General features: G+C 34.6%; 66 protein-coding genes (2 of these 66 cut by a window edge). 28 read left to right on the top strand and 38 right to left on the bottom strand.

Features of this window, described 5'->3' with window-relative positions; genetic code table 11:
* The 25 genes from secY to rpsL form a co-directional block, all read right to left on the bottom strand.
* On the bottom strand, positions 1-1112 hold the 5' portion of the coding sequence (secY, locus tag EOD40_RS10195) for a preprotein translocase subunit SecY (protein ID WP_128195182.1). The gene continues 235 nt to the left of window position 1, outside the view; only the first 1112 of its 1347 coding nucleotides appear in the window; it begins with the start codon at positions 1110-1112; its stop codon lies beyond the left edge, outside the window.
* A gap of 13 nt (positions 1113-1125) precedes the next feature.
* Positions 1126-1578, bottom strand: a complete 453-nt coding sequence (gene rplO, locus EOD40_RS10190; RefSeq protein ID WP_071183836.1) for a 50S ribosomal protein L15 — start codon at positions 1576-1578, stop codon at positions 1126-1128.
* Positions 1579-1589: 11 nt separating this feature from the next.
* Positions 1590-1772 carry a 50S ribosomal protein L30 gene (gene rpmD / locus EOD40_RS10185; RefSeq protein WP_026707002.1) on the bottom strand — a complete coding sequence of 61 codons (183 nt, stop codon included), beginning with the start codon at positions 1770-1772 and terminating at the stop codon, positions 1590-1592.
* Positions 1773-1783: 11 nt separating this feature from the next.
* A complete protein-coding gene (rpsE, locus tag EOD40_RS10180; protein ID WP_085949269.1) occupies positions 1784-2308 on the bottom strand; it encodes a 30S ribosomal protein S5 in 525 nt (174 codons plus the stop codon).
* 3 nt (positions 2309-2311) lie between these two features.
* Positions 2312-2662, bottom strand: a complete 351-nt coding sequence (gene rplR, locus EOD40_RS10175) for a 50S ribosomal protein L18 (protein ID WP_035659219.1) — start codon at positions 2660-2662, stop codon at positions 2312-2314.
* A gap of 13 nt (positions 2663-2675) precedes the next feature.
* Positions 2676-3218 carry a 50S ribosomal protein L6 gene (gene rplF / locus EOD40_RS10170; protein WP_128195180.1) on the bottom strand — a complete coding sequence of 181 codons (543 nt, stop codon included), beginning with the start codon at positions 3216-3218 and terminating at the stop codon, positions 2676-2678.
* Between the two features lie 18 nt (positions 3219-3236).
* Positions 3237-3635, bottom strand: a complete 399-nt coding sequence (gene rpsH / locus EOD40_RS10165; protein WP_128195178.1) for a 30S ribosomal protein S8 — start codon at positions 3633-3635, stop codon at positions 3237-3239.
* Positions 3636-3707: 72 nt separating this feature from the next.
* Complete coding sequence (gene rpsN / locus EOD40_RS10160) at positions 3708-3977, bottom strand: 30S ribosomal protein S14 (RefSeq protein WP_024981518.1); 270 nt, start codon at positions 3975-3977, stop codon at positions 3708-3710.
* A 3-nt stretch (positions 3978-3980) separates the two neighbouring features.
* Positions 3981-4532: a 50S ribosomal protein L5 gene (gene rplE, locus EOD40_RS10155; RefSeq protein WP_128195176.1), complete on the bottom strand. Its 552-nt coding sequence runs from the start codon at positions 4530-4532 to the stop codon at positions 3981-3983.
* A gap of 2 nt (positions 4533-4534) precedes the next feature.
* On the bottom strand, positions 4535-4849 hold the full coding sequence (gene rplX / locus EOD40_RS10150) for a 50S ribosomal protein L24 (protein ID WP_066329357.1): 315 nt from the start codon (positions 4847-4849) through the stop codon (positions 4535-4537).
* A gap of 11 nt (positions 4850-4860) precedes the next feature.
* On the bottom strand, positions 4861-5229 hold the full coding sequence (gene rplN / locus EOD40_RS10145) for a 50S ribosomal protein L14 (RefSeq protein ID WP_026714640.1): 369 nt from the start codon (positions 5227-5229) through the stop codon (positions 4861-4863).
* Between the two features lie 2 nt (positions 5230-5231).
* Complete coding sequence (gene rpsQ, locus EOD40_RS10140) at positions 5232-5489, bottom strand: 30S ribosomal protein S17 (protein WP_024981515.1); 258 nt, start codon at positions 5487-5489, stop codon at positions 5232-5234.
* Between the two features lie 16 nt (positions 5490-5505).
* Complete coding sequence (gene rpmC, locus EOD40_RS10135) at positions 5506-5697, bottom strand: 50S ribosomal protein L29 (RefSeq protein WP_128195174.1); 192 nt, start codon at positions 5695-5697, stop codon at positions 5506-5508.
* A 13-nt stretch (positions 5698-5710) separates the two neighbouring features.
* Positions 5711-6136, bottom strand: coding sequence for a 50S ribosomal protein L16 (gene rplP / locus EOD40_RS10130; protein WP_007803637.1), 426 nt, complete (start codon positions 6134-6136; stop codon positions 5711-5713).
* A gap of 18 nt (positions 6137-6154) precedes the next feature.
* Positions 6155-6904, bottom strand: a complete 750-nt coding sequence (rpsC, locus tag EOD40_RS10125; protein ID WP_128195172.1) for a 30S ribosomal protein S3 — start codon at positions 6902-6904, stop codon at positions 6155-6157.
* 6 nt (positions 6905-6910) lie between these two features.
* Positions 6911-7321: a 50S ribosomal protein L22 gene (gene rplV, locus EOD40_RS10120; RefSeq protein WP_071183843.1), complete on the bottom strand. Its 411-nt coding sequence runs from the start codon at positions 7319-7321 to the stop codon at positions 6911-6913.
* A 6-nt stretch (positions 7322-7327) separates the two neighbouring features.
* A complete protein-coding gene (rpsS, locus tag EOD40_RS10115; RefSeq protein WP_024981511.1) occupies positions 7328-7606 on the bottom strand; it encodes a 30S ribosomal protein S19 in 279 nt (92 codons plus the stop codon).
* 7 nt (positions 7607-7613) lie between these two features.
* Positions 7614-8438, bottom strand: a complete 825-nt coding sequence (gene rplB / locus EOD40_RS10110; RefSeq protein WP_128195170.1) for a 50S ribosomal protein L2 — start codon at positions 8436-8438, stop codon at positions 7614-7616.
* A gap of 9 nt (positions 8439-8447) precedes the next feature.
* The gene (gene rplW / locus EOD40_RS10105; RefSeq protein ID WP_035659234.1) at positions 8448-8738 is read right to left on the bottom strand and encodes a 50S ribosomal protein L23; all 291 of its coding nucleotides are present in this window, start codon (positions 8736-8738) and stop codon (positions 8448-8450) included.
* Positions 8739-8744: 6 nt separating this feature from the next.
* Positions 8745-9374 (bottom strand): 50S ribosomal protein L4, encoded by a 630-nt coding sequence (rplD, locus tag EOD40_RS10100; RefSeq protein WP_128195169.1) that lies wholly within the window; start codon positions 9372-9374, stop codon positions 8745-8747.
* Positions 9374-9991 carry a 50S ribosomal protein L3 gene (rplC, locus tag EOD40_RS10095; RefSeq protein ID WP_071183846.1) on the bottom strand — a complete coding sequence of 206 codons (618 nt, stop codon included), beginning with the start codon at positions 9989-9991 and terminating at the stop codon, positions 9374-9376. The genes rplD and rplC overlap by 1 nt, the downstream gene beginning before the upstream one ends.
* A gap of 155 nt (positions 9992-10146) precedes the next feature.
* On the bottom strand, positions 10147-10452 hold the full coding sequence (rpsJ, locus tag EOD40_RS10090) for a 30S ribosomal protein S10 (protein WP_007803605.1): 306 nt from the start codon (positions 10450-10452) through the stop codon (positions 10147-10149).
* An 11-nt stretch (positions 10453-10463) separates the two neighbouring features.
* Positions 10464-12620: an elongation factor G gene (fusA, locus tag EOD40_RS10085; protein ID WP_128195167.1), complete on the bottom strand. Its 2157-nt coding sequence runs from the start codon at positions 12618-12620 to the stop codon at positions 10464-10466.
* A 10-nt stretch (positions 12621-12630) separates the two neighbouring features.
* Complete coding sequence (gene rpsG, locus EOD40_RS10080) at positions 12631-13107, bottom strand: 30S ribosomal protein S7 (protein ID WP_026727879.1); 477 nt, start codon at positions 13105-13107, stop codon at positions 12631-12633.
* 116 nt (positions 13108-13223) lie between these two features.
* Positions 13224-13607: a 30S ribosomal protein S12 gene (rpsL, locus tag EOD40_RS10075; RefSeq protein WP_007136570.1), complete on the bottom strand. Its 384-nt coding sequence runs from the start codon at positions 13605-13607 to the stop codon at positions 13224-13226.
* A 254-nt stretch (positions 13608-13861) separates the two neighbouring features.
* Here rpsL and EOD40_RS10070 point away from each other — a divergent pair, with 254 nt between their 5' ends.
* From EOD40_RS10070 to rlmB, 4 genes are all read left to right on the top strand, one after another.
* Positions 13862-17095 carry a SusC/RagA family TonB-linked outer membrane protein gene (locus tag EOD40_RS10070; protein ID WP_128195165.1) on the top strand — a complete coding sequence of 1078 codons (3234 nt, stop codon included), beginning with the start codon at positions 13862-13864 and terminating at the stop codon, positions 17093-17095.
* A 10-nt stretch (positions 17096-17105) separates the two neighbouring features.
* Complete coding sequence (locus EOD40_RS10065; protein ID WP_128195163.1) at positions 17106-18806, top strand: SusD/RagB family nutrient-binding outer membrane lipoprotein; 1701 nt, start codon at positions 17106-17108, stop codon at positions 18804-18806.
* 58 nt (positions 18807-18864) lie between these two features.
* Positions 18865-19734, top strand: a complete 870-nt coding sequence (locus EOD40_RS10060; RefSeq protein WP_128195161.1) for a hypothetical protein — start codon at positions 18865-18867, stop codon at positions 19732-19734.
* Positions 19735-19795: 61 nt separating this feature from the next.
* Positions 19796-20530, top strand: coding sequence for a 23S rRNA (guanosine(2251)-2'-O)-methyltransferase RlmB (gene rlmB / locus EOD40_RS10055; protein ID WP_128195159.1), 735 nt, complete (start codon positions 19796-19798; stop codon positions 20528-20530).
* Positions 20531-20593: 63 nt separating this feature from the next.
* Here the strand turns inward: rlmB and EOD40_RS10050 are convergent, their stop codons facing one another.
* The gene (locus EOD40_RS10050; RefSeq protein ID WP_128195157.1) at positions 20594-21367 is read right to left on the bottom strand and encodes a rhomboid family intramembrane serine protease; all 774 of its coding nucleotides are present in this window, start codon (positions 21365-21367) and stop codon (positions 20594-20596) included.
* Between the two features lie 141 nt (positions 21368-21508).
* Between EOD40_RS10050 and EOD40_RS10045 the strand changes: the two genes are divergently transcribed.
* Positions 21509-22786: a replication-associated recombination protein A gene (locus EOD40_RS10045; RefSeq protein ID WP_128195155.1), complete on the top strand. Its 1278-nt coding sequence runs from the start codon at positions 21509-21511 to the stop codon at positions 22784-22786.
* 143 nt (positions 22787-22929) lie between these two features.
* Here EOD40_RS10045 and EOD40_RS10040 read toward each other — a convergent pair whose 3' ends face one another.
* The 6 genes from EOD40_RS10040 to EOD40_RS10015 all read right to left on the bottom strand — a co-directional run bounded on the left by EOD40_RS10040 (position 22930) and on the right by EOD40_RS10015 (position 27964).
* Positions 22930-23706, bottom strand: coding sequence for a hypothetical protein (locus EOD40_RS10040; protein WP_128195154.1), 777 nt, complete (start codon positions 23704-23706; stop codon positions 22930-22932).
* An 89-nt stretch (positions 23707-23795) separates the two neighbouring features.
* The gene (locus tag EOD40_RS10035; RefSeq protein WP_128195152.1) at positions 23796-24485 is read right to left on the bottom strand and encodes a YjjG family noncanonical pyrimidine nucleotidase; all 690 of its coding nucleotides are present in this window, start codon (positions 24483-24485) and stop codon (positions 23796-23798) included.
* A 9-nt stretch (positions 24486-24494) separates the two neighbouring features.
* Positions 24495-25187 carry a RadC family protein gene (gene radC, locus EOD40_RS10030; protein ID WP_128195150.1) on the bottom strand — a complete coding sequence of 231 codons (693 nt, stop codon included), beginning with the start codon at positions 25185-25187 and terminating at the stop codon, positions 24495-24497.
* Between the two features lie 170 nt (positions 25188-25357).
* Positions 25358-25669, bottom strand: coding sequence for a GIY-YIG nuclease family protein (locus tag EOD40_RS10025; RefSeq protein WP_128195148.1), 312 nt, complete (start codon positions 25667-25669; stop codon positions 25358-25360).
* Between the two features lie 204 nt (positions 25670-25873).
* Complete coding sequence (locus EOD40_RS10020; protein ID WP_128195146.1) at positions 25874-27229, bottom strand: UDP-N-acetylmuramate--L-alanine ligase; 1356 nt, start codon at positions 27227-27229, stop codon at positions 25874-25876.
* 36 nt (positions 27230-27265) lie between these two features.
* Positions 27266-27964: a tetratricopeptide repeat protein gene (locus EOD40_RS10015; protein WP_128195144.1), complete on the bottom strand. Its 699-nt coding sequence runs from the start codon at positions 27962-27964 to the stop codon at positions 27266-27268.
* 140 nt (positions 27965-28104) lie between these two features.
* On the opposite strand from EOD40_RS10015, the gene EOD40_RS10010 reads away from it, so the two are divergent.
* Both EOD40_RS10010 and EOD40_RS10005 read left to right on the top strand, forming a co-directional pair.
* Positions 28105-29094, top strand: coding sequence for a glycosyltransferase family protein (locus EOD40_RS10010; protein ID WP_128195142.1), 990 nt, complete (start codon positions 28105-28107; stop codon positions 29092-29094).
* Positions 29095-29324: 230 nt separating this feature from the next.
* Positions 29325-30938, top strand: a complete 1614-nt coding sequence (locus EOD40_RS10005; protein ID WP_128195140.1) for a glycoside hydrolase family 43 protein — start codon at positions 29325-29327, stop codon at positions 30936-30938.
* An 80-nt stretch (positions 30939-31018) separates the two neighbouring features.
* On the opposite strand, the gene obgE is transcribed toward EOD40_RS10005, so the two are convergent.
* From obgE to hpt, 4 genes are all read right to left on the bottom strand, one after another.
* Positions 31019-32020, bottom strand: coding sequence for a GTPase ObgE (gene obgE, locus EOD40_RS10000; RefSeq protein ID WP_128195138.1), 1002 nt, complete (start codon positions 32018-32020; stop codon positions 31019-31021).
* An 84-nt stretch (positions 32021-32104) separates the two neighbouring features.
* Positions 32105-33376: a hemolysin family protein gene (locus tag EOD40_RS09995; RefSeq protein ID WP_128195136.1), complete on the bottom strand. Its 1272-nt coding sequence runs from the start codon at positions 33374-33376 to the stop codon at positions 32105-32107.
* Between the two features lie 88 nt (positions 33377-33464).
* Positions 33465-34037: an adenylate kinase gene (locus EOD40_RS09990; protein ID WP_128195134.1), complete on the bottom strand. Its 573-nt coding sequence runs from the start codon at positions 34035-34037 to the stop codon at positions 33465-33467.
* Between the two features lie 28 nt (positions 34038-34065).
* Positions 34066-34596, bottom strand: a complete 531-nt coding sequence (gene hpt, locus EOD40_RS09985) for a hypoxanthine phosphoribosyltransferase (RefSeq protein WP_128195132.1) — start codon at positions 34594-34596, stop codon at positions 34066-34068.
* Between the two features lie 100 nt (positions 34597-34696).
* Here hpt and EOD40_RS09980 point away from each other — a divergent pair, with 100 nt between their 5' ends.
* The 6 genes from EOD40_RS09980 (at position 34697) to EOD40_RS09955 (ending at position 39829) form a co-directional block, all read left to right on the top strand.
* Entirely contained in the window at positions 34697-35254 is a 558-nt protein-coding gene (locus tag EOD40_RS09980) for a hypothetical protein (protein ID WP_128195130.1), read from the top strand.
* A 33-nt stretch (positions 35255-35287) separates the two neighbouring features.
* On the top strand, positions 35288-35536 hold the full coding sequence (locus tag EOD40_RS09975) for a DUF6364 family protein (RefSeq protein WP_073245893.1): 249 nt from the start codon (positions 35288-35290) through the stop codon (positions 35534-35536).
* Positions 35533-35955 carry a type II toxin-antitoxin system VapC family toxin gene (locus EOD40_RS09970; protein ID WP_128195129.1) on the top strand — a complete coding sequence of 141 codons (423 nt, stop codon included), beginning with the start codon at positions 35533-35535 and terminating at the stop codon, positions 35953-35955. The genes EOD40_RS09975 and EOD40_RS09970 overlap by 4 nt, the downstream gene beginning before the upstream one ends.
* Before the next feature lie 12 nt (positions 35956-35967).
* Positions 35968-37122 carry a 5-(carboxyamino)imidazole ribonucleotide synthase gene (locus EOD40_RS09965; protein WP_128195127.1) on the top strand — a complete coding sequence of 385 codons (1155 nt, stop codon included), beginning with the start codon at positions 35968-35970 and terminating at the stop codon, positions 37120-37122.
* An 88-nt stretch (positions 37123-37210) separates the two neighbouring features.
* Positions 37211-37696, top strand: coding sequence for a 5-(carboxyamino)imidazole ribonucleotide mutase (purE, locus tag EOD40_RS09960; RefSeq protein ID WP_128195125.1), 486 nt, complete (start codon positions 37211-37213; stop codon positions 37694-37696).
* Between the two features lie 105 nt (positions 37697-37801).
* Complete coding sequence (locus EOD40_RS09955; protein ID WP_128195123.1) at positions 37802-39829, top strand: M3 family metallopeptidase; 2028 nt, start codon at positions 37802-37804, stop codon at positions 39827-39829.
* A 66-nt stretch (positions 39830-39895) separates the two neighbouring features.
* On the opposite strand, the gene EOD40_RS09950 is transcribed toward EOD40_RS09955, so the two are convergent.
* Positions 39896-40639 carry an RDD family protein gene (locus EOD40_RS09950; RefSeq protein WP_128195121.1) on the bottom strand — a complete coding sequence of 248 codons (744 nt, stop codon included), beginning with the start codon at positions 40637-40639 and terminating at the stop codon, positions 39896-39898.
* A 20-nt stretch (positions 40640-40659) separates the two neighbouring features.
* On the opposite strand from EOD40_RS09950, the gene EOD40_RS09945 reads away from it, so the two are divergent.
* From EOD40_RS09945 to EOD40_RS09900, 10 genes are all read left to right on the top strand, one after another.
* Positions 40660-41625 (top strand): stage II sporulation protein M, encoded by a 966-nt coding sequence (locus EOD40_RS09945; RefSeq protein WP_128195119.1) that lies wholly within the window; start codon positions 40660-40662, stop codon positions 41623-41625.
* Positions 41622-42560, top strand: a complete 939-nt coding sequence (locus tag EOD40_RS09940) for a hypothetical protein (RefSeq protein WP_128195117.1) — start codon at positions 41622-41624, stop codon at positions 42558-42560. Before EOD40_RS09945 ends, EOD40_RS09940 begins: the two co-directional genes overlap by 4 nt.
* Entirely contained in the window at positions 42553-43314 is a 762-nt protein-coding gene (locus EOD40_RS09935) for a DUF4129 domain-containing protein (protein WP_128195115.1), read from the top strand. The genes EOD40_RS09940 and EOD40_RS09935 overlap by 8 nt, the downstream gene beginning before the upstream one ends.
* Complete coding sequence (locus EOD40_RS09930) at positions 43307-44515, top strand: DUF4350 domain-containing protein (protein ID WP_128195113.1); 1209 nt, start codon at positions 43307-43309, stop codon at positions 44513-44515. The genes EOD40_RS09935 and EOD40_RS09930 overlap by 8 nt, the downstream gene beginning before the upstream one ends.
* A gap of 24 nt (positions 44516-44539) precedes the next feature.
* The gene (locus EOD40_RS09925; protein WP_128195112.1) at positions 44540-45538 is read left to right on the top strand and encodes an AAA family ATPase; all 999 of its coding nucleotides are present in this window, start codon (positions 44540-44542) and stop codon (positions 45536-45538) included.
* A 29-nt stretch (positions 45539-45567) separates the two neighbouring features.
* On the top strand, positions 45568-46899 hold the full coding sequence (locus tag EOD40_RS09920; protein ID WP_128195110.1) for a DUF58 domain-containing protein: 1332 nt from the start codon (positions 45568-45570) through the stop codon (positions 46897-46899).
* Between the two features lie 120 nt (positions 46900-47019).
* Positions 47020-47523 carry a GbsR/MarR family transcriptional regulator gene (locus EOD40_RS09915; RefSeq protein WP_128195108.1) on the top strand — a complete coding sequence of 168 codons (504 nt, stop codon included), beginning with the start codon at positions 47020-47022 and terminating at the stop codon, positions 47521-47523.
* A gap of 59 nt (positions 47524-47582) precedes the next feature.
* Complete coding sequence (locus EOD40_RS09910) at positions 47583-48548, top strand: hypothetical protein (RefSeq protein ID WP_128195106.1); 966 nt, start codon at positions 47583-47585, stop codon at positions 48546-48548.
* Positions 48545-48889, top strand: coding sequence for a hypothetical protein (locus EOD40_RS09905; RefSeq protein ID WP_128195104.1), 345 nt, complete (start codon positions 48545-48547; stop codon positions 48887-48889). The genes EOD40_RS09910 and EOD40_RS09905 overlap by 4 nt, the downstream gene beginning before the upstream one ends.
* A 9-nt stretch (positions 48890-48898) precedes the next feature.
* The gene (locus tag EOD40_RS09900) at positions 48899-49264 is read left to right on the top strand and encodes a hypothetical protein (protein ID WP_128195102.1); all 366 of its coding nucleotides are present in this window, start codon (positions 48899-48901) and stop codon (positions 49262-49264) included.
* Positions 49265-49319: 55 nt separating this feature from the next.
* Here the strand turns inward: EOD40_RS09900 and EOD40_RS09895 are convergent, their stop codons facing one another.
* Complete coding sequence (locus EOD40_RS09895; protein WP_128195100.1) at positions 49320-50156, bottom strand: UbiA prenyltransferase family protein; 837 nt, start codon at positions 50154-50156, stop codon at positions 49320-49322.
* 137 nt (positions 50157-50293) lie between these two features.
* On the opposite strand from EOD40_RS09895, the gene gcvP reads away from it, so the two are divergent.
* From gcvP to EOD40_RS09870, 5 genes are all read left to right on the top strand, one after another.
* Positions 50294-53143 (top strand): aminomethyl-transferring glycine dehydrogenase, encoded by a 2850-nt coding sequence (gene gcvP / locus EOD40_RS09890; protein WP_128195098.1) that lies wholly within the window; start codon positions 50294-50296, stop codon positions 53141-53143.
* 242 nt (positions 53144-53385) lie between these two features.
* A complete protein-coding gene (locus EOD40_RS09885; RefSeq protein WP_128195096.1) occupies positions 53386-54444 on the top strand; it encodes a 3-oxoacyl-ACP synthase III family protein in 1059 nt (352 codons plus the stop codon).
* Positions 54445-54639: 195 nt separating this feature from the next.
* Positions 54640-55164: a methyltransferase gene (locus EOD40_RS09880; RefSeq protein ID WP_128195094.1), complete on the top strand. Its 525-nt coding sequence runs from the start codon at positions 54640-54642 to the stop codon at positions 55162-55164.
* Positions 55165-55237: 73 nt separating this feature from the next.
* Positions 55238-56086, top strand: a complete 849-nt coding sequence (locus tag EOD40_RS09875; protein ID WP_128195092.1) for a glycosyltransferase — start codon at positions 55238-55240, stop codon at positions 56084-56086.
* Positions 56087-56161: 75 nt separating this feature from the next.
* Positions 56162-56585: the 5' portion of an MlaE family ABC transporter permease gene (locus EOD40_RS09870; protein WP_128195090.1), read on the top strand. The gene runs 326 nt beyond the window's last position; only the first 424 of its 750 coding nucleotides appear in the window; its start codon is at positions 56162-56164; the stop codon falls past the right edge of the window.

The raw sequence follows: 56585 nt of genomic DNA, 5'->3' as shown, positions 1-56585 counted from the left end.
ATCACTTTGTCAAGAAAATCAGAAGTTTCAGCTCCCGGTCTAACACCTGGGATAAAACCACCACTTCTTTTAAGATCATCTGACATCTTATTAGTAGGAACCGTAATTGCAGTGTAAAAGAATGTAAATACAACGATTAAAGTTGCAAAAACAAAATTATACCAAAAACCGAACATATTACTAAAAGCACCTACAATAGTTTGTGAAGCATCGGACTTTGACAATCCTGCTACAGCAGCAGGAATAAACATAATTGCCTGAGCAAAAATGATAGGCATAACCCCTGCAGCATTAAGCTTCAAAGGAATCCATTGTCTTTTTCCACCTAACATATCTTGTTCAAAATCACCAGAAGCAGTACGACGAGCATACTGAACTGGTATTTTTCGAATAGCCATAGTTAACAACACACATGCAATGATAACTAAAAGCCAAATAATTATTTCAATCACTAACAACATTGGACCACCATTATTATTAGTAACTCTAGTTGTAAATTCTTGAATAAATGCTTGAGGAAATCTTGCTAGGATACCAACCATAATTAATAGTGAGATACCGTTACCAATTCCTTTATCAGTGATCTTTTCCCCCAACCACATGGCAAAAATTGTACCTGTAACTAAGATAATTACTGAAGAAAATAAGAATTCAAAAGAATTAAAACCTAATAAAAATGCACTACCAGGTAGAGTTCTGTAAAGATTGTAAATATACGTAGGTCCTTGTACTAAAGTAATAACAATAGTCAACCAACGTGTAATTTGATTAATCTTTTTTCTACCACTTTCTCCATCACTTTGTAACTTTTGCAAATAAGGAATAGCAATTCCCATAAGCTGTACAACGATAGATGCAGAAATATAAGGCATAATTCCTAAAGCAAAAACTGACGCTTTAGAAAAAGCTCCTCCAGTAAACATATCTAAGATTGACCCAATACCTTTTTCGGTTTGTCCAGCCAGACTGTTTAATTGTGTAGCGTCAATTCCTGGAAGAGTAACGTGAGCTCCAAAACGATAAACCAATAGCAGACCTAAAGTCATTAGGATTCTGTTTTTTAGTTCCTCGATTTTCCAAACATTACTTAATGATTCAATAAATTTCTTCATACTAATTGAAAAATTATATTGTTACAGCCTCTCCACCAGCAGCTTCGATAGCAGCTTTTGCAGTAGCGGTAAATTTGTGAGCAGTTACTTTTAATTTAGCTTTCAATTCTCCTCTTCCTAAAATCTTAACAATTTCATTTTTAGTAGCCAAACGGTTTGCAACAAAAACTGTCATATCAACAGTATCTGTAATCACACCATTATCAACTAATAATTGAAGTGTATCTAGATTAACACCTTCGTATTCTTTACGATTGATGTTTGTAAAACCAAACTTAGGAACACGTCTTTGAAGTGGCATTTGACCTCCTTCAAAACCAATCTTTTTAGAATATCCAGAACGAGATTTTGCTCCTTTGTGTCCACGTGCAGCGGTACCACCTTTTCCAGAACCTTCTCCTCTACCAACTCTCTTATTTTGATTGTGTGTTGACCCTTCAGCTGGTTGTAAGTTACTTAAATTCATAACAGTATTTGTTATTTAGCTTCTTCAACAGAAACTAAGTGTTTAACTTTGTTTATCATCCCAAGGATTGCAGGGTTTGAATCATGCTCTACAACTTGACCCATTTTACGTAGACCTAAAGCCTCTAATCCTCTTTTTTGATCAAGTGGACAGTTGATTTTACTTCTAACTTGTTTTACTAATAATTTAGCCATAATTTCCTTGATTAACCTTTAAAAACTTTTTCTAAAGATACTCCTCTTTGTTTTGCAACGGTGTGAGCACTTCTCATTTGTAATAAAGCATCAAAAGTTGCTTTCACTACGTTGTGAGGATTTGATGATCCTTGAGATTTAGACAATACATCGTGAATACCTACTGATTCAAGAACTGAACGAACAGCTCCACCAGCAATAACTCCTGTACCATGAGAGGCAGGAATTAAAAATACACGTGCACCACCAAATTTACCTTTTTGTTCGTGAGGAACTGATTGACCATTCAAAGGAATTCTAACTAAGTTTTTCTTAGCATCTTCTACTGCTTTCGCAATTGCTTCAGAAACGTCTTTAGATTTTCCTAATCCATGACCAACTACTCCGTTTTCATCACCTACAACTACAATAGCAGAAAAACCAAAAGCTCTACCACCCTTTGTAACTTTAGTAACACGATTAACACTTACCAGACGATCTTTAAGTTCAAGACCACTTGGTTTTACTAATTCTACATTTTTGTATTTAGACATAATATATTAGAATTTAAGTCCAGCCGCTCTTGCGCCTTCTGCTAATGATTTAATACGACCGTGGTATAAGTATCCTCCTCTATCGAATTTTACTGTTTCAACCCCAGCTTTTAACGCTTTTTCTGCAACAAGTTTTCCAACTGCAGCTGCAACTTCAACGTTAGTACCTTTTCCTATTTCTTTTTCTCTTGAAGAAGCAGACAACAATGTAACACCGTTTACGTCATCAATAAGTTGAGCGTAAATTTCTTTGTTACTTCTAAATACAGATAATCTTGGATTAGCAGCAGTACCACTTATCGTTTTTCTGATTCTGAATCTGATTCTCTGTCTTCTTTCAGGTTTTGTTAATGACATAATCTCTTATTTTTTAAGCTGATTTACCTGCTTTTCTTCTTAATACTTCACCTACAAATTTAACACCTTTTCCTTTGTATGGTTCTGGTCTACGGAAACCTCTGATTTTCGCAGCAACAGCTCCTAAAAGTTGTTTATCTAATGATGTTAATTTTACAATTGGGTTTTTACCTTTTTCAGATATAGTTTCAACAATTACTTCAGGAGCAACTTCTAAAACAATATTGTGAGAAAATCCAAGTGCTAAATCTAATTTTTGTCCTTGATTAGAAGCTCTGTAACCTACCCCTACCAATTCTAATGATTTAGTAAAACCTTCAGTTACACCAACAATCATATTGTTGATTAAAGATCTATATAAACCGTGTTTTGCTCTTTGATCTTTATGATCAGATGATCTTTCTACTAGAACTTGATCACCTTCAACTGTTACAGTTACGTCCGAAAACTCCTGAGTTAGTTGACCATTTTTTCCTTTTACTGTAATAATACCGTCTTTAACTTCTACAGTTACTCCAGCAGGGATTACAATTGGGCTTTTACCTATTCTTGACATCTTATATAGTCTTTAAAATTAGTATACGTAACAAATTACTTCACCACCTACATTTAATTGCTTAGCTTGTTTTCCAGTCATCAAACCTTTTGATGTAGAAACAATAGCAATTCCTAATCCGTTAAGGATTCTTGGTAATTTGGCAGCACCTGCATACTTACGTAAACCTGGTTTACTAATTCTTTGGATATCTTTAATTACAGGCTCTTTAGTATCTTTATCATACTTTAAAGCAATTTTGATTGAACCCTGAACAGTGTTCTCCTCAAATTTGTAACTCAAGATATAACCTTGATCAAATAAGATCTTAGTTATTTCTTTTTTTAGATTAGATGCCGGAATTTCAACAACTTTGTGGTTTGCAGCCACAGCGTTTCTAACTCGCGTTAAATAATCTGCAATAGGATCTGTATTCATATTTATTAATTTGCGGCTATGGTTTTCTTTAAGTCTCTCTTATTGAACCTTTAACCAATTAAAATTCGTTTTTTACCAGCTGGCTTTTTTAACTCCTGGTATCAATCCATTATTAGCCATTTCACGGAAAGTTACACGTGAAATACCGAATTGACGCATGTACCCTCTTGGTCTACCTGTTAATTTACAACGATTGTGTAAACGAACTGGCGAAGCGTTTTTAGGTAATTTTTGCAAACCTACGAAATCTCCAGCCTCTATCAAAGCTTTTCTTTTCTCAGCATACTTAGCTACCGTTTTTTCTCTCTTAACCTCACGGGCTTTCATTGATTCTTTTGCCATGTCTTAGTTCTTTTTGAAAGGTAAACCTAATTCAGTTAATAATGACTTTGCTTCTTTGTCTGTTTGAGCAGTAGTAACAAAAGTAATATCCATTCCTGAAATTTTGTTAACTTTATCAATATCAATTTCAGGGAAAATGATTTGCTCTAAAACTCCAAGGTTGTAATTACCTCTACCATCGAATCCAGTAGCTTTGATACCACTAAAGTCTCTTACACGTGGTAAAGCTGAAGTAATAAGTCTATCTAAAAACTCATACATTCTTTCTCCACGCAAAGTTACTTTTGCTCCAATAGGCATTCCTTTTCTCAATTTGAAAGAAGCAACGTCTTTCTTAGAGATTGTAGAAACTGCTTTTTGTCCAGTGATCTTAGTCAACTCATCAACTGCATAGTCAATTAGTTTTTTATCAGATACAGCTGCACCAACTCCACGGCTCAAAACGATTTTTTCAAGTTTAGGAACTTGCATTACGTTTGTGTATCCGAACTCTTCTTTAAGAGCAGAGATTACTCTACTCTTATATTCTTCTTTTAATCTAGGTATATACGCCATTACTATAGTACTTGATTAGATTTTTTTGAAAATCTTACTTTCTTATCTCCCTCTACTCTTACACCTACTCTAGTTGTTTCCTTAGTTTTAGGATCAATTAGAGAGATATTAGAAATTTGAATAGGAGCTTCTTTCTTTACAATACCACCTTGAGGGTTTTTTGCACTTGGCTTCGTGTGTTTTGAAACCAAGTTTACACCTTCAACAATCGCTTTGTTTTTCTCACGGTCAACACGTAATACTTTACCTTCAGCACCTTTGTGATCTCCAGCAATTACTCTTACAATGTCACCTGATTTTATTTTTAGCTTTATCATCTTATAACGAATTAAAGCACTTCTGGTGCTAATGATACAATTTTCATGAATTGTTTTTCACGAAGTTCTCTTGCTACCGGACCAAATACACGAGTTCCTCTCATTTCACCTGCAGCGTTCAAAAGAACACATGCATTGTCATCGAAACGGATATAAGAACCATCGGCTCTTCTCACTTCTTTTTTGGTACGTACAACAACTGCAGTTGAAACAGCTCCTTTTTTCACGTTTCCGTTAGGAGTTGAATCTTTTATAGATACTACAATCTTGTCACCAACAGAGGCATACCTTCTTTTAGTACCTCCTAAAACACGGATAGTTAAAACTTCTTTAGCTCCTGTGTTATCTGCTACTTTTAGTCTTGATTCTTGTTGTACCATAATTATTTAGCTCTTTCTAGGATTTCAACCAATCTCCAACATTTTGACTTACTTAAAGGACGCGTTTCGCTAATTCTTACAGTATCACCAATGTTACAGTCGTTTGTTTCGTCATGTGCAACAAATTTCTTTGTTTTCAATACGAACTTACCATATAATGGGTGTTTTACTTTAGTAACTTGTGCAACAACAATAGATTTATCCATTTTGTTTGAAGTTACAACACCAATTCTTTCTTTTCTTAAATTTCTTTTTTCCATCTTTCGCAGATTACAATTATTGCAATTCTCTTTTAGTAAGCTCTGTAGCCAATCTAGCAACTGTTCTTCTCAAACTTCTAATTTGAAGTGGATTCTCAATTGGAGATATTGCATGAGCTAATTTTAGGTCAGCATAAGTTTTCTTAGCTTGGCTAAGATTCTCTTGCAACTGTGCTGCAGAAAGATCTTTTATTTCTGATTGTTTCATAATATAATATAGATTATGCTTCGAAATCTCTAGCAACAACGAATTTAGTTTTCACAGGAAGCTTTTGAGCTGCAAGACGTAACGCCTCTTTTGCAACTGACAAAGGAACTCCTCCTACTTCAAACATAATTCTTCCGGGTTTAACAACAGCTGCCCAATATTCAACGGCACCTTTACCTTTACCCATACGTACCTCAAGAGGTTTCTTAGTAATTGGTTTGTCTGGAAATATTTTGATCCATAATTGTCCTTCTCTCTTCATAAAACGAGTTGCAGCAATACGCGCAGCTTCGATTTGACGTGAAGTAAGAAACATACCATCTTCATGAACAGATTTAATACCAAACATTCCATTAGAAAGTTCATGCCCTCTTTGAGAGTTTCCTTTCATTTTACCTTTTTGTACCTTACGGTATTTTGTTCTTTTAGGCTGTAACATTTTTCTTTAATTTAAAAATTACTTTCTTTTACGAGCGTCAGGTTTTCCACCTTTTCCAAAGTTAGATTTCCCACGAGGAGCATCTCCACCTTTTCCACTAGCTTGTTTTTTGTCCATTCCAGCAAGTGGAGAAAGATCTCTCTTTCCGTAAACTTCACCTTTCATGATCCACACTTTGATTCCCATTCTACCGTAAGTAGTATGCGCTTCAGCAAGTGCATAATCAATATCGGCTCTGAAAGTTGACAAAGGAATTCTTCCTTCTTTAAAACCTTCTGAACGTGCCATCTCAGCCCCATTCAAACGACCAGAAATTAAAACTTTGATACCTTCAGCGTTCATACGCATAGAAGCAGCAATAGCCATTTTAATTGCACGTCTGTAAGAAATACGACTTTCGATTTGACGAGCGATGCTTGTTGCAACTAAATAAGCATCTAACTCAGGTCTTTTGATTTCAAAGATGTTAATTTGAACCTCTTTGTCAGTAATTTTCTTAAGTTCTTCTTTTAACTTGTCTACCTCTTGACCACCTTTTCCGATAATAATACCAGGTCTAGCAGTAGTGATAGTAACGGTTACAAGTTTCAAAGTTCTCTCGATGATTACTTTAGATACACTAGCTTTTGATAAACGAGCATGTACATACTTTCTGATTTTGTGATCTTCAGCTAATTTATCGCCGTAATCATTTCCACCATACCAGTTAGAGTCCCATCCTCTGATGATACCAAGTCTATTTCCAATTGGATTTGTCTTTTGTCCCATCTTGTATTAATTTGCTTGTGTGTTATTAATAGCTCCTAACACGATTGTTACGTGATTTGAACGTTTTCTAATTCTGTGTGCACGACCTTGTGGAGCTGGACGAAGTCTTTTTAACATCATTCCACCATCTACTCTGATCTCTTTAACAAATAATCCAGCCTCTTCTAAATTACCTTCACTATTTTTTTGCTCCCAGTTGTTGATTGCAGATAATAATAGTTTTTCTAATTTTCTTGAAGCTTCTTTAGAACTGAATCTTAAGATGTTAAGTGCTCTTTCTACCTTCTGACCTCTTACCAAGTCCGCTACTAAGCGCATTTTTCTAGGTGAAGTAGGGCAGTTATTCAATTTCGCGAAAGCAATAGACTTATTAGCCTCTTTTCTCGCATCTGCTGTTTCTCTTTTACGAACTCCCATTGCTTCTTATTTTTTACCTTTATTTTTTGCTCCAGCATGACCTCTAAAAGATCTAGTTGGTGAAAATTCTCCTAATTTGTGTCCTACCATATTTTCAGTTACGTAAACTGGTACAAATTGACGACCGTTATGAACTGCGATAGTTTGTCCAACAAAGTCAGGAGTAATCATAGAAGCTCTAGACCAAGTCTTAACCACTCCTTTATTTCCACCTGCAATGTTCTCTTCAACTTTCTTTTCTAACTTATAATGAACGAAAGGTCCTTTTTTTAATGAACGTGCCATATCTTAATTATTTCTTTCTACGTTCTACGATATACTTACTACTCGGGTTTTTCGGAGAACGAGTTCTATAACCTTTAGCCGGTACTCCGTTTCTTGAACGTGGATGACCTCCAGAAGAACGACCTTCACCACCTCCCATAGGGTGATCAACAGGGTTCATCGCTACTGGTCTTGTTCTTGGTCTTCTACCTAACCATCTTGTTCTACCTGCTTTACCAGACACTACTAATTGATGATCAGAATTAGAAACTGCTCCAATTGTAGCCGAACAAGTCAACAAGATTAATCTTGTTTCTCCAGAAGGCATTTTAATTGTTGCATATTTTCCATCTCTTGCCATTAATTGAGCAAAAGTTCCTGCAGAACGAGCAATAACAGCTCCTTGACCAGGTCTCAATTCAATACAAGAAATTACAGTCCCTAGAGGAACTTTACTTAAAGGTAATGTATTCCCAATTTCTGGTTGAGCATCAGCACCAGAAACTAATTTCTGACCAACTTTCAATCCATTTTGAGCAATAATATAAGTTTTCTCTCCATCAGCATACGCTAATAAAGCAATAAAAGCAGTTCTGTTTGGATCGTACTCAATTGATTTCACTGTAGCTGGAATTCCAACTTTAGTTCTTTTGAAATCGATGATACGATATCTCTGCTTGTGACCACCACCCGTATAACGCATGGTCATCTTTCCTTGACTATTTCTACCTCCAGAGTTTTTTATCGGCGCTATCAAAGAGCGTTCCGGCTTATCAGTTGTAATGGCGTCATAACCATTCACAACTCTAAATCGCTGACCTGCGGTAATAGGTTTTAATTTTCTTACTGACATTGTTATATCTTAGATATTGTTGTAAAAATCAATTGTTTCTCCTTCTTGTACTTGAACAATTGCTTTTTTAATTGCATTTGTCTTTCCACTGATTAAACCACTTTTAGTGTATTTTGTAGTTCTATCCGGTCTTACATTAATTGTGTTAACACTCAAAACAGTTACTCCATAAGCAGCCTCAACAGCTTTCTTAATTTCAACTTTGTTTGCTTTTTTGTTAACTACAAATCCAAAACGGTTTAAAACTTCACTTTCTTTGGTTACTTTTTCCGTTACTATAGGCTTAATTATGATACTCATCTCCTATTATTTACTTAAATTTTCTTCAATTACTTCCAAAGAACTCTCCAAAAGCACTAAATTATTAGCATTTAAAATATCATAAGTGCTTAATTCTAAAGAACTTACAACGTTAGACGCTTTTAAATTACGTGACGACAAATATACATTTTTATTGGTATTACCCAATACAAACAGAGATTTTTTATTTTCTAACTCTAAAGCTTTCAAAACGTTAATGAAATTTTTAGTGTTTGGAGCATCAAAATTAAAGTCTTCAAGAACGATAATATTTGACTCTTTTGCTTTTATAGAGAAAGCTGATTTTCTAGCCAAACGCTTCAAGCTTTTATTCAATTTAAATGAATAACTTCTTGGTCTTGGTCCAAAAACAGTTCCACCACCTTTAAACAAAGGGTTTTTTGCACTACCCGCACGAGCAGTACCTGTTCCTTTTTGTTTTTTAATCTTACGAGTACTTCCCGCTACTTCAGCTCTTTCTTTAGCTTTGTGCGTTCCTTGTCTTTGATTAGCAAGATATTGCTTAACATCAAGATATACTGCGTGATTATTTGGTTCAATTGCGAATACTGAATCAGAAAGTTGAACTTTTCTTCCAGTATCTTTTCCGTTGAAATCTAATACTTTTACTTCCATTACTTCTGAATGATTACATAAGAGTTGTTATGACCAGGAACACATCCTTTAATAACAAGTAGGTTCTTATCAGCCACTACTTTTAAAACTCTAAGGTTTTGAACTTTTACATTTTCTCCTCCCATTCTTCCAGCCATACGCATTCCTTTGAATACTCTAGATGGATAAGAAGAAGCTCCCACAGAACCTGGCGCTCTTAAACGGTTATGTTGACCATGAGTTGCTTGACCAACACCACCAAAACCGTGACGTTTTACAACACCTTGAAAACCTTTACCTTTAGACACACCTTGTACATCTACAAATTCTCCTTCAGCAAAAATAGAAACATCAATAAGATCTCCTAATTTTTGTTCAGTTGCAAATTCTTTGAATTCAACGACTTTTTTCTTAGCAACAGTTCCTGCTTTTTTAAAGTGACCTAAAGCCGCTTTAGTGGAATGTTTCTCGTTTTTGTCATCGAAACCAAGTTGCAACGCTTCATACCCGTCAACCTCTTTGGTTCTGACTTGGGTAACAACACATGGACCTGCCTCAATAACAGTACAAGGAATATTCTTCCCGTTCTCATCAAAAAGACTAGTCATGCCGATTTTTCTACCAATTAACCCAGACATAAATATTAATTATTAATTATTAAATATAAAAACAGAACACAATCGTTTAAGTGAAGCCGTTTTTAAAGTGGTGCAAAAGTATAACTTATTTACACACAAACCAAAAAAACTTTTCACTTAAACGAAGTGCTCTAATTTACTCTTGAAAAAAAAACTTAAACTTTGATTTCTACTTCAACTCCACTAGGTAATTCTAATTTCATTAAAGCATCGATAGTTTTAGATGAAGATGAATAAATATCAATTAATCTCTTATATGACATTACTTCAAATTGCTCTCTTGCTTTTTTGTTTACGTGCGGAGAACGCAATACAGTAAACAATTTTTTGTGAGTTGGCAAAGGAATTGGCCCTGTTACCACTGCTCCGGTAGTCTTAACCGTTTTTACAATCTTTTCAGCAGACTTATCTACCAACATATGATCGTAAGATTTTAATTTTATTCTGATTTTTTGACTCATTTTCTTAAAGATTAAGCGTTTCCTTTTGCTTTTTTGATTACTGCTTCTGAAATATTAGAAGGTGTTTCTGCATAGTGAGAGAATTCCATTGTAGAAGTAGCTCTACCAGAAGACAATGTTCTCAATGTAGTTACATATCCAAACATTTCTGACAAAGGCACATCAGCCTTAATAGTTTTCGCACCATTTCTATCACCCATGTCATTAACCTGACCTCTACGACGGTTAATATCACCTACGATATCTCCCATGTTTTCTTCTGGTGTAATAACTTCCATTTTCATGATTGGCTCAAGAATTACAGCCCCAGCAGCCTTAGCCACTTCTCTATAACCCATCCTAGCTGCTAATTCAAAAGAAAGTGCATCTGAATCCACAGGGTGGAAAGATCCATCTAATAAAGTTACTTTTAAACTATCAACTTGGTAACCAGCCAAAGGACCTGTTTTCATAGCTTCACGGAAACCTTTTTCAACAGCAGGAATATATTCTTTAGGAACGTTACCTCCTTTTACTTCATTAACAAACTGCAAACCAACAGGAACTTTACCATCAACTTCATCAGCAGGCTCAAGTCTAAATACGATATCACCGAATTTACCACGACCTCCAGATTGCTTTTTGTAAGTTTCTCTATGAGTAGCTGTTTTTGTAAACGCTTCTTTGTACTCAACTTGAGGCTCACCTTGGTTTACTTCAACTTTAAATTCACGTTTCATTCTATCAACTAAGATATCCAAGTGAAGCTCACCCATACCCGAGATAATAGTTTGCCCTGAAGCCTCATCAGTTCTAACAGTAAATGTCGGATCTTCCTCAGCTAATTTAGCCAAAGCCATACCCATTTTATCCACGTCAGCCTTAGTTTTAGGCTCAATAGCAATACCAATTACCGGTGCAGGGAATTTCATAGACTCAAGAATAATTGGGTGTTTTTCATCACACAATGTATCTCCAGTTTTGATATCTTTAAATCCAACAGCAGCTCCAATATCTCCAGCCTCAATATATTCGATTGGATTTTGTTTGTTAGCATGCATTTGGTAGATACGAGAAATTCTTTCTTTGTTTCCAGAACGAGTGTTCAAAACATAAGAACCAGCATCTAATCTTCCTGAATAAGCACGGAAGAAAGCCAAACGACCTACGAATGGGTCAGTAGCAATCTTAAACGCTAAAGCAGCGAATGGCTCTTTAACATCTGGCTTACGCAAGATTTGAACCTGATCTTCTTCTAATAACTCAGCATCGTCCGGGTGAATTCCTTTAATACCTTCTTTATCCATTGGAGATGGCAAGTATTTACATACTGCATCTAACATGAATTGAACTCCTTTGTTTTTGAAAGAAGAACCAGCAATCATAGGAATTATAGCCATATCCATAGTAGCAGCTCTTAACGCCTTGTTGATTTCTTCTTCCGTGATAGAATCTGGATCTTCCATATACTTATCAAGCAAGTTCTCATCATAGTCAGCAACCGCCTCAATAAGGATATCTCTGTATTCTTTCACTTCATCAACCATATCCGCAGGGATATCGATAATATCGAAAGTAGCTCCTTGAGTAGCATCATGCCATACAATAGCTTGGTTTTTCACCAAATCAACCACACCTTTGAAATCATTTTCTTCACCAATTGGCAAAGTAATAGCAACAGCGTTTGATTTCAACATATCTCTTACTTGTTGACAAACTGCCAAAAAGTTAGATCCTTGACGGTCCATTTTATTTACGAATCCCATACGAGGAACTCTATATTGATCAGCAAGTCTCCAGTTAGTTTCTGATTGAGGCTCAACACCATCAACAGCAGAAAACAAGAAAACTAAACCATCAAGTACACGCAAAGAACGGTTTACCTCTACAGTAAAGTCAACGTGCCCAGGAGTATCAATAATATTAAAGTGGTACGGCAATGATTCTGGCAATAACTTACCTTGCTCAGTTGGAAAATTCCACTCACAAGTTGTAGCAGCAGAAGTAATAGTAATACCTCTTTCTTGCTCTTGTGCCATCCAGTCCATTGTTGCAGCACCATCGTGCACCTCACCAATTTTATGTGATTTACCTGTATAAAAAAGGATACGCTCAGTAGTTGTTGTTTTACCAGCATCAATGTGAGCAGCAATTCCTATATTTCTTGTATATTTTAAGTCTCTAGCCATTTCTTACGAATTAAAATCTGAAGTGAGAGAAAGCTTTATTAGCTTCTGCCATTTTGTGAGTATCCATTCTTTTCTTAACAGCCGCCCCTTCTTCTTTAGCCGCAGCTAAACACTCAGAAGCTAATCTTTGAGCCATTGACTTTTCGTTTCTTCTTCTAGAATAAAGTATTAACCACTTCATTGCCATAGAAATTTTTCTATCTGGACGAATTTGCATTGGAATTTGAAATGTAGCTCCACCAACTCTACGGCTACGCACTTCTACGTGAGGCATAACGTTTGTTAAAGCATCTTTCCAGATTTCTAATGAAGTTTTTTCGTCATTTTGCTTTTTAGTTTCAATGATATCAATTGCATCATAAAAAACTTTAAAAGCTGTAGATTTCTTACCATCCCACATTAAGTTATTCACAAAACGTGTTACCAGTTGGTCATTAAACCTTGGATCTGGTAAAAGTGGTCTCTTTTTTGCCGCTCTTTTTCTCATGTCTTTTTTTTAATAAAAAGTTATGGGTTATCCGCTAAATGTTATGTGTTACAGATTTTCACCAAAGCTCTAATCCCAACCCTTAACTCCTAACCTCCAACTCTTAACGTTTTAAATTACTTTTTTGCTTCTTTTGGGCGTTTAGCACCATACTTAGATCTTCTTTGCGTTCTTCCAGCAACACCTGATGTATCAAGCGCACCACGAACGATGTGATATCTAACTCCTGGTAAATCTTTTACCCTTCCACCCCTAACTAATACTATCGAGTGCTCTTGTAGATTGTGACCTTCACCAGGGATGTAAGCATTCACTTCATTACCATTTGTCAAACGCACACGCGCTACTTTACGCATCGCTGAGTTTGGTTTTTTTGGTGTAGTAGTGTAAACACGCGTACAAACTCCTCTTCGTTGAGGGCAAGAATCTAAAGCAACCGATTTACTCTTCTTAGTTATCTGAGTTCTTCCTGTTCTTACTAATTGTTGAATTGTTGGCATAATTAATACTAAAAATTATTATGTAAATATAAATCCCGCTTTTTACGGGGTTGCAAATGTATAAATTATTTTTTACTCTACAAATGTTAATTCATTAATTTTCAACAAGATTATCTCCACTGCCTTTTCCAACAATCAAAACTCATTCATTCAAACTTTTACACCAACCCATATTAACACAAAAAGAACTGCAAATATTAGGATATTTAACAATTATTTAAGATTTTTGCTAATAAGAACCCAAATTATTAAAAATGAAGCCAAAACTCAAAGTAATTTTATTGCTACTACTAGCAATAATAACACAGCTTTCTTACTCACAGGAAAGACTTGTAACCGGTACTGTTTCAGACAACGCAGGCATCCCTCTACCTGGTGTTAGCATCTTGGTAAAAGGAACACAATCCAGCACACAATCTGATTTTGACGGTAAATTCAGCATTAAAGCTGCCCCATCCCAAATTCTGATATTTAGTTATGTTGGAATGAAAACACAGGAAAAACCAGCCAGTTCATCAACTATTTCCGTAAGACTTATAGAAGATTCAGTAGAACTGGAAGGAGTGGTTGTTACTGCTTTAGGCATAAAAAGAAAACCTAAAAACTTAGGATATTCTGTTAGCACGATAAAATCTGCAGAAATCACCGAAAATTCAGAACCGGATTTACTACGCGCCATCAACGGTAAAGTAGCAGGAGTAAACATAAACGTTTCTTCCGGGGTAGCAGGAGCTGCCAATCAAATTACAATTAGAGGTATTAATTCATTCACAAAAGACACTCAACCTTTAATAATTGTTGATGGTGTAAAATACAACAACACTTCTGTTGCTACATCCAATCAAACCAATAGTGGTGGTGGATACGAATCGGCATTATCAAGTTTAGACCCTAACAATATTGCTTCTATAAACATTCTAAAAAGTGCTGCGGCCTCAGCATTATATGGCTCAAGAGCAGTTAACGGGGTTATTGTAATCACAACCAAGACAGGTTCAACAAATGCCAATAAAAACAACAAACTTAGCGTTAACGTATCTACTGGAGTTTACACCGACAACATTGCTAACCTACCTGAATACCAAAATAAATATGGTGCCGGATCCAATTTCAAATACGGACCAGCCTCTAATGGATCATGGGGACCTGCATTTGGAAAAGCTGGTAGTGACTATGGATTAAATGATGACGGAACCATCCCAACCTGGCCAACTGTTTTAGAAGTAGCCCCAGAACTTGGACCAACAGTCCCATATGTAGCGAAACCTAACAACGTTAAAGATCTATTTAGAACCGGTACCGTTTATGACAATTCAATTGGCTTCAATTACGCAGGTCAAGATGGTAATTTTAACGCCACTATCTCCAATTTAAACCAAAACGGCTACATCCCTTTTAACAGCTACGACAGAACATCTGTAGCCATCGGAGGTAATTTTAAATTAGCAAACAAATTAACAATGGGAGCTAATATGAGTTATGCAAAAACGGCTCAAAATGGAGGCTTTTTTGGTGACCAACAATCTTCAGATGAATCATCTTCATCTTCTTTTGCTAGAACCCTTTTTATCGCTAGAAACTGGGATCTAAACTTACCATATGAGAATCCTGAAACAGGAGCATCTGTAACGCCCAACGGAAATCAATTTGATCACCCTTTATGGTCATGGAAACACGATAAAATCATTTCAAAAACCAATCGAACAGTTGCAGGAATTAATCTGGATTATTCCTTCAATAAAAACATCTCAGCTTCTTATAGATTTGGATTTAACAGATATACTCTAGACAGAAAAGAAATTAGAGATAAAAATTCTATTGCATATGGTGGAGTTGGTTATCTGGTAACCGACAACTTTACTAACGAAGACATTGAATCTACTTTATTAGTAAATTTTAATTACAAACTAAACGAAGATATTAGCCTTACAGCAATTGCAGGAAACAACATTTTACAAACAAACACTTCAAGAATTGCTTTTGCCGGAAGGGAAATCATAACTCCCAACCTATTTACATTAAGAAATTTCAAAAACATAGCCAGTTTAGTTGACGAAGGAACCCGATACAGAAACGTTGGTCTTTTTGCTGATGTTACTTTAGCCTATAAAAATTACTTGTTTTTAAACGCTACAGGAAGAAACGATTATTCATCTTCATTACCAGTAAACAACAACTCTTATTTCTATCCTTCTGTTAATACCTCTTTAATTGTAACAGATGCTTTTAACATTGAAAGTGACATCTTGACATTTGCAAAATTAAGAGCCAGTTATGCTAAAGTAGGAAATGATGCTCCGGCAGAGTTTTTAAGCAGTTCTTTTATTTTAGGGGATGCTTTCAACGGAAATCCTGTAATAGGTAATAGCACATCATTAGCTGATCAACAAATTAAACCTGAATTCACTAATGAATATGAAATTGGAACTGAACTAGAATTCTACAACAGAAGAATTGCATTAGACTTAAGTTTATATAGCAAAGCAACAACTGACTTAATCACTGCAATTACCACCCCAACATCTACAGGTTATGACACTTACAATACTAATATTGGTAAAATGACTAATAAAGGAATTGAAGTTGGATTAACTATAGTTCCCATAAAAACTACTAATTTCAATTGGACCTCATTTACAACCTTTACAAAAAACAAAAATAAAGTTAACGAAATTGCAGAAGGTATTGAACGCACTGAAATAAGTGCCAGCAATGGAGGAGCGAAAACCGAAGGAGGATTAGCTCAGGTAGGTTACATTATTAAAGATCAACCTTACGGAATCTTTTATGGAACAAAATTTGCAAGAGACAGCAACGGCAACTACTTAATAGATCCAGGATCCGGAGGAATTCTTGCAGACACTGAAGCTGGAATTATTGGCGATCCAAATGCAGATTTTAAAATGAGTTTTACAAACACATTTAGCTACAAAGGATTTTCATTAAGAGCCCAATTTGACTGGAAACAAGGTGGTGATTTCAAATCATCAACTTTAGAGCAACTAATGGGACGTGGTGTAACTAAAGACACCGAAGACAGAGAACACACCTATATTATCCCTGGATATTATGGACAGATTGACACTAATAACCATGTAGTCCCTATTACTGACATCAATAACAATCCTATTCCAAACACTACTCAAATTACCGCAAACGACCTCTATTTCTCTCCTTCGACAAATGGAAACACATTTGCAATCAATAGTGTTGACGAAGCAACTGTGTATGACGGAACCGTTTTTCGTTTAAGAGAAATTAGCTTAACCTATGATTTACCTTCAAAAATTTTGAAAAAAACTGCTTTTGGAAAAGTAAGTTTTAGTGTACTGGGAACTAACCTATGGTACTTTGCACCAAACGTTCCTAAATACACTAATTTCGATCCTGAAATTGCAAGTTTTGGTTCCGGAAGACTACAAGGAATTGAAATTACAGCAGCACCAACATCAAAAAGACTTGGTTTCAAAATTAATTTAACATTCTAAAACTAACAGTATGAAACTTATAAAAACATTGAAACATAATAATACAATATTTGCATTATTATTATCATCAATACTCCTAGTAAGTTGTAACGGTTATCTTGATGTTGATACTGACACTGACAATCCTACAATAGCCCCTCTCAATTACTTATTGACAAGCACTCAAGTCTCTTTAGGAAAAACAACCGGTTTTCAAGATTATTCTGGAGATGTATTACAGGTATATACTCATCAAATGACCGTAAAAGAAGAGCAAGATCAATACGGAACCAAAGTAAACAACATAACTGTTCAAAACGATTGGGATAATTCATATCTAACCTTAACCGATATTCAAAGTTTAATCAATCAAAGTTCAGAAAGTGGCGATTTAATATACCTAGGAATTGGTCAATTAGAAAAAGCCTATTTAATGTCAGTTGCTGTTGATTTATGGGGAGATGTTCCATATACCGATGCCACAAAATTAAAAGGAGGAACTGTTGCTCCTAAATTTGATAATCAAATAGAAATTTACAAATCAATTTTAACTTTAATTGAAACTGCTAAAACTAATTTAAAGACAAACACAGGCTTAAAACCTAGTGCCGATGATTTATTTTATGGCGGGGACACCGATAAATGGATACGTTTTGCAAACACTTTCAAATTAAAATTATACAATCAAATGCGTTTATCGTCAGAATTTGACCAAACTGGCTTTAATGCTTTGATTGCTGAAAATAATTTCTTCAAATCTATTGATGATGATTTTCAATTTCTTCATACTGGAAATTCCTCACCATCAGATGAGAGAAACCCTCTCTACTTAGAATCTTATAACAGCTCACAATTCACTACTTTTATGAGCCCATGGTTTTATGAAATAATGATGGGGATGAATCCAAATATCCATAATGGAAACAAAGACCCTAGACTTAACTACTATTTCTTTAAACAACTTACTGCAGGACAATTCCCTCCTGATTTAGGAGACACAAACACTGGAAATCCAAAAGCTGACTATTGGGACAAAACCACCGGTTTTTTCACTATTCGATTTGGTAGTCAGGGACCTTGGAGCAGTTTTAGCACAGAAAACTCAAACACCTACCCTGGTATTTTTCCTTGCGGAGGAAGGTACGATGATGGTAACGGAGGTGTAGCCGACGTTGACTCTGGAACTGGAATTGCCCCACACAGAATATTAACCTATGATGAATTCTTATATATTCAAGCAGAATTAATCCAAGCAGGAAAGTTAACAGGCAATGTTACTACAAAACTACAACAAGCTATGCAGGCTAGTTTTGCAAAAGTAGATCAGGTTGTTGCTAATAGCGGAACAAAACAAACAGGAATACCAAAGCTAGTTGGTTCCTCAAATGTCACCACTTTCATCAACAAAATCACCGCTGAATTTACCGCTGCAAACAGCACTAAAAAACTAGAAATCATCATGACTCAAAAATGGGTAGCTACTTTTGGAGACCCAATGGATCAGTATTCTGATTACAGAAGAACTGGTTTCCCAATTTTAGCAAATCCTAATTCCACTTCAAAAGAATATCAACTAAACAATGGAGATGGATTTCCAATTGATGATTCAGAAACAGTCTTGAAAAACCCATACCAATTATCGTTATATTGGCCTCTTTCTGAATTAAATTTAAATAAAAATGCTCCTGCACAGAAAAACCCAGCAACATATAAAATATTTTGGGATAACTAATTAATGAAAATATATCATGAAAAATATAAAAAAAATATTCGCTGTATTAGCATTATTAATGTTAGTACCCTCCTGTGAAAATGATGGTGGCGACTCAAAAATAGATATACAATATGGTGCCGTAATTAATATTCAAAAATCATCTTCATCAGATACATATATTAATTTAGTTGCATTACAAAATGGAGGAGATATCAATCTTGGTTTTACAATTGATAAAGCCGTTGGAGATATAACTTCAATGGATGTTGTGGGATTATATATTAAATCTGATGGAACAACAATATTCAAAGGGAAATTTTCTACAGGTATAAAAACATTCCCTTACACCTTAAACATCAACAAACAAAAGATATATGATGCCTTTACCCAACTAAATTCATCAGATGATTTTGAAACAGGCGATCAATTAACTATTAGCGCTGAATTAACTTTAAAAGATGGAACAGTTTTAAAACTTATTAATGATGATGGCAGCAATAACTTTAGCTCAAATATAGCGTCTTCCAGCACTTACAAAGTTTTCCAAGCATACAATGTATCTTGTCCTTCTGAGCTAGGCGGCACCTATGAATTTACTACTACCAATGTAAAAGCTCCAACAGGTGAATCAGCACCTGGTCCACTAACAGGAACCGTTACTTTTGAAGATCAAGGGGGAGGTATTTACAACATATCCGATGCTTCTTTTGGAGGTTGGACTGGCCTGTATGGATCTGGTAATATTGCTAGAAATGTTCAACTAAAAGACATCTGTAATAAAATTTCATATTTTGGTGTAGATCAATATGACGAAGTATTTACTTTTTCAAATTTAGTTGTAAATGGCAATAAAATATCATTCCATTGGGAGAATGACTATGGAGAATATGGAGATACTACTTTAAAAAGAACTGATGGTTCTAATTGGCCAGCATTAACTTTATAAAAGAAACTTAAACACGCTAACCGTCACTTATAAGTGGCGGTTTTTTTTATATATTTGCGCCATGGAAAAAGAACATCAAATATTCGGGATTAGAGCCATTATTGAAGCAATTCAAGCTGGTACAACAATAGACAAAGTATACATTCAAAAAGAAGCCTCTGGCGAATTGATGAAAGACTTGATGAAAGTCATGAAACGCGCGAATGTAAATTTCTCTTATGTTCCTGTTGAAAAACTAAACAAACTTACTCCTAATAACCACCAAGGTGCAGTAGCTACCATCTCTCCTATTTCGTTTTTTGATTTAGAAGCTTTGATAGAAACAGTAATCGAAAATGGGAAGAAACCATTGTTTTTGATATTGGATCAAATTTCTGATGCCCGCAATTTTGGTGCTATTATCAGAACTGCCGAATGTACTGGAGTAAACGGAATAATCATTCAAAAATCAGGTTCTGCTCCCGTAAATGGAGACACTGTTAAAACATCTGCCGGTGCAGTTTTCAATATTCCTATTTGTAAAGTAGAACACATTAAAGATGCTATTTTTCTTTTGCAGGGAAGTGGAATCAAAACCGTTGCCGCTACTGAAAAAACAGACGACACTATTTATAATGTTAACATGAACGAACCAGTAGCCATCATCATGGGTTCTGAAGATCGTGGAGTAAACCCATCTGTTTTAAAAATTGTTGACGAAAAAGCTAAACTTCCTATGTTTGGAACAATTGGTTCTTTAAACGTATCTGTAGCTTGCGGTGCTTTTTTATATGAAGCGGTAAGACAAAGAAGTTAATAATTTCAGATTGCAGTCCCGATAGCTATCTGGATAGATTTTAAATAATATAAAAAAGACGAATTAAGACTCTGGTTTTGATTCGTCTTTTTCTTTTGGGACAATTTCATAATTCACTTCTTGATTTGAAATATAGTAATTCTGAAAACCATCAAATTCCTCTACTTTTTCTTTTGGAAGATTTACAAAATTGCCGTTTTCATCAAATCGCTGCATAAACTTATCCTCTGCCGGATTATAATCGGGCATTTCCCATTCGTATTTAGGCACTTTTTTAAACTCAGGCGTTTGATATAAAACAGCTAACACAAAACCTGTAATCAAACCTGCCAAATGCCCTTCCCAGGAAATAGCTTCATCTACTTTTGGAAACACATACCAAATCATTCCGCCATACATTGTAATGACTGTTAAAGACAAAGCTACCAAACGATAATATTGTGTCATTATTCCTTTAAAAAAGATAAATGCAAACAACACATAAATCAATCCGCTGGCGCCAATGTGATAACTTTCCCTTCCGATTAACCATGTTAAAATACCCGAAAACAAAATACCGTAACCAATAACTTTAATAGACAATTTCGAATAAAAAAACTGCAAAGCTGCCAGCAAAACCAAAAGCGGAATAGAGTTATTGTAAAGATGATTCAAATCGGAATGGATAAACGGGCTAAAAATTACACCTTGCAATCCTGAGAAAGTCCGCGGATAAATTCCATTTTCTACAAAGTCAAAATCAAAACGAATTTGGAGCCAATAAACAAACCACAGCGTCAACACAAAAAAAAGTGGAAGTCCTACAACCGCGTTTGTAAATTTGAAATGTTTATCCATTTGTTTCTTTTTGAAAAATTCAATCAATTATGTAACCAAAGACAAGATAATGCTATTTTGTCATATTTAGGAAAGAAAAAACAGAGAACAGAGAATAGAAAACAGGGATGCCTCTTCAAATAAAAATAGTAATTTTACGGCATGGAAGCACCACTAGCAGAACGCATACGCCCGCAAAAACTGGACGAATACATCAGTCAATCCCATTTGGTTGGTCCAAATGGCTCTTTGACGCAGCAAATTTCCAAAGGAATTATTCCGTCATTAATATTTTGGGGACCACCGGGAACGGGAAAAACTACCTTGGCACAAATTATTGCGCAGGAATCACAACGTCCGTTTTTTATCTTAAGCGCCATTAATTCGGGAGTAAAAGACATTCGTGATGTAATAGAAAAAGCCAAACAAAGTGGCGGACTTTTCACTGCCAAAAACCCGATTTTATTTATTGATGAGATTCATCGTTTTAGCAAATCACAGCAGGATTCCTTGCTGGCTGCAGTCGAAAAAGGCTGGATTACACTCATTGGTGCTACAACTGAAAACCCGAGTTTTGAAGTCATTCCCGCTTTACTTTCGCGCTGTCAGGTTTATGTCTTAAATGCCTTTACCAAAGCTGATTTGGAATCCCTATTGGAACGTGCCATGAAAACGGATACTTATTTAAAAACTAAGAATATCCAATTAAAAGAAACCGAAGCTTTATTGCGACTTTCAGGCGGCGATGGACGCAAACTATTAAATATTTTCGAATTGGTCGTAAACGCTTCGGCTGGAGACGAAATTACCATTACAAACAATCGCGTTTTAGAATTGGTTCAACAAAACACGGTTTTGTATGACAAAAGTGGAGAACAACATTATGACATTATTTCGGCTTTTATCAAATCCATTCGTGGAAGCGATCCCAACGGTGCTGTTTATTGGTTAGCCCGAATGATTGAGGGCGGTGAAGATGTGAAATTTATTGCCCGAAGACTGCTGATTTCAGCCAGTGAAGACATCGGCAATGCCAATCCTACTGCTTTGATTATGGCCAATAATACGTTTCAGGCGGTTACGACTATTGGCTATCCCGAAAGCCGTATTTTACTAAGCCAATGTGCTATTTATTTGGCTACCTCACCTAAAAGCAATGCTTCCTATATGGCAATTAATACAGCCCAACAAATTGTGAAACAAACCGGAGATTTATCGGTTCCTATACATTTACGCAACGCACCAACTAAGTTAATGAAAGAATTGGGATATGGCGAAGAATATAAATATTCGCACGAATATGCTAATAATTTTGCAGAGCAGGAATATTTACCCGAAGAAATTAAAAACACTCCTATATATGTTCCCGGTGATAATTCCAGAGAAAAAACAACCCGGGAATTTCTTAAAAACCGATGGAAAGACAAATACGGTTATTGAAAAAGCTAGAAGTTAGAAGTCAGAGGTTAGAAGTAAAAAAAACAGATTCCAGACTAGATGATTAACATTCTTAATCTGAAATCTGAAATCTGAAATCTGAAATCTGAAATCTGAAATCTGAAATCTGAAATCTGAAATCTGAACTAAAACTTAACGTTTATCTTTTCGGAAACTAATTTATCATTTTGATAATATTCAAAAAACCATTGGTTTTCTTTTTTAATCAATACTCCTTGCTGACTTCCTTTTTGAGCCAGAAAAGAATTAGCATCTGAAGTTTTATAAATTTTCATTATCACACTTGGTTTGCTATCAATAAGCTGATAATTCCCTCCGGCAAGTGGTTGTGCAAAAAGTAATTCGTTTGGATCAATAACAATAGCCGGTACCGATTGCACTGCAGTTTCAACTTTCTCTACCTTCTCTGCCACTTCTCTTTTTTCAACTCTTTCCGGCTTCTCTTTCTTTTCCGGTTTTTCTTCTACCGTAACATTAGTTCCTCCGTTGTACTGATATCCTAATTCGTAAATAGAAGCAAAAGCCTTATTTAAGGCATCAGTGTAAGCTATTTGAAATTCTTTTTCTCTACTCACCCCAACTTCTGATTGATACACTATTTTGCCGTAACAATCTTTAAAAGTGATGTACAATTTTGTTGTTAAAAAACCACTGTCTTTCACTATATCGTAATTTAAAACAGCACATCTGTTAATATCGTTTGGAACAACCTGATTCGAATAATACACATCAAAACCTACTTTGTTCAAATTAAATTTAGACAAGGTAGATAGTCTATACTGATTTTCTGACTTTAAGAATTCAAATTTCAAAGGCACAACCACCGTTTTATAATCGTTTAAGGATTGTGCAAATCCAAAACTGGAAACAAGCAATAAAAGAAATAGAAATTGTTTTTTCATATAGGTTAAAATTTATTTGTTAGTTTATAATATAGACTGCCGGTTACTAAATTAGTTGCTTACGAAACTTCATATTAATGGCAATAAAATTATAAATAGTTTTTAAGTTCTAATAAATGATTAATTTGTTTAATATTATTATCTACAAGCTGTTTACTTTCGTTAAAATAAATAGCATCAATTCCCGCTTCTAAAGCTCCTAAAACATCCGCTTCTATTGAATCACCAATCATGATACTGGTTTCTTTTTTGGCTTTAGCCAAATCCAAAGCATATTCAAAAATAATGGGATTCGGTTTTTTAACTCCTGCCATTTCAGAATTGGTAATCGTCGAAAAATATGCGTTTAAATTAGCATTTGTAAGCTTCTTAACTTGCACATGGGCAAAACCATTGGTAATAACATGCAGCTTATATTTTTCAATTAAATAATCCAAAATCTCAAAAGTCCCATCAAAAAGATGATTGTTTTCGGTCAACAAATCGATGTACTCTTGCGAAATAAGCTCAATATCTGCATCCGAAATTTCATAATTGATAGCATCAAAAGACAATTTCAATCGATCGTAGCGCAATTGCTGATGTGTAATTTTATCGTATTGATACAATTTCCAGCAAGCCTGATTGATAGGAATATAATGAGTAATAAATGAATCGATGGCAACTTCGGGATGGTTTTGGGCAAAAATATTCTCGAAAGTTATTTTCGAATTTTTATCAAAATCCCAAAGGGTATGATCCAAATCAAAAAACACATCTTTTATATTATCAATTCTCATTTTTACTTTTTAAAAAATCCCTTCATCCACAAAGCTAAAATATTTTGTCTCAGTCACAATCAAATGATCCAAAACTTTAACATCTAAACTATCTCCGGCCAGCTTTAATTTCTTGGTAATTTGTTTATCTGCATCACTTGGAACCAATGTTCCCGATGGATGATTATGGCACAATATTAAAGCGGTTGCTCCTTTTTCGAGCGCCATTTTAAACACCAAACGCACATCTACAATTGTTCCCGTAATACCTCCAATACTTATTTGTACTTTCGAAATTACCTTATTGGAATTATTCAGATACAAAATCCAAAATTCCTCATGTGGCAATTCGCCAATAATGGGTTGCATAATTTCAAAAACAGTCTTACTCGAAGTAACTTTAGTCAATTCAACCGCTTCCTCTGATCTTCTTCGCCTCCCCAACTCCATTGCTGCAATAATCGAAATGGCCTTTGCCTCACCTATACCCTTAAACTCCATTAATTGCGCCATAGACAATTTACCAAGGCTACTCAAATTATTAGCTACTTTGGACAAAATCCTTTTGCTTAAATCAACCGCCGATTCGTTCCTGCTTCCGGAACCAATCAAAATAGCAATTAACTCGGCATCACTTAAAGCACTTTTACCTTTGAGTATTAATTTCTCTCTGGGCTTATCGTCTTCAGACCAATTGGTAATAGGGAAATGATTGTTTTCCATAGCAAAAGATTCAGTTTACAACAACTCACATATAGTAAATATAGTACTAAATCTTTTAAACACAAACATGTAATTCCTCTGAATTGAGATTCCTACGGAATGACAAACGGTGGGTTTTAAAAATTGGAGACAAAGCACTTCACACAAACTTGTCATTCCGTAGGAATCTATTATTTAAAATGACTATTCCAAAAATCTAAATTCGGATTTATTTCCTTAATCAAATTTAGTTTCTTTTCTCTGGAAAGATTTTTAATTTCTTTTTCCCGCTCTATTGCTAATTGAATCCAACTAAATTTTTCAAAATAAATTAAAAAATGTGAATTGTATTTAGCTGTAAAACTATTTGGGTTTAATTTACTTTCATGTTGTTGCAGCCGTAATTTCAAGTTATTGGTAACACCAGTATATAAAACCGTTCTGTTTTTATTGGTTAGAATATAAACATAAAAAGTATAAATCCCTTCTGTGTATTCAATCATAACAATTCATTATTACAGTTAGAAAACTTTGAAAAACAATAATAGTTACTCTTTTTTTTACGAAAAAACAGAACCCCAAACTTGTCATCCCTTAGAAATCCCAACACTTTACACTCACTGAACCGAGATTCCTACGGAATGACAAACGGTGGGTTTTAAAAATTGGCAACAAAAAACACTTCACACAATCTTTGAAGTTAGTTTTTATTCAATCAATCCTTTTACCTCATCAAAATTCAATCCGCCATAATTTCCAGAACTCATCAATAATAAAGCTGAATTATCCAGATTTAAATTGAAAAGATATTCTTTGAACTCAGCAGGATTAGTATAAATAATCAAATCTTCGCGATTGAATGCTTTGGCAATTTGCTCATAAGTTACTTCTTCTAATTGCTTAATTTTTACCGCATCCGGAGAATAAAAAACAACTGCTGTATCAGCATAAGCCAATGCGCCTTCGTATTCTTTCAAGAATTCGGCGTTCAAACTGCTGTAAGTATGCAGCTCCAAACAAGCCACGACGGTTCTATCCGGATACTGTTCTTTTACGGCTTTTGTGGTTGCAGAAACCTTAGATGGCGAATGCGCAAAATCTTTGTAAGCCACTTTTGTCTTACTTTCAGCAATTTTTTCCAACCGCTTTGAAGCACCTTTAAAACTTGCAATGGCTTCATAGAAATCGGCTTCATCAACTCCCATGTTTTGGCAAATCCATTTGGCTCCGGCCAAATTATTCAAATTATGCGCTCCAAAAACTTCAATTGGCATATCACCTTCAGGAGTTTCTAACAAGGTTGTTCCGTTTTCTACTTTATAATTAGGTGTATGATAAGCAATTTTTCGAATCGGATTTGTAGCTGCTTCGGCAACTCGTTTTACTTCTGAATCATTTTCATTGTAAACCAAAATTCCTCCGTTGGTAATTTTATCAATAAAAATTTCAAACTGCTCAACATAATTTTCATAGGTTGGAAACACATTAATATGATCCCAGGCAATCCCAGAAATCAAAGCAATATTAGGTTGGTACAAATGGAATTTTGGTCGTCTGTCAATTGGCGAAGACAAATATTCATCGCCTTCCAAAACCACAAAATCATTTTCTTCGGTAAGATGTACCATCGTATCAAAACCTTCTAATTGTGCACCCACCATATAATCCACTTCAATATCGTGGTAATGCATAACGTGCAAAATCATCGAAGTGATGGTTGTTTTCCCATGAGAACCACCAATAACCACACGGGTTTTATTTTTAGATTGTTCGTACAAAAACTCAGGATACGAATAGATTTTCAAGCCCAATTCCTGTGTTTTTAGCAATTCAGGATTATCCGCTTTGGCATGCATTCCTAAAATAACAGCATCAATATCAGCAGTGATTTTTTCAGGAAACCAACCTAATTCAGCGGGTAAAATTCCTTTTTTCTCTAAACGTGATTTCGAAGGTTCAAAGATGGCATCATCACTTCCTGTAACCTGATATCCTTTATTGTGTAATGCTAAAGCCAGGTTGTGCATGGCACTTCCGCCAATAGCTATAAAATGTGTTTTCATATTAGTTATCGCTTATGCGTAAATTTGTTTTCCTTATTAATTGTCGTTTTTCTTTTTAAATTCTTCCAAAACTGCTTGTGCTTTATCAGGTGATTTCATTTTATTGGCATACAAATTAGCCAATTTTTGATAGGTTTTCTTCGAATTTCCCACAGCAATGGCTTTTTTATATTGCTGCTCGGCAGTGGTATATCTTTTAAAATATTCTTCAATATGACCTCTGGATAAATAACCGTCAACAGCGGAAATCTGTAACAACTCATTCGAATACTGAATGGCTTTTTTCTCGCTTCCACCCAAAATTCCCGGCAATTGAAGATTCAATTCTATCAAAGCCCATCTGGCTTCAATGTGTTTTGGATTTAACAGAATTGCTTTTTCAAAATTCGTCCGCACTTCGTCAATCATTCCTAATGCCTTGAATTTATTCACCTCTAAAGCTTTCATTCCTAAAACACCGCCGTATTTAAAATAAAAATTGGCCTCAGAAGGTTTGGCTTTCTTCAGTTTTTCGTAATACAACAAGGCTTCGTCCCAGGCTTTACTGCGTCCTGCAATATCCCCTAAACATTCCATGATTTTTATATTGGATGGATTTTTTTTCAAAAGGACTTCAAACATTGGCTTAGCCTGTTCGAATTTTCCTTCTTCAAATAATTGCTGGGCTTTCTCAAAATTTACCTGAGAAAAAACCAATATTGGGAATAAAAAAAATACCAGCAGAATGTGTTTCATTTTCCAAAAATAAGGAAATTTAAAAGGATTATAAAAACTTTATCTCTTATAAAAAGTATAAATAATAACCTAATAGAAATCTTAAAACAACCTTATAATAACATCTTCAATTTACTTTCGTAAGATGAAAATTCAGATATATGAAAATATTCTATGCCATTCAGGCAACAGGAAATGGGCACATCAGTAGAGCAACACAATTGTATCCTTATCTACAAAAATTTGGTGAAGTAGATTTTTTCTTAAGTGGAAACAATGCCAGTTTAGACATCAAATTACCCATAAAATTCAAGAGTAAAGGCTGTAGTTTGCATTACAGCAAATGTGGCGGATTAAATTATTGGGACATTGTTAAAAACATTAAACCACGCCAAATATACAAAGATGCCGATGCGCTTCCGTTAAAAAATTATGATGTAATCATCAATGATTTTGATTCCATTACTTCCCTTGCTTGCAAAATGCAAAAAGTACATTCGGTTCAACTGGGACATCAGGCTAGTTTTATTTCTGCCAATACTCCAAGACCCGAAAAAAAGAGCATAATGGGCGAAATGATTCTGAAACATTATGCGCCATCTCCTAAAAACATTGGTTTGCATTTTGAAAAATACGATTCTTTTATTCTACCTCCCATCATCAAAGATGAGATTGTTCAAGCTGAACCTACCAACTTAAAACACATCACGGTTTACTTGCCGTCATTTGATAAAGATTGTTTGGAAAAAGCTTTTAACAAAGTCAATGACGTGCAATTTCACTGGTTTTTACAAGGAGTTGAGTTCAAACACACCATCGGGAATATTACCTATTTTCCGGTAAACCAAAAGAAATTCAACAACAGTTTAATTTCCTGCGAAGGCATCATCACCGGCGGCGGTTTTGAAACCCCAGCCGAAGCTTTATACTTAAAAAAGAAAGTACTTAGTATTCCCATTCGCAGTCATTACGAACAGGAATGCAATGCTGCCGCACTCAAAAAAATGGGCGTTCCTGTAGTTTATGAAATTGCTGCCGATTTTGACATTATTATAGAAGATTGGCTGAATTCTAACACACTTTATCCAACAATCAAACCCAATAATATCCCTGAAACCTTGCAGTATTTGTTTGATACTTATAAGCAATAAAAATTTCTGTTTTAAAACAAAAAAACCACTAAAGAACTCAGTTCCTTAGTGGTTTTTATATGTTGCAAAAATGCTATTTACTCATTCAACATTTTCCAAAGTTTGTTTTTCAATTCTGATAAGCTTTATTGGTTTGTAAAGCACTTACTTAAATTAACATATACAAGACAGTACAGGACAGAACCAAAAGCAGAAAAGAGTAATTTGGTCTTTTAAATAGACTATTAACTATGTTCAAAAACAACTTCTTAAAATTCGCTAAAAGATATTTAACTATCATTATTCTTTTCGTTTGTAGTTTCATAAATGCACAGGAAGCTCCAAAAAATTTCCAAAACCCAATCCTACCGGGATTCAACCCAGACCCATCCATTTGCAGAGTTGGAGATGATTACTATATGGTTACTTCTTCTTTTTGTTGGTATCCGGGCATTCCCATTTATCACAGTAAAGATTTAGTAAACTGGGAACTTGTAGGACATGGAATTACGCGTCCCGAACAACTAAATTTCAATGGTGTAAAAGACAAAAACGGAATTTGGGCGGTTACTATTCGATATCATAGTGGTTTGTTTTACCTCATAACAACTTGTTCTGATTGCAGTGGCAATTTTTACATTACTGCTAAAAACCCAGCCGGCCCATGGTCTGACCCTGTTTGGCTAAAAGATGCTGTAGGAATAGACCCTTCATTGATGTGGGATGATAATGACAAATGTTATTACTCCGGAAACAGCTGGGATTTCAAAAAGTCATGGCCAGGACAATGCGCTATTTGGACACAAGAATTAGATTTGAAACAACAAAAGTTAGTGGGCGAGAAAAAAATACTAACCTATGGATATGCTAATAATGCAGGTTATGCCGAATCCCCTCATATCTATAAAATAAATGGAGACTATTTATTGATTGCTGCCGAAGGTGGAACAGATATGTATCATTCCATTACAGCACATCATAGTTCTTCAATATTGGAATCCTTCAAAGCAGATAAAATAAATCCTGTATTGTCCCATAGACAATTAGGAAAAGATTACCCTATCCAGGCAGTTGGTCATGGTGATTTGGTACAAACTCAAAATGGCGACTGGTGGGCGGTTGTACTTGGTAAAAGACTGGTAGACGGACAAGTACCCCTTTCCCGTGAAACCTTTCTTTGCAAAGTAAATTTTGAAAATGGCACTCCAATATTTAATCCAGGACATGGAAAAGTTTTATTAGAACAGGAACGTCCTAACCTGCCATGGACACCTGTAAAAAAAGAACCTTTCAGAGATGAATTTAGTTTAGATAGTTTAGCCTTAAAATGGCACACTGTAAGAACACCTAAAGAAAAATGGTATAGTTTAGACAAAGGTTTTTTAACCCTAAAATTACGTCCACAAGTTGTAGACAGTTTAGTCAATGCATCCATGCTAATACAACGCACCAGTCATTTTCAATTTTCAGCATCTACCAAATTAAATTTCAAAACTTCAAAAGAAAATGAACAAGCTGGTTTGATTATTTACAGAACTAATGAAAGTTATTACATGCTAATGAAAGAAAAGGCGCGTATTGTGTTAATTAGAAAATTTAATGGTAAAAAAGAAATAATAGCCGAAGCTCCGTACACTAAACCAGAAGTCTATTTTAATGTTAAGGCCGATAAATTAGATTTACAATTTAGTTTTGGCGAAAGCTTAGACCACATGAATACCATTGGTAACATACAAAGTTTGGTGGTAATTTCAGAAAGTACCGTTAATAAATTTAATGGCACTGGGATTGGCTTGTATGCAACAAGTAATGGTCAAATAACCAAAACCAAAGCTTCATTCGATTGGTTTGAATACAAATACTAAAAACTACAAATCAATAAAACAAAAAACCACTAAAGAACTGAGTTCTTTAGTGGTTTTTTGTTTTATTGTAAAAATGTTATTTACTCATTCAACATTTTCCAAAGTTTATCTTTCAATTCTGTTAATCCTTGTTGGGCAACAGAAGAAATAAACAGATAAGGAATGTCTTTGAACGAAACATCCAGCTCGGCCTTCAATTCGGCTTTTAATTCATCATCCAGCATATCGCATTTAGAGATAACCAAAAGACGTTCTTTATCTAACATTTCCGGATTGTATTTTGTCAATTCATTAACCAAAATATCATATTCTCCTTTGATGTCTGGTGTGTCTACCGGAACAAGAAACAACAAGGTTGAATTTCGCTCAATATGACGCAAGAAATAATGTCCTAAACCTTTTCCTTCGGCTGCTCCTTCAATAATTCCAGGAATATCGGCAATAACGAAAGATTGAAAATCACGGTATGCTACAATTCCTAAATTTGGTTTTAAAGTCGTAAATGGATAATCGGCAATTTTTGGCTTAGCCGAAGTCAAAACCGATAATAAAGTAGATTTTCCAGCATTTGGAAAACCAACTAAACCAACATCGGCCAAAACTTTAAGTTCCAAAATAACGTCCATTTCTACACCAACTAAACCTGGTTGGGCATATCTAGGGGTCTGGTTAGTTGAACTTCTAAAATGCCAGTTTCCTAAACCACCTTTTCCTCCCAGGCAAAGAATTCTTTTCTCACCATGTTCAGTAACTTCAAATAAAACTTCACCCGTTTCTTTGTCTTTCACTACAGTTCCTAATGGTACTTCGATAAATTTATCATCTCCATCAGCTCCTGTACTTCTATCTCCTCCACCGTCTCCACCGTGACCCGCTTTAATATGGCGTGCAAATTTTAAGTGAAATAAAGTCCACAATGCTTTATTTCCAACTAAATAAACGTGTCCACCACGACCACCATCACCACCATCTGGTCCTCCATACTGGATGAACTTTTCTCTATGTAAATGCGTAGAACCTTTTCCTCCTTTTCCAGATGAAACAAATATTTTTACGTAATCTACAAAATTTCCTTCTGTCATTTCTTTTAATTTTCAGTGGTCAGTGGTCAGTATTTTAGTAGTCAGCTTGTTTACTGAATACTAAAAACTGAATACTGAACACTATTATTTTAAGGCTTTCACCATTACTTTATCAATCTTCACTCCATCCATGTCAATCACTTCCAATTCAAATTTGTGCCATATCAATTTCTCTCCCTGCTTAGGAATTCGTGACAATTCGGTCATGATTAATCCGCTTACAGTTGTTACTTCATAATCGCTTAACAATTCATCCAAATCAAAATAAGTTAAGAAATCATGTAACGAATAATGTCCGTCAACTAACCAATTACCATCTTCCCTTTCGATCAATTGGAAATCTTCTTTGTAAAAATCAGATGCGTTTCCAACCAATGCTTCCAAAATATCATTCAACGTGATTATTCCTTGAAAAACACCGTATTCATCAGCTATAACAGCATAATGAATTCCTGTTTTTTTAAAGTTTTCCAATGCATTATAAGCCGTTGTGTACTCCATCAAATAGGGCGGCTCTGTCATGATACTTTCCAATTTGAAATTTTCTTTCTCAATGGTAGCAAAAATATTTTTCAGACTTACAACACCTACAATCTCATCAAAATTATCCTTATATACTGGATAAAAAGAATGTAATTCCTGAAGCATAAACTCTTTAACCTGACTTTTATTCGAATCTAATGGCAACATCACCACCGAATTTCTATGGGTCATCAACGAATTTACTTTACGGTCTCCAATATGAAAAACACGCTCCACAATATCCTGTTCAATCTCCTGAACTTCTCCTACCTCGGTTCCTTCTTTGATAATGGCTTTAATTTCTTCTTCGGTAACTTTTCCATCTGCTGTTGGTCTTATTTGAAGAATATTCAATAAAAACTCGGTCGAATGGGTCAACATCCAAATAAATGGAGCTGTAACAATCGAAACTATTTTCATAGGCATAGCAACTCCTTTTGCAATCGCTTCAGGATAATTCAAGCCAATTCTTTTGGGTAATAATTCACCTAATACCAATGAAAAAAACGTCAATACCACTACCACAATTCCCACCGCGATAGAATGTGCCTGAGGTTTTAAAATAGTAAAACCCGAAACAAAAATTTCTACATCAGTCGTAATCTTATCACCACTAAAAATACCGGTCAAAATTCCGATTAGCGTAATTCCAATTTGAACTGTTGACAGAAATTTATTTGGCGAATTAGCCAAATCCAGCGCTATTTGTGCACTATTATTTCCTTTTTTAGCAGAATTTTCTAGTCTGGATTTTCTAGCCGAAATCAATGCAATTTCGGACATCGAAAAAAGTCCGTTGAGTAAAATCAAAAAAAGAATTATAAATAGTTCCATTCAGTATGTTGCTAGTTTAAAAATTTAAAGTTTAAGGTCGCTAAAAAACTCTAGCAACTTTAAACTTTAAACATCAAACATTTTTTATTTACAAATTGTCAATTACGTTACTTAAACGTTCCGTAATTTCAGCAATAGATCCAATACCGTTTACAGCATGAAATTTATTTTGCTCTTTATAAAATCCAATAAGAGGTGCTGTTTTCTCATTATATTCCTGGTATCTGTTACGAATTTTTTCTTCGTCCTGATCATCTGCTCTTCCAGAAGTTTTTCCTCTTTCTAATAATCTTGCTACAAGAATTTCATCATCAGCTTCTAATGCAATTGTAGCTGTAATTTTTTGATTTTTTGTAGTCAAGAAAGCGTCCAAAGCCTCTGCCTGTGCAATTGTTCTTGGAAAACCATCAAATAAGAAACCTGCAGAATCCGGATTACCTTCCACTTCACTTTGCAACATTTTTATTGTTACTTCATCAGGAACTAATTCGCCGTTATTGATATACGTTTGCGCTAGTTTTCCCAGTTCAGTTTCGTTTTTGATATTAAATCTAAAAATATCACCTGTTGAAAGATGAGTCAAATTGTATTTTCCTTTTAAAAACTCAGCCTGAGTTCCTTTTCCTGCTCCTGGTTTCCCAAATAAAACAATGTTAGTCATAAACTTTTTTAATTTTTTATTTAATGATTTAATCTTTTAACTGATATACTTCCGGTAAATTCCTGCCTAAACCATCATAGTCTAAACCAAAACCTACTATAAATTTATTTGGAATTTGAATTCCAATATAATCAATTTTCACCTCTTTTTTATAGGCTTCCGGCTTAAAAAAAAGAGTCGCTATTTTAAAATGTTTCAAGTTTTGTTTCTTAAACAATTCTTTCAACTCTACAATGGTATGTCCCGTATCGATAATATCTTCAATTACCACAACCGAACGTCCCGTTAAATCCTGATTCAACCCGATTAATTCTTTCACTTTTTCCGTTGACGACAAGCCGTTATAAGAAGCCATTTTTACAAAACTCACTTCGCATGGCTTTTTATAACTTTTTACAAAGTCGGAAACCACCATGAAAGAACCGTTTAAAACACCAACAAAAACCGGAATTTCATCAACAAAATCATCTGCAATCTGAGCTACCATTTTCTGGATAGCAAAGTCGATTTCTTCGGCAGAAATAAACGGAACAAATTGTTTATCGTGAAGTTGAATCATTATTTTTTATTTTAAAATAATGCGCAAAGATAGGGATTTCGAAATTGAGTTTTGCAATTGATTCTTAATTTGTATTTTTAATGCCAATTCTTACAAAATAATGAGTGAATTAGCCACAATTATTGCACAAACAACAGGATATAAAAACAGCCGACAAGCCGCTGCCAATTATATGATGGCTCGCGCCGAACTCATGAATGATTTTATGCGAATTTGTTTCGAAAACACGAATCCTGACCACTACAAAGGGTGCTGGGCTATGGAATTGATTGCCTTAGAAAAACTGGATTACTTTCAAAATTATCTGCCTTTAATTTGTTCCAAAAGCAAAACACTCACTAACGAAAGTGCCATCAGACCACTTTCAAAAGTCATTTTTCTACTCATAGAAGCCCATTATAAAACTTCGAAAAATGAAATTCATTTTACCGAAAGCCAACGTCAGGAACTCATCGAAATTAATTTTGACTGGCTTATAACCGATACAAAAGTAGCTTCAAAAGTATATGCCATGCGCAGTTTACAGCTTTTAGGAAAAGAATACAATTGGATTCATCCCGAATTGCAAACCATATTAGCTAAAGATTTCAGCACGCATACTGCTGCTTACAAATCGGTTTCTAAGCATATTTTGAAGAAAATAAACCATCAAAAATAATTATTACGTACATTTGTAAAAAATATACGTATCATGAACACTAAGCTCACTTTGTCGTTAGAAAAAGAAGTTATAGAACAGGCAAAATCCTATGCTAAAAAAACTGGCAGAAGTTTATCTGAACTAGTGGAAAGTTACTTTAAAAATCTGACTGAAAAAACAGAAAAAGAAGATGAAATAGACCCAAAAATCAAAAAACTGATAGGGATTATAACACTTCCAGATGATTTTGATGAAAACAAAGCAAGAGATGAATATTACAAAGAAAAATACGGTTTATGAAAAATATTTTTCTGGACAGTAATATCCTGATGGACATTTTTGCAAACAGACAGCCTTTTGTAAAAGCATCATTAGAAATTTACAAACTTGGAGTCAACAACAAAATCAATCTTTACACTTCTTCAAATACCATTACAACTTTACATTATCTTCTAAAAAAGTTTATTTCGGAAGATAAAATAAGAATGGCCTTGGAAGAAATTTTAGAAAACATTCAAATAATTGCTGTTGATATCAATATCATTAGAAAAAGTCTAAAATCGAGTCATAAAGATTTTGAAGACGCAATTCAAATTACCGCTGCGCAATCAATTCACAACATGGACTGCATTGTTACAAGAGATTTAAAAGATTTTAAAAATTCGGAAATTAAGGTTTTCACACCTGATGAATTTTTAACTAAAACAACAATATTATAATTATTTTACAAGATGAATTATTTTTCTTCTGATTTTAAATTAGGAATTCTAGGAGGCGGACAATTGGGAAAAATGCTCTTATTCGATACTAGAAAATTCGACATACAAACTTACGTTCTTGACCCAAGCGACGAAGCTCCCAGCCGAATGGCTTGCAACCAATTTTTTAAAGGCGATTTAATGGATTTTGACACCGTTTATCAATTTGGAAAATTAGTTGACGTACTCACTTTCGAAATCGAATTGGTTAATTTAGAAGCTTTAGAAAAACTAGAAGACGAAGGTTTAAAAATCTATCCTTCTCCAAAAACCCTGAGAAAGATTCAAAATAAAGGAACGCAAAAAGATTTTTACACCGAACACGGCATTCCAACAGCAACTTACAAACGCTTTAATGATTTAAAAAGTCTTGTAGTGCAAATTTTAGATTCCAAATTAAAAATGCCTTTTGTATGGAAATGCACTGAATTTGGATACGACGGTAATGGTGTAAAAATCATCCGTGAAATTGCTGATTTAGACAATCTTCCTAATGTAGAATGTATCGCCGAAGAAATGGTTCCGTTCAAAAATGAATTGGCCGTTATCGTTTGTCGCAATCCATCGGGAGAAATCAAAACCTATCCTGTGGTCGAAATGGAATTTCATCCCGAAGCTAATCAGGTAGAATATGTAATTTGTCCTGCCCGAATAGACGAAAAAGTAGCCGAAAAAGCCAGAGCGATTGCATTGAATGTTTCTCAAAACTTCAATCACGTTGGACTTTTGGCTGTCGAAATGTTCCAAACACACGACGACCAAATTATAGTAAACGAGGTTGCTCCCCGCCCACACAATTCAGGACACTATTCTATCGAAGCGAGTTACACCTCTCAATTTGAAAACCATGTACGTGCTATTTTAGATTTACCTCTTGGAAATACCGACAGCAAAGTGGCTGGAATTATGGTAAATTTAGTAGGTGAAGAAGGTTTTTCTGGAAATGTAGTCTACAAAAACATCGAAAAAATATTAGGATGGTACGGTGTTACACCACACATCTACGGTAAAAAAGAAACACGTCCTTTTAGAAAAATGGGACACGTAACCATTGTAAACGAGAACATGACCGAAGCACGAAAAATTGCTGAGGATGTAAAGAATACGATTAGAGTAATTTCAAAATAATCAAAAAATTTAAAGATTGAAAAATTTAAAGATTGTGATATACTAATTTTTAAATCTTTCAATCATTTAATCTTTAAATAAAAAATAAATGAGCAAAGTAGCCGTAATCATGGGAAGTATCTCTGACATGCCAGTCATGCAGGATGCAATCAACATATTAAAAGAATTTGGAATCGAAACAGAAGTAGATATTGTTTCGGCACACAGAACACCGGAGAAATTATTCGATTTTAGTAATAATGCACATCAAAGAGGGATTTCGGTAATTATTGCCGGTGCCGGAGGTGCGGCTCATTTACCTGGAATGGTTGCTTCGATGTCACCGCTTCCTGTAATTGGAGTTCCTGTAAAATCAAGCAATTCTATTGATGGCTGGGATTCTGTTTTATCTATTCTACAAATGCCGGGCGGCGTTCCTGTAGCTACTGTTGCCTTAAACGGAGCAAAAAATGCTGGAATCTTAGCGGCACAAATCATCGGAAGTGCTGATGCTGCAGTTTTAAACAAAATCATTGACTATAAAGAAAACTTAAAAGAAGCTGTAATTAAAGCTTCTGAAAGCTTAAAAAAATAAAATAATTTCACGGAGATTCGCAAAGAAAACACAGAGACTCACAAAATATTTTAGTGTCTCTTAGCGTGTTCCCTTTGCGAATCTTTGCGTAACAAAACAATCCACATGAGCATTCTAACAAAACATTTCGATACCAAACACAATACAGCTCCTTTTTCGCAAATAAAAAATGAAGATTATTTTCCTGCTTTCCAGGAAGGAATTGCTTTGGCGAAAGCCGAAATCGATGCGATTGTAACTAATCCTGAAGCATCCACTTTTGCAAACACTATCGAAGCGATGGATTATTCGGGAGCTATTCTCGATAGAATTTCGAGTATTTTCTTCAATTTAAATTCGGCTGAAACCAGTGACGAAATGCAAAAAATTGCGCAGGAAGTTTCGCCTTTGTTGTCTGAATTCGGGAACGACATTACGCTAAACGCTGATTTGTTCGCACGTGTAAAAGCAGTTTACGAACAAAAAGACACGTTGAATTTGAACACAGAACAGGCTACACTTTTAGACAAAAAATACAAGAGTTTTTCCAGAAACGGAGCGAATTTATCTGAAGAAAAGAAAAGTGAATTACGTGAAATTGATAAAGAATTATCGAAATTAAGTTTACAATTTGGCGAAAATGTCTTGGCGGAAACCAACGCTTTTCAACTACACCTAACCGATGAAAAAGACTTAGCCGGTTTGCCAGAAGGCACTATCGAAGCAGCACGTTCTTTGGCGAAAAGCGAAGAAAAAGAAGGTTGGATTTTTACCTTAGATCATCCTAGTTACCTTCCGTTTATGACGTATGCTTACAATCGCGAATTGCGTAAAAAACTAGCAATTGCTTTTGGCGCAAGAAGTTTTCAAAACAATGAATTTGACAATCAGGAAATCGTTTTAAAAATTGCAAAACTTCGTCACAAGAGAGCCAATTTATTAGGCTATCAAACCCACGCTCATTTTGTTTTAGAAGAACGCATGGCTGAAAGTCCTGAAAAAGTAATGGCTTTTGAAAATGATTTATTGGCGAAAGCCAAACCTGCTGCCCAGAAAGAATTTGCTCAACTAACTGAATTCGCAAAAAAATTAGACGGTATCGAGCAATTGGAAAAATGGGATGGGGCTTACTATTCGGAGAAATTAAAACAACAGCTTTTTAATTTAGACGACGAAAAATTAAAACCTTATTTTCAGTTAGAAAAAGTATTGAATGGTGCTTTTGTAATCGCCGGAAAATTATACGGACTCACTTTCACCGAAGTATTTGACATTGACAAATACCACGACGAAGTGATGACTTATGAAGTTAGAGACGAAAACAACAATTTGGTCTCCATATTCTACGCCGACTTTTTCCCGAGAAAAGGAAAACGAAATGGTGCTTGGATGACTTCATTCAAATCACAATATGTAAAAGACGGCGTGAACGAAAGACCGCATATTTCGAACGTTTGTAACTTTACAAAACCTACTGAAACCAAACCGTCATTATTGACTTTTAATGAAGTAACGACTTTATTTCACGAATTTGGTCACGGCTTACACGGAATGTTAGCAAACACAACTTATCCAAGTTTATCCGGAACTTCGGTATTCTGGGACTTTGTAGAATTACCAAGTCAGGTGATGGAAAACTGGTGTTACGAACCGGAAGCCTTAGCTTTATTTGCAACACATTACCAAACAGGAGAAGTTATTCCGATGGAATATGTAGAAAAAATTAAAGAAAGTGCCAGTTTTCAGGAAGGTTTAGCAACGTTACGCCAATTGAGTTTTGGATTATTAGACATGGCTTGGCACGGACAAGATCCAACGAATATTACCGATTTAAAAGCTTTTGAAACGGAACAATTTGCCAATACGCAATTGTATCCGGATGTAAAAGAAAACGCTATGAGTACTGCCTTTTCACATATTTTCCAAGGCGGTTATTCATCAGGATATTACAGCTATAAATGGGCTGAAGTTTTGGATGCTGACGCTTTTGAATATTTCAAAGAAAATGGCATTTTCAACAAAGAAGTAGCTACCAAATTCAAAGACAATGTACTTTCAAAAGGTGGTACCGAAAACCCGATGACTTTATACAAACGCTTTAGAGGTCAGGAACCAAAACCTGAGGCTTTGTTAAAAAGAGCGGGATTGATATAAAGATTTCAGTATACAGATTTTAGAATACAGATAAAAACCGAAGTAGAAATGCTTCGGTTTTATTTTTTACATATTTTGAGTGTAATAATTGTAGTCTTTTAGAATGGTCTTAATAAATGCTATCTTGCCTTCACATTCATTTTTAATCCCTGAAAAGCTTTCAATTTTTGCCGCTAATTTACTTATCGTCTCATAATCATTTATCGCTTCAGCTCTTTGAAAATTTTCTTTAATGATACGCATATCATTATCCGAAAATTTAATCACCAAAGGATATTTGGGCTGGTATTCATTACCTATTTCTTCCAAAATGGTATGACTTATATTTATCTTATTTTTCAAAGAAATAACCGCAGTCCCGGCCACCATATCGCCTAGCCGTTGGTTCTTTTTACTGGAAACTATAGTTATAAAAGCAAAAACGCCACTAAAAATAGAAATATCTATCAGCCGAAAAAACCAGCGCATCAAATAATCACCAAAACCAGCCTGATATCCTTCGACCTTGACTACTTTTATCTTCACTATTTTTTTTCCCAGAGTTTGCCCTTCAAATAACGCTTCTAAGGTCATGGAATAAATAACTATTGGAAAATAAAACAGAAAAATAAGCGCCATACGAGACCAGGGATCTAAAACCCCTAACAACCTACTGAATCCCAAACCATAAAAAAAGACTACATAAACAGTGATGCCATAAGCTATTTTAATGAGCAAATCAATAAAATAAGATTGTACCCGCTCTCCTACCGAAGCCGTTTTAAAATTTATGAGAACATTTTGTGTTGTATTTATAGATAATTCTGACATATTTTATATTTTAGCAAACAATGAGAGAAATTGCATTCATAAAACAAAATAAAGAAAAATGGCTGGAATTCGAACTGGCTATTTTTGGTAAAGCTAAAAAAAATACTGATGATTTAGCTAATTTATACATTCAATTAATGAATGATTTATCTTACGCCCGCACATATTACCCAAAAAGCAAAACCGTTGTTTACCTGAATCATCTGGCTTCCTTGAGCTATCAGAAAATTTACAAAACCAAAAGAGAAGACAAAAACAGAATTCTGGAATTCTTTAAAACCGAAGTACCTTTACTGGTTTATGAATACAAACCTTACCTACTGTATGCCTTTGTATTGTTTTTTGCCACTGTTACCATGGGAGTAATTTCAGCAAAATACGACGCTAATTTTGTCCGTTTAATACTTGGCGATGGTTATGTCAATATGACTTTGGAGAATATCAAAAAAGGAAATCCAATGGCGGTTTATGGTTCCGGAAGCAATTGGGGCAGTTTTATTGCGATAACTTTAAATAATATTTATGTTGGGGCAAGGTGTTATGTTTATGGCCTTTTTGGAGGGTTGGGAACTTTTTACATCTTTTTGCAAAACTCTTTAATGTTAGGATCTTTCCAGTATTTTTTTTACCAACAGGGCGTATTCTGGAAAAGTGTCCGTGGCATTTGGATTCATGGTTCCATGGAGATATTTGCAATTATAATCGAAAGTTCAGCCGGTTTTATTTTAGGAGCCTCAATCCTTTTCCCTAAAACTTATTCGAGAATGAATTCCTTTAAAATGGGTTTCAAAAATAGTTTCAAAATATTTTTAAGTACGCTTCCTTTCACTATCAGTGCCGGATTTCTTGAAGGTTTTATTACCCGTTTTTCGATAGACATGCCTATCTGGCTGAGTAGTTTTATTATATTAATTACCCTAGGAATTATTTCATTTTATTACCTGATTTATCCATCTATTGTTCACAAAAAAACAACTGCAATATGACGTTTATACTTTTTAAAAAGAGAGAATTTAGCGATCTCATCTCAGACACCTTTAGCTTTTTTAAAATTAACGGGAAACACTTTTTCAGGAATTACTTCCTTATCAATGGAGGTCTATTAGTTCTATTTTGTGCATTGCTTTATTTTGTTTTCAAAATCTATTTTGAAGTATTATTTTCGGGTTCAGGCACTCTAAAGGCAAACTACCTCTCCCAATATTTCAGCAATAATATGGGCTTGTTTTCCGGTACATTTTCATTTTTTCTACTGCTGATTATTGCCATATCCTTAATTAATGTAGCCTATCCGGTACTGTATTTACAACTGTTAAACACCAAAAAAGGAGCCGAATTCACAAGCGCTGAAATTATAAACAGCCTAAAAGAGAATATCAGCAAAATGATAAAATTCTCCATCGGATTTATTTTTATCCTCATGCCGATAATGATGGTTGTTTTTACATTACTGTTTTTGCTCTGTATCATTATCATTGGAATACCGATGCTAATGATTACTGCACCGGCCTTTCTCACATGGCTAAACTTAAGTTTCTATACCTATCTTACCGAAGAATTGCGTTTTTTCGCTTCACTAAAAAAAGGATATTCATTGCTTAAACAACAATTTTGGGCTGTTGTGGGAGCCTCATTCATCATTCTGATTCTTATACAGTTTATCCAAACAATCATTACGATGATACCATATTTCTTTGGTACAGCGCTGTTTCTTACTTCTACTAATTTAGGAACACCAGATGCCACTAAAAATATCGGCTTTTTCATCAGCTTTATTTTCATTTTTGCAATTCTAATGGGTGCGCTATTCAACAATTTGATTATTGTAAATCAGGGAATCATCTATTACAGTTTGAGAGAAGAAACCGAAAATAACAGCTCAGAAAGTCAAATCGATTTAATAGGAATGGACAATGAATAAAATTTTCATCGTCATATCTTTTCTCTTTTTTCTGAGCACTACAAATGCTCAGGACTCATTGGCTGTAGCCAAAAAAGAAGCTGTAAGTATAAGCAAATTTCAAGAAAAAGATATCATTGTAGATGCCGATTCTATTGCATTAAAAAGCTTTTCTAAAAATTACAAACAAAAATATTCTGATTCCGATTTTATCTATGAATACCAGCCCGCTGAAAAAAACGCCTGGGATCGTTTTAAAGAATGGGTTGTTAATTTGCTTATTAATTTTTTCAAATTAGGCAATCTCAAAACTTCAATTCTTGTCATCAAAATTTTAGGTGTTTTGATAATCCTATTGGTAATTTACCTCATCACCAAAGCGATAATCAACAAGGAAGGACAATGGATTTTTGGAAGCAATTCAAACAAAAAGAGAATAGAATATCACGATATTGAAAAAAACATTCATCTGATTGATTTTGAAAAATTAATCCATGAAAGTCTCGAACAAGGCAAAAAAAGACTTTGTATTCGCTATTATTATTTATGGCTGTTAAAAGTGATGACCGAAAATAATTTTATAGAATGGCATGTTGACAAAACCAATACCGATTATTTGTACGAGCTACAAAGCAAACCTCACAAAGACGAGTTTACATATTTGTCGTATCTGTATAATTACATTTGGTATGGCGAGTTCGATATGGACGACAACAGTTTTCAAAACACTCAAAGCCGATTCAAGGACGCATTAAAAACTTTTGGCAATGAATAGAACTATTAAAATATACATTGCCTTTTTAGTGTTGGTGTTTGCATTGATACTAATAACCGATTACAATCGTCCAAAACCTATCGATTGGAATCCAAGCTATTCTGTGAATGACAAAATCCCTTTTGGACTTTATGTTTTTGACAAAGAAATAGGCGGAATTTTTAAAAATCAAAAGATAGAACGCTTAGCTACTGTTACACCTTATGAGTTTTTAAATTCAAAATACAATCCAAATCCTTCGTCAAATACCTATACAGTAAAAGGAACCCTTTTAAACATTTCTGAATTTGCGGCAATCGATGATGAATCCATAAAAGAGATTTTATATTTTGTTTCCCACGGAAATACTGCTTTTTTAAGTATGAAAACATTTCCGCAATCTTTATTAGACAGTTTAAAATTAGATTACCGTACTGATTTTAACTATTCTAACAACAGTTCGATTTGGCTTGCCAATAAAAATCTTGGGACGCAAAAATATAATTTTGTCGAAGGAATGGGCGATTATTATTTCTCCAAAATAGATACATTAACAACTACCATCCTGGGCTACCAAGGCAATAAAACCAATACAGACAGAATCAATTTTATAAAAGTCCCTTATTCAAACGGCTATTTCTATTTGCATACCCAACCTGCTGTTTTTACCAATTTTCATTTGTTAAAAGCCAATCATCAGCAATATGCTGAAAAGATTTTATCCTATATTCCTAAAGGAGCTGTTTTTTGGTATATGAAACCCCGAAACAATGAAAACATTTCCAATTCACCGTTGCGTTATATTCTGGGACAGCCTGCCTTAAAATGGGCCTGGTATTTCTTTTTAATTGGCACATTGATTTTTATACTTTTTAATGCCAAACGAAAACAACGCGTTGTTCCCATAATCCAACCTTTATCTAATTTAACCGTTGATTTCACTAAAACAATTGGTAATTTATATTATCAGGAAGGCGATCACAACAGTATAATTGATAAAAAAATCATTTACTTTCTGGAAAAAATCCGCAACGAATACTTGCTGGACACAACAAAACTTAACGAAGAGTTCATAAACAAACTGCATCACAAATCCGGAAAAAACAGAGAGGACATTAAAAATCTGGTGCAACTTATTATCGATTATCGAAAAAGCCATTATCATAGCGTAGAATATGATTTAATACAGATTAACAAAGCCATCGAAAAAATTTTAAATTAATATTTTTAAAAAACATCAATCACCATGAATGATTATAACACCATAAATGAAAATGTAAATTTTGAAACCAGACTGGATTTGGCTCCATTATTAACACACATCAATACCATAAAACAAGAACTGGAAACCGTAATTGTAGGACAACACAAAATGATTGACCAGCTTCTTGTGGCTATTTTGTCTAACGGACACGTATTAATCGAAGGAGTTCCGGGAGTTGCCAAAACAATTACGGCAAAATTACTCTCCAAAACCTTAAACATTGGCTTTAGCCGAATTCAGTTTACACCCGATTTAATGCCTTCGGATATTTTAGGAACTTCGATTTTTAATCTGAAAAATTCTGAATTTGAATTTAAAAAAGGGCCTATTTTTTCGAATTTAATTCTGATTGACGAAATCAACCGTGCCCCTGCAAAAACTCAGGCAGCACTCTTTGAAGTAATGGAAGAGCGGCAAATTTCTATTGATGGAAGAACTTTCCAACTCGAAACTCCTTTTCTGGTTATAGCTACCCAAAACCCTATTGAACAGGAAGGAACTTATAGATTACCGGAAGCTCAGTTGGATCGTTTCCTTTTTAAAATCACCATTGATTATCCTAAACTTGATGAAGAAATCAACATCATTCAAAGAGAACATCTGCTGCAAAATCAGGATAAATTGGAAGCGATAAAAGCAATTCTTTCTGCCGAAGAAATCAGAAAATATCAGGGCATTGTCAAACAAGTTATTGTGGAACAAAACTTACTAGAATACATTGCCCGAATTGTTGTTAATACCCGCGAAAATGCCTTTTTGTACCTTGGAGCTTCACCACGTGCATCGATTGCAATTTTAAATGCGGCCAAAGGTTTTGCAGCAATCAGAGGTCGTGATTTTGTAACTCCCGAAGATATCAAAGAAGCAGCTATTCCAGTACTGCAACATCGTGTAATTGTGACTCCCGAAAGAGAAATGGAAGGTATCAGCAGCGTAGAAATCATCAGACAAATCATTGAAACAGTAGAAATTCCGAGATAAAAATTGCAATAATCATAAATACCTACTAATTGAAATTCATCAAACAATTATACTTAAACAATTTCTTTTTCTATTTGCTTTTGGGCATTATAGGACTTTTTGTTTGTGCCTTTATTTTTCCTAATCTATACCGTGCGGTTTGGTTTATTGTTATTATCCTAATCGCCTTTTTAGGTTTTGATATCATGCTGCTGTTTTTATCCAAAAACACTGTCCAAGCGGATCGTACAACTCCTGCTAAATTATCCAATGGAGATGTTAACCAAATAAAAATAAGCATCAACAACAACTATACTTTCCCTATTAGCACCAAGATAATTGATGAAATTCCGTTTCAATTTCAGGTTCGAAATTTTGAGATTATTCGAAAAACAAAAGCCAATACAGCCGACGAATTTAATTATGATTTACGCCCTACGGAACGCGGCGAATACTTTTTTGGCAATCTGAACATCTATGTCAGTTCGCCCTTAAAACTAATTTCACGCCGATTTACTTTTGACAATAACCAAATGGTTCCCACTTATCCATCGTACATTCAATTAAGAAAATACGATTTGATTGCTTTTTCAAACAATTTATCGCAATACGGAATTAAAAAAATTCGCCGCATTGGACATACCATGGAATTTGAACAAATTAAGGAATACGTACAGGGAGATGACATTCGAACTTTGAACTGGAAAGCTACCGCAAAGAAAAACACCCTGATGGTTAATCAGTTTCAGGACGAAAAATCACAATCTGTTTACATGGCTATCGATAAAGGGCGAATGATGCAAATGCCTTTTGAAGGACTAAACTTGCTGGATTATGCTATTAATTCAGCTCTTGTTTTATCAAATGTAATTCTAAAAAAACAGGATAAAACAGGACTTTTCACTTTCTCCAAAAAAGTAGAAAACCGTGTATTTGCCGAAAGAAGAACTTCGCAAATGCAAAAAATTCTTGAAACTTTGTACAACATCAAAACCAATTTTTTCGAGAGCGATTACAGTCATCTTTATGCTGATATCAAAAAAAACATCAACCAGCGAAGCCTTATCATTCTGTATACAAATTTTGATACCATGGATGGACTTTACCGACAATTGCCTTATTTGAAAGGAATTGCAAAAAGCCATCTTCTGGTAGTCGTATTTTTTAACAATACCGAACTCAACAGCATCATTAACAAAAAGTCGGAAACCATTCAGGATATTTATGACAAGGTCGTTGCCGATAAATTCATGTTCGAAAAACGTCTAATTGCTCAGGAACTCAAAAAATACGGAATTCACAGTGTGCTTACCACACCCGAAAACCTTAGCCTTGAAACCATTAACAAATACCTGGAAATTAAAGCAAGGGGAATATTATAGTGCTTATAACACATCAGATAGTAGAATCCACATAGAAACCGAGGTATGATGTTTCGGTTTTTCTAAAACAAACTTTCATTTATTTTTGAAAGTTTAAAAACTTTTACTTACATTTGACTTATGGAAATCAAAGAAGCTAAAAATAAATTCATTCAGACATGGGGAGCACTAGGTTCGCAATGGGGAATTAATAAAACCATGGCACAAATTCATGCCTTATTAATGGTTTCTACCGAAGCCGTTTCTATGGAAGATGTGATGGAAGAATTACAAATTTCCCGCGGAAATGCCAGTATGAATTTAAGAGCTTTGATGGATTGGGGAATTGTTTACAAGGAATACAAAGCTGGAGAGCGAAGAGAGTTTTTTACTGCTGAAAAAGATTTAGACGAATTAGCCGTAAAAATTGCCAAAGAACGCAGTAAAAGAGAAATTAAACCAGCTTTAAAAATTTTAAAAGAAGTTTCTTCGATTGAGTCGAATAATACAGCTGAAGAAATTCAGTTTATCGAACAAACCACAAAACTCTATGATTTTGTTTTGAAAGCCGATAATGTGTTAGACAAAATCACCGAATACAAAGACAATTGGTTGACCAAACTGGTAGTCAAGTTTATGAAATAGAAATAAAAAAATTTAATCGAAACTTTCATTTTTTTCTGAAAGTTCAAAACATATCAATTATGAAAAATTATTTAAAAATCTATAGCGGTCTAATTGCAAGTGTTGCATACTCATTAATTGTACGTTATTTGGCAGAATGGAATGTTATACAAATAAATTCAATTAGCTATTTAATTGTTACTCCAATGATATCAGGATATTTACCTTATTTATTTGAAAATAAGAATTTTATAAGAAACATTTATAAATGTATCACATTACCTATTATTTCAACATTATTATTTCTTCTAATAGCTGTAATAACAAGAATTGAAGAACTTATTTGTTTTGTGATTATAGGCATCCCTTATTTAATAGTAAGCGTCGTAGTTAGTTTATATTTTAGAAACCGTATTTTAAACAGTAAAGATTATAACACAAAAAACAACTATTTACCCTTTGTTTTTTTACCTCTTTTTTTAGGGACAATTGAGAAAAATAGTCAAAAAATAGAAAGTAATCATTTGGTTGAAAATCAAATAGAAATAAATTCTAGTTCAAGTAATGTATGGAAATATTTATATGAAGTTCCAAACTTGTCAAAATATACACAAACCAGTTTAATCAATTATTTAGGCGTACCCAAGCCAGTACAATCAACATACGACTCAAAGAAGAATATACGTCTTGGTTATTTTGATAATGGTCTGATATTGAATGAAAAAGTAATAGAAACTATTCATGAAAAAAAACTAGGTTTTGCCATAGATTTTTCAAAATCAAATTTAAATCAAAATCTTACCCTAAAAAATATTGTAAGAGAAAAACCAATGATTTTTGGTGGAATCTATTACGAATTAATTCCTATAAATAGCAGTAAATCAATCCTTAAACTAAAATGTAATTATCGTTTAAACACAAACTTAACTCCATATGCAAGTTATATAACTTATAAAATTCTAAATGATTTTGAAAATAATCTGCTAGGAGCATTAAAACGCAAACTTGAAAATGAGAAATTAAATCGCAAACAAATTAACCCATGAACCTCAACATTATTGGATATTTCATCTATTTAAGTATCACCTCAATTATAATTTTAAAAGTGGGGAGAATATGTTATGAAAACGGAAATGTATATGTTTCTACACTCATTCCAAACCATGAAGATTTGTGTCATAAAATCAACCAAATATTACTGGTAGGCTACTATTTATTGAACCTTGGCTATTGTGCGATGACATTAATTTCCTGGAATAAAATTACCTCAACCACTCAATTGATTGAAGTTATTTCATCCAAATCAGCAATAATCATTTGCACAATTGCCGCTATGCATTACATCAATATTATCATACTAACAAAATACATCAAAAAAATAATTTAAAAATCAATTATGGAAACTACAAAAATTTTAATCGGATACGCTGTTTATTTACCAGTTGCTTTGTTCTTAACATACTATGTTTCTAAAACTCTTTTTAGAAACAGTAAAGTATACATGATGGATATTTTTAGAGGACGAGAAGAAATTGCCGATGCTACCAACAAACTCTTCGAAACCGGATTTTACTTGCTCAATTTAGGTTTTGCCCTAATGATTTTGGAAATGAACATGAATAATGATAGTTACCAATTATTAATTGAAAAATTGAGTTACAAAATTGGGGGCTTTACCATTTATTTAGGAATCATGCTTTTTCTAAACTTATATTTTTTCTTTAGAGGAAAAAGAAAAGCGAAAGAAGCAACAATCAATTAAATTGAAAATTTTTAAACTAATTCAAACCGAAGTAGCAATGCTTCGGTTTTTTTCTTTAAAGAAAAACCAACAGCAACCACCAAAGAATAGGAATACTTTCAGCCCAAAAAGAAGTATAATATTTGGAGCGTTTTTCATTGGCAAAAGCCAAAAATAAAGCAACAACAATGGCAATTGCAAAAATCAATAACAATGACAATAATGAATATTGAATATTGCCATTGAAATTGACATTGCTATTTAAAAATTCTAAGGCACAAAAAAGTACTAATAAAAAATATCCCAAAATTTTAGTCCGCTTCACCCCTATTTGTTGGGGAACGGTTTTTAAATGAGGATCATCATTGGCTAAATCAATGATTTCAAAAATCAAAACCAAATTAAAAATCAATATAAATCGCTGTACACATTTAATCAAAAAATCAAAACCTAAATCAACATGAGCATTGATTAACGGCAAAACCAAAGTAACTCCTACCCAACACAAAGACACGATATATATTTTGACTCCCGCCCAGTTTCGTGCATTCTTTCGATTAGGAAAAAAAGGGAGCGTGTACAATAACGTCAGGATTAAAACGCTGACAGCCACAAGTTGGGTGACTCTTTCTAACTTAAAAAAATAAAAACCAACAGCCAAAAATGAAAAAAAGCTCAAAACAGCGATCATTTTCAGTTCGTTGCGCATCATTCTTTTTTTGGCTCTGGCCAAAGCATCGTATTTTACAAAGTTATACCCCACAATAGTACCGAAAAATGAAAAAAGTACAATGGGATCGTCGTATGGAATTGCAAACATAAATTGGGTCATTCGTACCAAAGCATAAACCGACAAAGCGACGTGAATACTTGATTTAAGATAAAAATCAAAAAGGGCTTGAATACGAATCATCTAACAAAATTAATCATTTAGAAAGAATATTTATAAATTCATTTTGGACAAATAAAATGAATCCTAAAAAACAGTGATTTAAAACGGAATTATGTTTATTTTTGCGCCACGAAAAATAGAACCTTTTTTATATCTACATGAAAACAGATGCTTTTGCTTTAAGACACATAGGCCCAGAGGAATCAGACCTACAACAGATGTTGAAAACAATAGGAGTTGACTCAATAGAACAACTTATTTATGAGACCCTTCCGGATGATATTCGTCTAAAAGCACCTCTAAATTTAGATCCTGAGATGACGGAATATGAATATTTAAAACATATTACGCTATTAGGAAATAAAAATAAAATGTTCAAAACCTACATTGGGTTGGGTTATAATCAAGCGATTGTTCCTGCGGTTATTCAAAGAAATGTGTTTGAAAACCCGGGCTGGTACACGGCTTACACGCCTTACCAGGCAGAAATTGCTCAAGGTCGTCTGGAAGCAATTTTAAATTTCCAGACTATGGTTATCGAATTAACCGGAATGGAAATCGCTAATGCTTCACTTCTTGACGAAGGTACTGCTGCGGCTGAAGCTATGGCGTTATTATTTGATGTTAGAACAAGAGATCAAAAGAAAGCCAATGTTTGTAAGTTCTTCGTTTCAGAAGAAATTTTACCACAAACCTTATCGGTTTTACAAACCCGTTCTACGCCAATTGGAGTAGAATTAGTAATAGGAAATCACGAAAATTTCGACTTTTCTGATGAATTCTTCGGAGCTATTTTGCAATACCCTGGAAAATTCGGTCAGGTAAATGACTATACTGCTTTTATTGCAAAAGCCGCTGAAAACAATATCAAAGTAGCTGTTGCTGCCGATATTTTAAGTTTAGCCAAATTAACTCCTCCGGGAGAAATGGGAGCTGCAGTGGTACTGGGAACTACACAACGTTTCGGAATTCCGTTAGGTTATGGTGGTCCTCACGCTGCTTATTTTGCTACCAAAGAAGAATACAAACGTTCTATGCCGGGAAGAATTATCGGAGTAACTGTTGACACTAACGGAAATCGTGCTTTGCGTATGGCATTGCAAACACGTGAACAACACATTAAACGCGATAAAGCTACTTCAAACATTTGTACTGCACAGGTTTTATTATCAGTAATGGCAAGTATGTATGGGGTTTATCACGGACCAAGAGGATTAAAATATATTGCTAATAAAGTACATGCTTCGGCGGTAACTTTAGCAAATACTTTAGCGAAATTAGGTTTCGAACAAACCAACACTGCTTTTTTTGATACTATTGTTATAAAAGCGGATGCTAAAAAAGTAAAAGAAATCGCCGAAGCTAACGAAGTGAATTTCTTTTATCCAAACGAAAACAGCGTTTCTATTTCGTTGAATGAAACTATAGGTTTTGCCGACTTGAATAAAGTGGTTTCTATTTTTGCTGCTGCAAAAGAACTGGCAACAATCACAATTAGCGAATTATCAGAAACGAATCATTTCCCGGAAAGCTTAATCAGAACTTCAACATTTTTACAACACGAAGTTTTCAACAAATACCATTCAGAAACAGCATTGATGCGCTACATCAAAATGTTAGAACGTAAAGATTTAGCATTAAATCACTCAATGATTTCGCTAGGTTCTTGTACGATGAAATTGAATGCTGCAGCCGAAATGTTACCATTAAGTTCTCCTAGCTGGAATAGTATTCACCCATTCGCTCCATTAGATCAGGCAAAAGGGTACCAAAAAATGCTTTCTAAACTGGAAGAATACCTAAATGAAATTACCGGTTTTGCCGCAACTACTTTGCAACCTAATTCAGGTGCGCAAGGAGAATATGCTGGATTAATGGTAATTCAGGCGTATCATGAATCAAGAGGAGATCACCACAGAAATATTGCTTTAATCCCATCATCTGCCCACGGAACTAATCCGGCATCTGCTGCTATGGCAGGAATGAAAGTGGTAGTTACCAAAACCTTAGAAAACGGAAATATTGACGTAGAAGATTTACGTGAAAAAGCCATTTTACACAAAGACAATTTGTCTTGCGTAATGATTACATACCCATCAACTCACGGTGTTTACGAAAGTGCCATCAAAGAAATTACTAAAATCGTTCACGATAATGGCGGTCAGGTTTATATGGATGGTGCTAATATGAACGCTCAGGTAGGATTAACAAACCCAGCAACTATTGGCGCTGACGTTTGTCACCTGAACTTACACAAAACATTCGCTATTCCTCACGGTGGTGGCGGACCTGGTGTGGGACCAATATGTGTTGCGCCACAATTAGCTCCTTTCTTACCTACCAATCCAGTTGTTCCAACTGGTGGAGAAAACGCAATTTCTGCAATTTCTGCAGCTCCTTGGGGATCGGCATTAGTTTGTTTGATTTCTTACGGATACATTAAAATGCTTGGAGCCGAAGGTTTAAAATCGGCTACAGAACACGCTATTTTGAATGCTAACTATATCAAAGAAAAATTAAGCGGTCATTACGACACTTTATATTCAGGGGAAATGGGTCGTGCGGCTCACGAAATGATTTTAGAATGCCGTCCGTTCAAACAAAAAGGAATCGAAGTAACTGATATTGCAAAACGTTTGATGGATTATGGTTTCCACGCTCCAACAGTTTCTTTCCCTGTAGCTGGAACTTTAATGATTGAGCCAACAGAAAGTGAAAACTTAGAAGAGTTGGATCGTTTTTGTGAAGCGATGATTTCTATCAGAAAAGAAATTGAGGCTTCTTCAATCGAAGATTCAAACAATGTATTGAAAAATGCACCACATACTTTAGCAATGTTAACTACTGAAAATTGGGATTTCCCATACAGCAGAGAAAAGGCAGCTTTCCCATTGGATTACATTGCCGAAAACAAATTCTGGCCTAGCGTTCGCAGAGCCGATGATGCTTTTGGAGATAGAAATTTAGTATGTAGCTGCGCTCCTATTGAAGCTTATATGGAAAGTTAACAACATCAAATTACCATACAAAAATGCCTCGATTTTCTCGAGGCATTTTTTTCAACTAACAGAAAATTAACCCACTACAGTTTTTTACTACAACAGTATTGGTACGCCAAAAATTAAAAGCAGTTGATTTCGAAAATTCTTTAAAAAATATCTGTAATTTTGCCAATTGTATAGCATTTAATGTTTTCTTGTTGTTCTAAAAACATTAAATTATCGCTATCTTTTTTAATAGAAACAGCCTAATGAAAATAAAAATAACTGGAACAGGAAGTTACATTCCCGAAAGAGTGATTTCTGACAAATACTTTGAACTTCATCAATTTCTAAATGAAGATGGTACTCCAATCAAACAATCGAATGAAGTTATTATTAAAAAATTCAAAGCGATAACCGGAATCGAAGAAAGACGCTATTCAGAAAGTCATTACAACACTTCTGATTTGGCTTTTTTAGCTTCCCAAAAAGCAATAGAAAGTGCAGGAATTGACCCTGAAACTATCGACTATATTATTTTTGCACACAATTTTGGCGATGTAAAACACGGAACAGTTCAATCCGACATGATACCGAGTTTAGCCAGTCGTGTGAAACACAAACTACAGATTAAAAACCCTAAATGTGTGGCTTACGATCTTATTTTTGGTTGCCCAGGTTGGGTTGAAGGAGTATTGCAAGCCAATGCTTTTATCAAATCAGGAATGGCTAATCGTTGTTTGGTTATTGGTGCCGAAACTCTTTCGAGAGTGGTGGATGACCACGACCGTGATTCGATGATTTATTCGGATGGTGCAGGAGCAACAATCATTGAAGCTTCTGACAACGAAACGGGAATGCTTTCTTATGAAACCGCCTCATATACCGAAGAAGAAGCCCGTTTTCTGTTTTACGGAAAATCATACCACCCAGGCTTGGATCAAAATACCAAATACATCAAAATGTATGGTAGAAAAATTTACGAATTTGCCTTAAGCAATGTTCCTGCTGCTATGAAAAGCTGTTTGGACAAAAGCGGTATAGCCATAGACGATGTTAAAAAAATCCTGATTCATCAAGCCAATGAAAAAATGGACGAAGCTATTATTGACCGTTTTTACAAGCTTTACGACAAACCAGCTCCGGCTAACATCATGCCGATGAGTATTCATGATTTAGGGAACAGCAGCGTAGCTACCGTTCCTACTCTTTTTGACCTGATTTTAAATGGACAAATTGAAGATCACGAAATCAACAAAGGCGATATTCTTATTTTTGCTTCTGTTGGAGCCGGAATGAATATTAATGCTTTTGTATACAGATACTAATTTTTTTTAGAATCCAAAATAATAAATCCGCAACCTAAAATATTTTTAAGTTGCGGATTTTTCTATTTAAGCTCAATAATCTAAGCCAAAATTCTACAAAACAAGAAATATATCTTTGTACCTTTACAACCAAAATTTTTGAGTAAAACTTAAACTAATAATGAACGAAAGATTGCTTCGTTCCTCGCAATGACTATGTACGAAAAAACGTTTCCTAATAAAAGATTCAAACACACCTTAGATTTTTTAAAAACACACGTTTCTACTTCCGAAACTATTTTTGACTTAGGAGTGCCAAACCCATTTTCCAGAATCATGGAAGAAAATGGATATCAGGTAAAAAACACCACAGGAGAAGATTTAGACAAAGACCAAACGGCTTTACAAACTGAATCGTATACTGTTTTTACTGCCTTCGAAATTTTCGAACATTTATTAAATCCTTATACCGTTTTAGAAAATGTAAAATGTGACAAATTGTTAATTTCAATTCCGTTGCGCCTTTGGTTTTCTCCAGCTTACAGAAGCAAAACAGATATGTGGGACAGACATTACCATGAATTTGAAGATTGGCAATTGGACTGGTTATTGGAAAAAACAGGCTGGAAAATTACAGCAAGAGAAAAATTTACTCATCCGGTAAAGAAATTGGGTTTCAGACCTTTATTGCGCTATTTCACACCAAGATATTACATTGTATTTGCTGAAAAAATCAAATAATACAATTCTTGAAAATTGACATTGCAATTGATTTTTGAAATTGCCATTCTTTTTTTTCACAAAACAAACTCAAATGAATTATTATATTGTTATTCCTGCTCATAACGAAGAAGAATTTATTTCTTTGACCTTAGAATCTTTAGTTTCGCAAACGCTTTTACCTAAAAAAGTGGTTATCGTTAATGATAATTCTACCGATAGCACTGCCGAGATTGTAGCCGCTTTCGCCAAAGACAATCCATTTATAACCTTGGTAGAAAAAAAATCGAGCGCGATTCATTTGCCAGGAAGCAAAGTAATTCAGGCATTTCAAAAAGGTTTCGAAACTCTAGATGAAAATTATGATGTAATTGTAAAATTGGACGCCGACTTAATTTTTCCGAATAATTATTTCGAAACTATAACAAAACACTTTAACTCTGATCCAACTATCGGCATGGTGGGCGGATTCTGTTATATCGAAAAAAACGGCGAATGGGTTCTGGAAAATCTAACCGATAAAGACCACATCCGCGGTGCGTTAAAAGCCTACAGAAAAGAAACTTTCAAACAAATTGGCGGTTTAAAACCACAAATGGGTTGGGATACTGTTGACGAATTACTTTGTAAATTCTATAATTGGAAAGTAGTTACCGATGCTTCTTTGAAAGTAAAACACCTAAAACCTACTGGAGCCAATTACAACAAAACTGCCCGTTACAAACAGGGCGAAGCTTTTTATACATTAGGCTACGGTTTTTGGATAACTTCAATCGCTTCGGCTAAATTGTCGTTCATGAAAAAGAAACCTTTGTTGTTTTTTGATTACATCAATGGTTTTCTGAAAGCCAAATCAGAAAAAAAACCACTTATGGTAACGCCTGCACAGGCAAAATTCATTCGAAATTACCGTTTAAAAAAGATGAAAGAGAAGCTTTTCTAAGGAAAAACCCATAACTCCTGATTCATAATCCATAACTCACAACTAATTTCGTAATTTAGCCCATATTCTAAAACTATGATGCTCATTCGGTATTTATCGCAAGTAGGAAGATACTTCCTGATGCTTAAAGAGATTTTCAACAAACAAACCAAATGGTCTGTAATGCGAAATCTCATCTTTAAAGAAATAGACGATTTAATAATTGACTCACTTGGCATTGTTGCCTTTATTTCATTCTTCGTTGGTGGAGTTGTTGCTATTCAAACCGCATTAAACTTAACTAATCCATTAATCCCAAAATACCTTATTGGTTTTGCCACACGTCAATCGGTAATTCTTGAATTTGCACCTACCTTTATTTCGGTAATTATGGCCGGAAAAATGGGTTCGTTTATTACATCCAGTATTGGAACCATGCGTGTAACCGAGCAAATTGATGCTTTGGAAGTAATGGGAGTTAACTCTCTCAATTATTTAGTTTTCCCAAAAATCATTGCCT

Source organism: Flavobacterium sufflavum (genome assembly GCF_004016525.1).
GTDB classification, from domain to species: domain Bacteria; phylum Bacteroidota; class Bacteroidia; order Flavobacteriales; family Flavobacteriaceae; genus Flavobacterium; species Flavobacterium sufflavum.
Note: the sequence above shows the minus strand (reverse complement) of the source record. Positions and strands in the feature narration are given on the sequence as shown.

Excerpts from the sequence above, each read along its gene's own strand:
- EOD40_RS10025 (WP_128195148.1), bottom strand. The coding sequence starts at position 25,669 with ATGATTGAATACACAGAAGGGATTTATACTTTTTATGTTTATATTCTA.
- EOD40_RS09945 (WP_128195119.1), top strand. The coding sequence starts at position 40,660 with ATGAGAGAAATTGCATTCATAAAACAAAATAAAGAAAAATGGCTGGAA.
- EOD40_RS09955 (WP_128195123.1), top strand. The coding sequence starts at position 37,802 with ATGAGCATTCTAACAAAACATTTCGATACCAAACACAATACAGCTCCT.
- EOD40_RS10045 (WP_128195155.1), top strand. The coding sequence starts at position 21,509 with ATGGAAGCACCACTAGCAGAACGCATACGCCCGCAAAAACTGGACGAA.
- obgE (WP_128195138.1), bottom strand. The coding sequence starts at position 32,020 with ATGACAGAAGGAAATTTTGTAGATTACGTAAAAATATTTGTTTCATCT.
- rplV (WP_071183843.1), bottom strand. The coding sequence starts at position 7,321 with ATGGGAGTTCGTAAAAGAGAAACAGCAGATGCGAGAAAAGAGGCTAAT.
- rpsQ (WP_024981515.1), bottom strand. The coding sequence starts at position 5,489 with ATGGAAAAAAGAAATTTAAGAAAAGAAAGAATTGGTGTTGTAACTTCA.
- rplC (WP_071183846.1), bottom strand. The coding sequence starts at position 9,991 with ATGTCTGGGTTAATTGGTAGAAAAATCGGCATGACTAGTCTTTTTGAT.
- rplX (WP_066329357.1), bottom strand. The coding sequence starts at position 4,849 with ATGATAAAGCTAAAAATAAAATCAGGTGACATTGTAAGAGTAATTGCT.
- rpsS (WP_024981511.1), bottom strand. The coding sequence starts at position 7,606 with ATGGCACGTTCATTAAAAAAAGGACCTTTCGTTCATTATAAGTTAGAA.
- rplF (WP_128195180.1), bottom strand. The coding sequence starts at position 3,218 with ATGTCAAGAATAGGTAAAAGCCCAATTGTAATCCCTGCTGGAGTAACT.
- EOD40_RS09905 (WP_128195104.1), top strand. The coding sequence starts at position 48,545 with ATGAACCTCAACATTATTGGATATTTCATCTATTTAAGTATCACCTCA.
- EOD40_RS10015 (WP_128195144.1), bottom strand. The coding sequence starts at position 27,964 with ATGAAACACATTCTGCTGGTATTTTTTTTATTCCCAATATTGGTTTTT.
- rpsG (WP_026727879.1), bottom strand. The coding sequence starts at position 13,107 with ATGAGAAAAAGAGCGGCAAAAAAGAGACCACTTTTACCAGATCCAAGG.
- rplB (WP_128195170.1), bottom strand. The coding sequence starts at position 8,438 with ATGTCAGTAAGAAAATTAAAACCTATTACCGCAGGTCAGCGATTTAGA.
- EOD40_RS10010 (WP_128195142.1), top strand. The coding sequence starts at position 28,105 with ATGAAAATATTCTATGCCATTCAGGCAACAGGAAATGGGCACATCAGT.
- rpsL (WP_007136570.1), bottom strand. The coding sequence starts at position 13,607 with ATGCCAACAATTCAACAATTAGTAAGAACAGGAAGAACTCAGATAACT.
- EOD40_RS09915 (WP_128195108.1), top strand. The coding sequence starts at position 47,020 with ATGGAAATCAAAGAAGCTAAAAATAAATTCATTCAGACATGGGGAGCA.
- EOD40_RS09940 (WP_128195117.1), top strand. The coding sequence starts at position 41,622 with ATGACGTTTATACTTTTTAAAAAGAGAGAATTTAGCGATCTCATCTCA.
- radC (WP_128195150.1), bottom strand. The coding sequence starts at position 25,187 with ATGGAAAACAATCATTTCCCTATTACCAATTGGTCTGAAGACGATAAG.
- rpsC (WP_128195172.1), bottom strand. The coding sequence starts at position 6,904 with ATGGGACAAAAGACAAATCCAATTGGAAATAGACTTGGTATCATCAGA.
- EOD40_RS09910 (WP_128195106.1), top strand. The coding sequence starts at position 47,583 with ATGAAAAATTATTTAAAAATCTATAGCGGTCTAATTGCAAGTGTTGCA.
- rplE (WP_128195176.1), bottom strand. The coding sequence starts at position 4,532 with ATGGCGTATATACCTAGATTAAAAGAAGAATATAAGAGTAGAGTAATC.
- rpmC (WP_128195174.1), bottom strand. The coding sequence starts at position 5,697 with ATGAAACAATCAGAAATAAAAGATCTTTCTGCAGCACAGTTGCAAGAG.
- rpsJ (WP_007803605.1), bottom strand. The coding sequence starts at position 10,452 with ATGAGTCAAAAAATCAGAATAAAATTAAAATCTTACGATCATATGTTG.
- EOD40_RS09950 (WP_128195121.1), bottom strand. The coding sequence starts at position 40,639 with ATGTCAGAATTATCTATAAATACAACACAAAATGTTCTCATAAATTTT.
- EOD40_RS09995 (WP_128195136.1), bottom strand. The coding sequence starts at position 33,376 with ATGGAACTATTTATAATTCTTTTTTTGATTTTACTCAACGGACTTTTT.
- rpsH (WP_128195178.1), bottom strand. The coding sequence starts at position 3,635 with ATGAATACAGATCCTATTGCAGATTATTTAACGCGAGTTAGAAACGCT.
- EOD40_RS10050 (WP_128195157.1), bottom strand. The coding sequence starts at position 21,367 with ATGGATAAACATTTCAAATTTACAAACGCGGTTGTAGGACTTCCACTT.
- rplP (WP_007803637.1), bottom strand. The coding sequence starts at position 6,136 with ATGTTACAGCCTAAAAGAACAAAATACCGTAAGGTACAAAAAGGTAAA.
- EOD40_RS10060 (WP_128195161.1), top strand. The coding sequence starts at position 18,865 with ATGTTAGTACCCTCCTGTGAAAATGATGGTGGCGACTCAAAAATAGAT.
- EOD40_RS09980 (WP_128195130.1), top strand. The coding sequence starts at position 34,697 with ATGAGTGAATTAGCCACAATTATTGCACAAACAACAGGATATAAAAAC.
- EOD40_RS10005 (WP_128195140.1), top strand. The coding sequence starts at position 29,325 with ATGTTCAAAAACAACTTCTTAAAATTCGCTAAAAGATATTTAACTATC.
- EOD40_RS09925 (WP_128195112.1), top strand. The coding sequence starts at position 44,540 with ATGAATGATTATAACACCATAAATGAAAATGTAAATTTTGAAACCAGA.
- EOD40_RS09885 (WP_128195096.1), top strand. The coding sequence starts at position 53,386 with ATGAAAATAAAAATAACTGGAACAGGAAGTTACATTCCCGAAAGAGTG.
- gcvP (WP_128195098.1), top strand. The coding sequence starts at position 50,294 with ATGAAAACAGATGCTTTTGCTTTAAGACACATAGGCCCAGAGGAATCA.
- hpt (WP_128195132.1), bottom strand. The coding sequence starts at position 34,596 with ATGATTCAACTTCACGATAAACAATTTGTTCCGTTTATTTCTGCCGAA.
- EOD40_RS10065 (WP_128195163.1), top strand. The coding sequence starts at position 17,106 with ATGAAACTTATAAAAACATTGAAACATAATAATACAATATTTGCATTA.
- EOD40_RS09965 (WP_128195127.1), top strand. The coding sequence starts at position 35,968 with ATGAATTATTTTTCTTCTGATTTTAAATTAGGAATTCTAGGAGGCGGA.
- rplN (WP_026714640.1), bottom strand. The coding sequence starts at position 5,229 with ATGGTACAACAAGAATCAAGACTAAAAGTAGCAGATAACACAGGAGCT.
- EOD40_RS09895 (WP_128195100.1), bottom strand. The coding sequence starts at position 50,156 with ATGATTCGTATTCAAGCCCTTTTTGATTTTTATCTTAAATCAAGTATT.
- rlmB (WP_128195159.1), top strand. The coding sequence starts at position 19,796 with ATGGAAAAAGAACATCAAATATTCGGGATTAGAGCCATTATTGAAGCA.
- EOD40_RS09975 (WP_073245893.1), top strand. The coding sequence starts at position 35,288 with ATGAACACTAAGCTCACTTTGTCGTTAGAAAAAGAAGTTATAGAACAG.
- rplR (WP_035659219.1), bottom strand. The coding sequence starts at position 2,662 with ATGTCATTAACAAAACCTGAAAGAAGACAGAGAATCAGATTCAGAATC.
- rpmD (WP_026707002.1), bottom strand. The coding sequence starts at position 1,772 with ATGGCTAAATTATTAGTAAAACAAGTTAGAAGTAAAATCAACTGTCCA.
- EOD40_RS10070 (WP_128195165.1), top strand. The coding sequence starts at position 13,862 with ATGAAGCCAAAACTCAAAGTAATTTTATTGCTACTACTAGCAATAATA.
- EOD40_RS09900 (WP_128195102.1), top strand. The coding sequence starts at position 48,899 with ATGGAAACTACAAAAATTTTAATCGGATACGCTGTTTATTTACCAGTT.
- fusA (WP_128195167.1), bottom strand. The coding sequence starts at position 12,620 with ATGGCTAGAGACTTAAAATATACAAGAAATATAGGAATTGCTGCTCAC.
- EOD40_RS10040 (WP_128195154.1), bottom strand. The coding sequence starts at position 23,706 with ATGAAAAAACAATTTCTATTTCTTTTATTGCTTGTTTCCAGTTTTGGA.
- EOD40_RS09930 (WP_128195113.1), top strand. The coding sequence starts at position 43,307 with ATGAATAGAACTATTAAAATATACATTGCCTTTTTAGTGTTGGTGTTT.
- EOD40_RS09875 (WP_128195092.1), top strand. The coding sequence starts at position 55,238 with ATGAATTATTATATTGTTATTCCTGCTCATAACGAAGAAGAATTTATT.
- EOD40_RS10035 (WP_128195152.1), bottom strand. The coding sequence starts at position 24,485 with ATGAGAATTGATAATATAAAAGATGTGTTTTTTGATTTGGATCATACC.
- rplD (WP_128195169.1), bottom strand. The coding sequence starts at position 9,374 with ATGGAAGTAAAAGTATTAGATTTCAACGGAAAAGATACTGGAAGAAAA.
- rplO (WP_071183836.1), bottom strand. The coding sequence starts at position 1,578 with ATGAATTTAAGTAACTTACAACCAGCTGAAGGGTCAACACACAATCAA.
- EOD40_RS10020 (WP_128195146.1), bottom strand. The coding sequence starts at position 27,229 with ATGAAAACACATTTTATAGCTATTGGCGGAAGTGCCATGCACAACCTG.
- EOD40_RS09880 (WP_128195094.1), top strand. The coding sequence starts at position 54,640 with ATGTACGAAAAAACGTTTCCTAATAAAAGATTCAAACACACCTTAGAT.
- EOD40_RS09990 (WP_128195134.1), bottom strand. The coding sequence starts at position 34,037 with ATGACTAACATTGTTTTATTTGGGAAACCAGGAGCAGGAAAAGGAACT.
- purE (WP_128195125.1), top strand. The coding sequence starts at position 37,211 with ATGAGCAAAGTAGCCGTAATCATGGGAAGTATCTCTGACATGCCAGTC.
- EOD40_RS09970 (WP_128195129.1), top strand. The coding sequence starts at position 35,533 with ATGAAAAATATTTTTCTGGACAGTAATATCCTGATGGACATTTTTGCA.
- EOD40_RS09935 (WP_128195115.1), top strand. The coding sequence starts at position 42,553 with ATGAATAAAATTTTCATCGTCATATCTTTTCTCTTTTTTCTGAGCACT.
- rpsN (WP_024981518.1), bottom strand. The coding sequence starts at position 3,977 with ATGGCAAAAGAATCAATGAAAGCCCGTGAGGTTAAGAGAGAAAAAACG.
- rplW (WP_035659234.1), bottom strand. The coding sequence starts at position 8,738 with ATGAGTATCATAATTAAGCCTATAGTAACGGAAAAAGTAACCAAAGAA.